Here is a 57,671-nt window from a genome sequence, read left to right as displayed (position 1 = left end):
CAGCCGCTCGGGGCCCGGGTCGTCGTTGCGGCGCAGCCGGGTGCGGATGCGGGCGACGAGCTCCTTGGGCTTGAACGGCTTGGTCACGTAGTCGTCGGCGCCGGACTCGAGCCCGAGGACGACGTCGACCGTGTCGGTCTTGGCGGTGAGCATGATGATCGGGACGCCGGACTCGGCGCGGATCTCGCGAGCGACCTCGATACCGTCCTTGCCGGGCAGCATGAGGTCGAGCAGGACAAGGTCGGGCTGTTCGTCGCGGAAGGCGACGAGAGCGCCGTCGCCGTCGGCGCAGAACGTCGGCTCGAACCCCTCGGACTTCAGGACGATGCCGATCATCTCGGACAGCGCAGTGTCGTCGTCGACCACCAGGACACGGGACTTCATGCACCCATGATGCCAGTCACGGCGCAAGGTCCGGTGGAAAGCCGCGTGAGGGAGCGGGCGCGTCGTACTAGGGTCGGGGCGACCGGCGTCACCACCGGTGCTGCCGGCACCCCACCAGCACCCCACCAGCACAGTCTCGACAGTCCCGTCCGCCGACGACGCGTCGGCACGACCCGACCGCCCTGCAGCCCGGGAGGCCGCGATGAGCACGCCCGACCAGCCCCAGCCGCCGTCCGGCTGGGGCGACGCCCCCGAGCCGCCCCGCTACGGCCAGCGCGCGCCCGAGGGTGCCCCGCAGCCGCCCGGCTACGGGCAGCAGTACGGGCAGGGTCAGTACGGCCAGCAGCCCGGCCAGCAGTACGGCCAGCAGTACGGCGGGCAGGCGCAGTACGGCCCGTACGGCCAGCGCCCTCCTGGCTCCCCCGCCGGGCCGCCGGCGGCGAAGCCCGGGGTCGTGCCGCTGCGGCCCCTGTCGCTGGGCGAGATCTACGACGGCGCGTTCACCGCGATCCGGCACAACCCGAAGGTCATGCTCGGTGCCGCCACGCTCGTGATCCTGGTGGCGATCGTGCTCGGCGTGCTGGTGGCGCAGCTCATCGTGCCGTCGCTCTCGTCGTCGTTCTCGTCGCTGACGGCGACCGAGCCGGAGCTCACCGACCTCGGGTTCGACAACCTCATGGCGCAGACGATGGCGACGACGCTGGGGACGGGCCTGACCCTGCTCCTGGCGCAGCCCGTGGTGGAGGGCATCCTCACCGTGTCGGTGAGCCAGTCGGTCATCGGGCGCAAGCTCAGCCTGGGCCAGGTCTGGGAGCGCCTGCAGGGCCGGGTGGGCCGGCTGATCGGCTGGTCCCTGCTGCGCACGGTCGCCGGCGGCGTCATCGCCTTCGTGTGGTTCTTCCTCCTGATCCTGCTCGTGGCCCTGGTGAGCGACCAGTCCGCCTGGGGTGCGGTCGTCCTCGCGCTCGTGCTCGGCGCGGGGTACGTCGCCGTCGTCGTCTGGCTCGGCGTGCGCGTGGGTCTCGTCGCGCCGGCCCTGGCGCTCGAGGGTCAGGGCCTGGGCCGCACCCTCGCGCGCGCCTGGCGGCTGACGCGCGGGTCCTTCTGGCGCCTGTTCGGCATCTACCTGCTCGCGATGATCATCGTGAGCGTCGCCGCCTACGTCATCACGATCCCGCTCGGGGTCATCGCCGGCGTGATCGGCGGGACCGGTGGCAGCACCGAGTCGTTCACCACCGCGACGATGGTGATGACCGTGCTGTCCTCCGTCGTCTCCTCGGCGATCACGGTCATCTTCGTCGCGTCGGTCGTCGCGCTGCTGTACATCGACGTGCGGATGCGCCGCGAGGGTCTGGACGTGCAGCTGGCGGCGGCGGCCCAGGCGACCGACAGCGGCCGACCCGGCGGCGAGCCCGGCACCGGGCCCGGCCCCCCGCCCGGCATGCTCGCGTGAGCGGCGCGTCGACGGTGGTGCTCGGGGCCGTGGCGGCCCTCCCCGTCGGCGTGCCCGTGGACCCCGACCGGGAGACGGCGCACCGCTGGCTCCTGGAGGAGCTGTCCCGGCCGGAGTACTCCACGCAGCCGTCGTTGCTGGAGCGCCTCCTGGCCTGGTTGGGCGACCTGTTCGACGGCCTGACGCTCGGCGGGGGGCGGTTCCCGGTCGCGTTCGTGGTCGTGGTCCTGGTCGTCCTGGTCGCCGCGATCGCCTGGTGGGTGGCCGGGCCCGTGCGCCTGGCGCGGCGCGGGCGGCGCTCCGTCGTCGTGCTCGACGGCGACGAGCGCTGCGCGGCCGAGCTGCGGGCCTCCGCCGACGCCGCAGCGGCCCGCGGGGACTGGTCCGCGGCCGTGCTCGACCGCTTCCGCGCGCTCGTGCGCTCCCTGGAGGAGCGCGTCGTGCTGGACGAGCGGCCCGGCCGCACGGCGCAGGAGGCTGCGCACGACGCCGCCGCCCGGCTGCCGGACGTCACCACCGAGCTGCACGACGCGGCGCACCTGTTCGACGACGTCTGCTACGGCACGCTCCCCGCCGGACCGGACGACGACCAGCGCCTGCGCGACCTCGACGAGCGCGTGCGCGGGATGCGTCCCGCGCCCCTCGCGGCCGCCGCGGCACCCGGCGAGGTGGGCGCGCCATGACCCCGACCCCGGTCCCGGCCCAGGCGCCGATCCACGCGCCGACGACGCCGGACCCGGCGCGCGAGACCTCCGCGGCCGCGGTCGCTCCCGACGCCGTGACGTCACCGGTCGTGACAGGTGACGGCAGCAGCGGCCGCAGCCGCACCGCGCACCGCTGGCGTCGTGCCCGGTGGACGGTGCTCGTGCTCGCCGTGCTCGCGCTCGTGGTGGCCGTGCTCGCCGTGCAGCGCCCGGTCACGTCCACCACGCCGTTCGCGCCGGACAACGCGCAGCCGAACGGGGCGCGCGCCGTCGCGCAGGTGCTCGGGCGCCAGGGCGTCGACGTCCGGCACGTCACCCACGTCGCGGACGCCGTCGCCGCGGCCGGCCCGGGCACGACGCTGCTCGTGACGCCCGCGACCATGCTGCTGCCCGAGCAGGTCGACGCCCTGGCCGGCGTCGACGCGGACCTGGTGCTGCTGGGCGCCGACGACGCGCTGGTGCGCGCCGCCACCGACGGCGCCGTGAGCCGCGTCCCCGGGGCCACCGCGGCGGTGTCCGCCGTCGCGCCGTCGTGCGACCTGCCCCTCGCGGGACGGGCCGGGGACCTGAGCCTCACCGCGGGGCTGCAGACGGAGCCCGGCGCTGCCGGGGTGACGCTGTGCTGGACGGTCGAGGACGCGGGGGCGCTCGCGCGCGTGCCGGCGTCCGCAGGCGACGGCGAGCGGACCGTGACCGCCGTCGACGACCCGTCCTTCGTCACCAACGGCTCCGTGCTGGCCGACGGCAACGCGGCGCTGGCGCTGGGCCTGCTCGGCGCCCACGACACGCTCGTCTGGCTCGTGCCCGACCCTCTGGACATCAGCTCGACCGGCGAGAACGGCTCACCGTCCGCCGGGGCCGGGGTGCTGCCGCCGTGGGCGGGCGTCGTCGGCCTGTGGGCGCTGCTGGTCGTGCTCGTCGCCGCGGTGTGGCGGGCGCGCCGGCTGGGCCCGCTGGTCGCGGAGGAGCTGCCCGTCGTGGTCCGCGCCGCCGAGACCACCCGCGGCCGCGGCCGCCTCTACCGGCGGACCCGGTCCCGCGGCCACGCCGCCGCGGGCCTGCGTGCCGCCACCGCCGAGACCGTGGCGCGCCGCCTGGGCGTGCCCCGGTCCGCCGACGCCACGGTGCTCACCGACGCCGTCGCCCGCGCCACCGGGCGGTCCACGCACGACGTGGCCGACCTGCTGTACGGCCCCCCACCCCACGACGACGACGCGCTCACCGAGCTCGCGCGTCGGCTCGACACCCTGGAGAGCGAGGTCCACCGATCGTGACGACCCCCGACGAGAACCCGCAGGGCGCGCAGCCCGCGGCCCCTGTCGAGACCACCGCGCCGCACGTCCCCGCGCCGCCGCAGGCACCACCGACGACGTCGGCGCCGCCGGCGCCGGAGGTCGCGCCCGGCGGCCCGTCCCGCGAGCTGCGGGGCGCGCTGGCCGGCGTGCGCAGCGAGGTGGGCAAGGCGGTCGTGGGCCAGGACTCCGCGGTCACGAGCCTGCTCATCGCCCTGCTCTGCTCCGGTCACGTGCTGCTCGAGGGCGTGCCCGGCGTCGCGAAGACGCTGCTGGTGCGGGCGCTCGGCGCGTCGCTCGACCTGTCGACCAAGCGCGTGCAGTTCACGCCGGACCTCATGCCCGGCGACGTCACCGGCTCGCTGGTGTACGACGCGCGCACGGCCGAGTTCTCGTTCCGGGAGGGGCCGGTCTTCACGAACCTGCTGCTCGCGGACGAGATCAACCGCACGCCCCCGAAGACGCAGGCCTCCCTGCTCGAGGCGATGGAGGAGCGACAGGTCTCGGTGGACGGCACGCCGCGCCCGCTGCCGGACCCGTTCGTCGTCATCGCCACGCAGAACCCGGTGGAGCACGAGGGCACGTACCCGCTGCCAGAGGCACAGCTCGACCGCTTCCTGCTCAAGGTGCTGCTGCCCGTCCCGGAGCGCGAGCAGGAGATCGAGGTGCTGGCCCGGCACGCCGCCGGGTTCGACCCGCGCGACCTGGGTGCCGCCGGCGTCCGTGCCGTCGCCGGCCCCGCGCAGCTCGAGGCCGCGCGTGCCGAGGTGCGTCAGGTCCAGGTCGCCCCCGAGGTGCTCGGCTACGCCGTCGACCTGTGCCGCGCCACCCGCCGCTCCCCCTCGCTCTCCCTCGGAGTGTCGCCGCGCGGCGCCACCGCGCTGCTCGCGACGTCGCGCGCGTGGGCCTGGCTGTCGGGCCGCTCGTACGTGACGCCCGACGACGTCAAGGCGCTCGCGCACCCGACGCTGCGGCACCGCGTCCAGCTGCGGCCCGAGGCCGAGCTCGAGGGCGTCACCGCCGAGAGCGTGCTGACGACCGTGCTCGCGACCGTCCCCGTCCCGCGCTGAGCGCGGCGGCGAGGGTGTCGGGGACCGGCGGGCACGTGACGGTGGACGGGGTGGTGAGATGGCGCTGACGTGGCGCGCCGTCGTGCTGGCGGCGCTCGGGGTGATCCCGGTGGCGCTGTTCCCGGTGCCGGGGACGGTCGTGGTGTGGGCGCTGGTCGTGGCGGCCGTGTGCGCCGTCGACATCGCCCTCGCCGCGTCGCCGCGCGCCGTCTCGCTCCAACGCCGGACGCCGCGGTCGGTGCGCCTCGGCACGAGCACCCGCTCGGAGCTGGTGGTCACCAACACGGCACGACGCCGCCTGCGGGCCGTCGTCCGCGACGCCTGGCCGCCGTCGCTCGTGCCGGACGCGAGCCTGCACCTGGACGGCGCCGCGGCGGGCGAGCCGCTCGTGGCCCGTTCGGCGCGGCACGACGTCGACCTCCCGGCCGGAGAGTCCGCCCGCGTGCGCACCCCGCTCCGGCCGACGCGGCGCGGCGACCGCGTCGCGGGGCCGGTGACGATCCGCTCGTTCGGGCCGTTGCGCGTCGCCGCCCGCCAGGCGTCGATCGCGGTGCCGGCGCGATTGCGCGTGCTCCCCGAGTTCGCGAGCCGGCGGCACCTGCCCTCCCGGCTGGCGCGGCTGCGCGAGATGGACGGCCGGGCCGCCGTGCAGGTGCGCGGCGAGGGCACCGAGTTCGACTCGCTGCGCGAGTACGTGGTGGGCGACGACGTGCGCTCGATCGACTGGCGCGCCACCGCCCGCCGCGGCGACGTCGTCGTGCGCACCTGGCGGCCCGAGCGCGACCGGCGGGTGGTGATCGTGCTCGACACCGGCCGCACCTCCGCCGCGCGCATCGGTACCGACCCCGTGCCCGACGACGTGCCCGACGGCCCGGCCGGCGCCGAGCGGGCCGGCGGGGGCGACGACGCGCCGTCGTCGCTCGGCGGGACGCGGCTGGAGGCCGGCATCGAGGCGGCCCTGCTGCTCGGCGCGCTCGCCGACCGTGCCGGGGACCGGGTCCAGGTGCTCGCCTACGACCGGGCGCTGCGTGCGCGGGTCGCCGGCGCGGCGGGTCCGCGGCTGCTGCCCGCCCTGGCCGAGTCGTTGTCGACCGTGGAGCCGGCGCTGCTGGAGACGGACTGGCCGGGCCTGGTCGGTCAGGTGCGGCAGCGGGTCTCGCAGCGCTCGCTGGTGGTGCTGCTGACGTCGCTCGACCCTGCTGCCGTCGAGACCGGCCTGCTGCCGGTCATCGACCGGCTGTCGGGAACCCACCAGGTGGTCGTCGCCGCCGTCACCGACGCGGACGCCGCCCGGCTGCGGGCCGACCGGTCGTCGGCGGCCGCCGTCTACGACGCCGCCGCGGCCGCGCGCGCCGACCTGGAGCGGGCCGCCGTCTCCACCGTGCTGCGCCAGCACGGCGCCGAGGTCGTCGAGGCGCTGCCGGACGAGCTCGCTCCCCGGCTCGCCGACACCTACCTGGCGCTCAAGGCCGCCGGGCGGCTCTGACCCGGCCCCTGCCGCACAGGCGGTTGACACCGATATCGGGGTCGCGAGCACGCCATCACGGTGTCAACCGCCTGTTCGGCGACGTGAGGATCGGTCAGCCGACGGTCGGCACGACCTCGCCGGCACGGTCGGCGTCCAGGTCGCCGGTGAGCCCCGCCGCCGTGGCGCGGCGGCCCAGCACGACCACGTAGACCCAGAAGCCGGCGAGCGCGATCGCCCCGATGACGATCTTGAGCCACCACGGCAGGGTGGAGCCCGTCACGTACCCCTCGATCAGCCCGGACACCGCGAGCGCCCCTGCGAGCCCGATCGCGACGGTGACGAGCGCGCGCCCCTCCTGCGCCAGCGCCACGGTGCGCGGGCGCGGACCGGGCGACACGGCCGTCCAGAAGAGCTTGAGCCCCGCCGCGCCGGCGACGAACACCGCCGTGAGCTCCAGCAGCCCGTGCGGCGCGATGAGCTGCAGGAACACGTCCAGCTCGTCGTAGGCCGCCATCATGCCGCCGGTGGCGCCCACGCCCACCGCGTTCTGGATCAGCACGTAGGCCGGCCAGACGCCGGTGATGCCGAGGCCCACGCACTGCGCGGCGATCCACGCGTTGTTCGTCCACACCATGGCGGCGAACGACGCCCCCGGGTCGTAGTACGACGCGAAGGCCTCGTTCACGTACGCCTCGCGCTCGGCGGGCGTGCCCATCTGCGCGAGCACGTCCGGGTCCGTGGCGACGCGGTACCCGGCGACGATCGCGAGGGCGAGGCACACCACCACGACGCCGAGCGTCCACCAGCGCACCCGGTAGAGCGCTGCCGGCACCGTCACCGCGACGAACCGGACCACGTCGGCCCAGGCGGGCTCGTGCGTGCCCGCGACGCGCACGCGGGCGCGGCTCAGCAGGTCGGAGAGCTTCGTGACGAGCACGGGGTCGGGCGCGGCCGACCGCACGGTGGACAGGTGCGTCGCGACCGCCTGGTACAGGCGCACCAGCTCGTCGGCCTCCGCGCCGTCCAGCCGACGCTTGCGGGTGAGCACGCGCAGGCGCTCCCACTGCGGGCTGTGCACGGCGGTGAAGGCGTCGAGGTCCACGGCCGCTAGCCTTCCACACGGGAGACGTCGCACGAGCGGGGGATGCACATGCAGGACGGGATCCAGAACGGGATCCGTGACGGGGTCGTCATCGGCGAGGGCGTGGTGCTCGACGCGCGTCCGGCGTCGTTCGTCAGCCGTGCGCTGGCGGCGCTGCTCGACCTGGCGGCGCTCGCGATCGTCGGCATCGCGCTGCTGGTCGTCGTCGCCCTCCAGGACGTGACGGTCGACGAGCAGTGGGCCCGGGTGGCCGGCGTCGTCATCGCCGTGCTCGTGATGGTGGTGCTGCCGACGACGGTCGAGACGCTGACCCGCGGCCGGTCGCTCGGCAAGCTGATCACCGGGCTGCGCGTCGTGCGCGACGACGGCGGCCCGGTGCGCTTCCGCCACGCCTTCGTGCGCGCGCTGGTGGGCGTGGGCGAGCTGTGGCTGACGGTCGGCAGCGTCGCGCTGGTCGTGTCGCTGTCCAACTCCCGCGGCAAGCGGCTCGGCGACCTGCTGGCCGGCACCTTTGTCATCCGCGTGCGGGGCGGGCGCGCGCGGACGGTCCCGCTCGCCATGCCGTCGGAGCTGGCGGCCTGGGCCCGCACGGCGGACATCCGGCGCCTGCCGGACGGCCTCGCCCTCGCCGCCCGGCAGTTCCTCGACCGGGCGCCGCGCCTGGCGCCGGTCTCGCGCGCCGGCCTCGCCGACGACCTCGCCGGCCGCGTGGAGCCGTTCGTCGCGCCGGGCCCGCCGCCCGGCACTCCGCCCGAGGCGTTCCTGCACGCCGTCCTGCACGAGCGCCGCGACCGTGAGCTCGAGCGCGGGCGCGCGGAGCAGGAGCGGGCCGAGGCCCGCGCCGCCACGCTGCACCGCCTGCCCTACGCCGTCCCCGACCCGCCCCGCTGACCCCGCCGGGTGTGGTGCGACGGGCGGTCCTCGAAGCGGCCGAACACGCGCACCAGGCCGAGCATCACCAGCAGGTACGCGGCGAACCAGACCGGGCGCGACGCCCACCAGTCCGCGCCCCAGGCTGCCGGCAGCTCCTGCCCCAGCCCGAGCAGCGCGACCCCGACGACCGCGAACATCGCGGTGAGGTGCCAGAGGTAGACGGTCATCGACCGGCGGGCGAGCGCGCCCACCGCCCGCGCCCCCGTCCCGGTCGCCGCCCAGCGCACCAGCGCCGCGCGGAACAGCAGCACCAGGCACACCTGGGCGACGGCGTGCGCGACGACGGGGGCCGTCGGCGGGCCGAGGTTGGAGATCTCGTCGCCGGGCATGCCGACGAGGCTCAGCGGGTAGGGCCCCGCCGCCACGAGCGCGGCCGTCGCGGCGAGGGCGGCGACGGCCCCCGCGGCGAGGAGCAGCCGGGCCGTCCGGCCGGACAGCGGGTCGGCGGACGCGTCGGGCACGGGCCGCCGCGGGGCGCTGCGCTCGACGGCGTAGGCGATCCCGGCCAGGAACGACGCGGCCCAGGCGAGCAGCACGTTGGCCCAGGCCAGCGCGCCGGTCACCTCCCCCGGGAGCCCGAACCGCAGCGCGTCGAGGGCCAGCGGCAGCGCCACGGCGACGGTCAGGGCGCCCCACCGCCACCGCCGCCAGGCCGCGCGCAGCAGCGGCGTGAGCGCCATGAGCACCACCCACACCCCGAGGAACCACAGCAGCTGCGGCGCCATCCGCGCCATCCGCCACACGGCGTCGTCGGGCACGCCGAGGGCGAGCAGCGCGGCCACCGCGAGCGCCCACGCCGCGACGAACGCCCCGACGGGCCGCGCCGTCGCGCGCAGCCGCGCCAGCACCGTCCTGGCCCAGCCACGACCACCCACGACGGCGGCCCCGCGCTGATACCCGGCGGACGCACCGGCCGCGAAGAACAGCAGCGCGAGCGGCTGGAGCCAGGTGACGAGCCAGCCCGCGCCGTGCCCGAGCGCGTTGCCGACGAGCAGGGTCCGCCCGTCCCACGTCGCCTCCGCCATCAGCCAGTGCAGCAGCACGACGCTGAGCGTGCCGAGCGCCCGCACGACGTCGACGAACGGGTCTCGGGCCCGACGCGGCCGGGCGGCGGGCGCGTCGGCCGGCGGTGCCGCCGGGGCGACGGAGCGGGGTCGCGCGGCCGGCGCTGACGGGGCGGGCCGGGCGGGTGGGGCGGGGGCGTCGAGGACGGCCACGATGGCTCCTGAGACTGGGCGACTGGGACGCCTCCAGCCTCGTGACCTGCGACGTCGCCCGACAGGGGCCTGGCCCCCGTGCCGACCGCCGTCTCCCCCGGGCCGGTCCGGGGGACAACCCCCGCCGACCTGTCAGGCCCAGCGCCGGGCATACCGCGCGCTCACCCTGACAGCTCGCGGGCGAACCGACCTGTCAGGGCCTGCGCTCGGTTCTCCAAGCGCACACCTGACAGGTCGGAGGTCAGGCGTCGGCGCCGAGGTAGCGCAGGACGGCGCGCACGCGCCGGTGGTCGGCGGAGTCCTGCGGCAGGTCGAGCTTGGTGAAGATGGCCGCGACGTTCTTCTCCACCGCGCCGTACGACAGGTACAGCTGGTCGGCGATGGCGCCGTTGGAGCGGCCCTGCGCCATGAGCTCCAGGACCTCCTTCTCGCGCGGCGTGAGACGGCCGACGCTGTCCTCCGGCGAGCGGTGCGCGCCCATGAGCTGGCGCACCACCTCGGGATCGAGCACCGTCTCCCCCGCCGCCACCCGGCCGAGCGCAGCGACGAAGTCCCCGACGTCGGCCACGCGGTCCTTGAGCAGGTAGCCGACGCCGCGCGGGTCGCCCTCGAGCAGCCGCGACGCGTACCGCGTCTCGACCCACTGCGAGAACACCATCACCGGCAGCCCGGGGTGCGTGGCGCGCAGCGCCTCGGCCGCACGCAGCCCCTCGTCCGTGTGGGACGGCGGCATCCGGATGTCCGCGACGAGCACGTCGGGCAGCGCGCCCGCGGTGGCGAGCGTCGTGACCTCGCGGACGAGCGCGTCCCCGTCGGGCACCGCCGCGACCACGTCGTGGCCGCGCCGGGACAGGAGCGCGACGAGGCCGTCGCGCAGGATGGCGGAGTCCTCCGCGACGACGATGCGCAGCGGGGTCGCGCCGGTGGCGGCACCGGGTGTCATCGGCGGGTGCCGGGGGTGGGCAGCGGGATGGTCACGGTGATCACGGTAGGCCCTCCCGCGGGGCTGACCACCCCGAGCGTCCCGTCCACGCCCGACAGCCGGTCGGTGAGCCCCGCCAGGCCGCTCCCCCGGCCGGACGCGTCAGGTGCCCGCACCGCGGCGCCGCCCACGCCGTCGTCGTGCACCCGCAGCACGAGCGCCCGCACCGCCGCGCCGGTCGAGGCGTCGGCGACGGGCTCCACGCCCGCGACGACGTCGACGCCGGTCGCCCGGGCGTGCTTGGTCGCGTTGGCGACGAGCTCGGCGACGGCGAAGTAGGAGATCGCGGTGACGCTGGGCGGGAGGTCCGCACCCTCGAGGCCGACCGCGTGGACCCGCACGGGCAGCGCGGCCCGCGCGGCGAGCGTCTCGAGGGCGACCGCGAGGCCCGCGTCCAGCGCGGGCGGGCGGATGCCGCGGGCGAGCTCGCGCAGCTCCGCGAGGGTGTCCTTGGTGCTGGAGTGCGCGGTCTCCAGCACCGCGGCGAGCTCCGCCGTGTCGATGCCGTCGGTGCCGCCGGCGCCGTCGCGCAGCAGCTCGCGCGCCTCCCCGATCTGCATCGCGACCGCGACGAGGTGCGCCTGGGTGCCGTCGTGCAGGTCGCGCTCGATGCGGCGCAGGCGCTCGTCGGCGTCCTCGACGGTGACGGCGCGCGCCCGCTCGGCGTACGCCACCCGCAGGCTCGCCCGGGTAGGGCTGAGCAGCCCCTCCGCCAGCAGGCGGAAGAGGCCGACGAACATCGACTGCACCTGCGGCCACAGGTACAGCAGGATCACGCCCGCGGCGACGAGCAGGAGCTGGCGCGCGGGGGTGTCCACGAACCAGTCGGTGCCGAACGACGCGCCGCGGTGCATCGTGCCGTCGCTCGCCTGCTGCGGCGGCAGCCAGCCCGACCAGAGCCAGTGGGTCATCCCGCCGAGCGCCACGGCGAGGAACACCGTGCTCACGACGAACGACACGATGGCCAGCGGGAACGTCACCACCATGTACAGCAGGGCGCGCCAGGCGGTCGCGTCGCCGAGCATCCCGCCGAGCCGCCGCCAGAAGCCCTTGCGCGGCTGGCGCGGGGCGGGCTCCGCGATCTCGACGCCGAGGTAGCGCACCGCCATCCGGCGGTACGTCGCGCCCCAGCCGCGGGCGCCGAGCAGCACGCCGCCCGCCACGAACAGCCCCACGACCGTGACCGCGACCCCCACCATGAACGAGACGGTGAAGACCGCGTACGTGAACGCGAACGGCGCCAGCAGCAGCGCGAGCCACAGGAAGCCGTAGGCGCGCCAGGTGCGGCCGTCGAAGGGGGCGAGCAGGAACGGCGGCGCCCCGTCGCCCTTCGCCCGCGCGGGGCCGGCCGGATGTGCCGCCGGCCGCGCCGTCGGCGGCGGGTCGGACGGCGCGCCGGACGGCGGGTTCGCGGGCGGCGGCGGGCCGTCGGTGGACGTCATGCTGGTCATGCTTCCAGGCTGCCGCCCGCGGCGCCGAGCCGGTATCCGGCGGGCCACCCCGCGCGCGGGGGCTGTCCCCCGTGTCCGCCACGGCGAGTTGTCAGACGTAGGGCGCACCGGGGCACGCCCTACGTCTGACAGGTCAGTAGCGGTAGTGGTCCGCCTTGTACGGGCCCTCCACCGGGACGCCGATGTACTCGGCCTGCTCCTTGCTCAGCTCGGTGAGCCGCACGCCGAGCGCGTCGAGGTGCAGCCGCGCCACCTTCTCGTCGAGCACCTTGGGCAGGCGGTAGACCTGGCGCTCGTACTGGCGCTCCTCGGCGGGGCGGGCCATGTCGGCGAACAGCTCCATCTGCCCGATCACCTGGTTGGCGAACGAGTTGGACATGACGAACGACGGGTGGCCGGTCGCGTTGCCCAGGTTGAGCAGGCGCCCCTCGGACAGCACGATGATCGACCGCTCGGGCCGACCGTCGGCCGCGGGCAGCGTCCACTCGTGGACCTGCGGCTTGATCTCGGTCTTGACGACACCCGGCACGGCGGCGAGGCCGGCCATGTCGATCTCGTTGTCGAAGTGGCCGATGTTGCCGACGACGGCCTTGTCCTTGAGCGCGAGCATGTGCTCGGTGCGCACGACGTCCTTGTTGCCGGTGGTCGTGATGACGAAGTCCGCCTCGCCGATCACGTCGTCGAGCCGCGCCACCTGGAAGCCGTCCATGGCGGCCTGCAGCGCGCAGATCGGGTCCACCTCGGACACGATGACGCGCGCGCCCTGCCCGCGGAACGCCTCGGCCGCGCCCTTGCCGACGTCGCCGTACCCGCACACGAACGCGACCTTGCCGCCGATGAGGATGTCGGTGGCGCGGTTGATGCCGTCGGGCAGGGAGTGGCGGATGCCGTACTTGTTGTCGAACTTCGACTTGGTGACCGAGTCGTTGACGTTGATCGCCGGGAAGATCAGCTCCCCCGCCTCCGCGAGGTGGTAGAGCCGGTGCACGCCCGTCGTCGTCTCCTCGGTGACGCCGCCGATGCTCTGCGCCACCGTGGTCCAGCGCAGCGGGTCGGACTCCAGCGCCCGGCGCAGGACGCCGCGCACCACGTTCATCTCGTGCGTGTGGTCCGGCTCGCCCGGCAGCGTGTCGGGCGGCACCACGCCGGCGCGCTCGTACTGCAGGCCCAGGTGCACGAGCATCGTGGCGTCGCCGCCGTCGTCGAGGATGAGGTTGGGGCCGCCCTCGCCGTTCTCGGCGCCCGGCCACACGAGGATCTGCTCGGTGCAGTCCCAGTATTCCTCGAGGCTCTCGCCCTTCCACGCGAAGACGGGGACGCCCTGCGGGTCAGACGGCGTGCCGTGCGGGCCGACGACGATCGCGGCCGCCGCCTCGTCCTGCGTGCTGAAGATGTTGCAGCTGGCCCAGCGCACCTCGGCGCCGAGCGCGACGAGCGTCTCGATGAGGACGGCGGTCTGCACCGTCATGTGCAGGGACCCGGCGATGCGGGCACCGGCCAGCGGCTGCTCCTCGCCGTACTCGGCGCGCAGCGCCATGAGGCCGGGCATCTCGTGCTCGGCCAGACGGATCTGGTGCCGCCCCGCCTCCGCCAGCGCGAGCGAGCGCACCTTGTAGCGGCCGGGAGCCTCGTCGAAGCCGGTGGTTCCGGGTGCCTCAGCGGTCGTGGACATGGTCGCCCTCCTGGGGTCTGCGGGATGAGCCGTGTGCGCTGGGGGCTCCCGTCTGCGCGTGGCCCCGCCGTCGTCGGCGCGGGCCAGCACCCAGGGTAGTCCGCAGCGCCTCCGGGATGCAGCGAGGCCGGCACCCGCGGGGTGCCGGCCTCGTCACGTCGGGCGCCGCGGGTGCGCCGTCAGCCGTTCTTCGACGCGCGATAGCCGGCAGCGCGCGCCGCGGACGCCGTGGTGAAGCACTCCTCCGGGGTGGTCACCTTGTAGTACCGACCGCCCGGCACGTGGTAGATGCCGGACTGGTTGCCCTTGACCGGCGCCCAGCTCGGGCAGTTGTACTTGCTCACGGGCGTGGTACGCGACGGCTTCTTGCCCTGCTTCACGACCAGCTTCTGGGTGAGGCTCTTCGACTTGGTGGCCGACCAGACCTTCTTCTTGGCCGACGTGAGCCGGTACGTCTTGTAGGTGACCTTCGTCGTCACCTTGTACGTGCCGGCCTTGAGCGCCACCGACTTCTTGTTCTTCGCGATCGTCTTGCCGGACTTCTTCACCGTGAGCGTCTTGGACTTCACGGAGACCTTGCCCTTGGCCACGACGTTGGGCCGGACCGTGGCCTTCTTCTTGTACGGCGCGGTCTTCGTCGCGATCTTCTTCACCGTCACCGAGGTGGACACCGCGGCCGACGCCGTCGGGGCGGCCACCGTGGCGGGGACGGCCGCGAGCGGCGCGGCGAGCAGCGTCACAGCGGTGACGAGCGCGGCGACGCGGCCGGCACGGCGCGTGGGACGGGGGTGCTTCACGGGCTTCTCCTGGGGTGGGCCGATCTCGGCGGACGATGGTGTCGCCAGTCAAGTATGGGAGCGCTCCCGAGGGGTCAGACCGTCCGATGTCCGACTTCACCCGGTACCGCGCGGGTGAAGTTCGCCGCACCCGGCCGCGCGGCGGTGCAGCAGCGAGCGCCGTCGCCCGCCGGTCCCCAGGACGGGGTGACGGACGACGGCGCTCGGGACCGCCGGCTCAGCTCGACACGCGCCGCCAGGAGCACCCGTACGCCTCGAACCCGACGTCGCCGGGCAGGACCTGCCAGTACCCCGCGCCGGTGTACTCGGCCGCCTCGTCGACCGCGGCGCTCGTCATCGCGAAGCTGTTCAGCGCGGCGGCGTAGCAGACGTCGTCCGAGTACCTGGGGCCCGAGGTGTAGTACAGCCCGGGCTTGAGCTGTCCGCCCGAGGTGCCGACCTTGTAGATGCCGTCGACCGCCGTCGACGTCCGGACCGACCCGTAGGCCGCGTACTTGCGCCAGGTACCGCAGCCGCTGGTCGAGAAGTACTTGTCGGTGCTCCGGATCGTCACGATCGTCTGCCCGTAGGTCAGCCCTGCCCAGACCAGCTTCTTGGAACCGTCGAGCCGCCTGACCATGCACCCCGACGAGGACCCGGGCGCCACGTACGTCCCCGGCCTGATCTGGGTGCCCACCTTGTACACGCCGTTCTTCGTGAGGACGGGGGCGGGCACGGTCACGCGCGAGGTCGCGGCACTCGTCCGGGACGTCGGGTAGTAGCCCGAGCGCACGCCCTTGATCGTGACCGAGATGCGCTTGCCGTAGTGCGCGCCCGTGAGCTTGAGGCTGGAACGGGTGGCGCCCGCGATGGCCTTGCCGTTCGCCTTCCACTGGTAGCGCCACGACGACGGCGTCGGCGACCACGTGCCGCGGCTGCTCACCTTGAGCGTCGACCCGATCCGCGCGCTGCCCGAGATCTTCGGCGCCGCCGTCCTCGAGTACACCCGCAGGATCGTCGACGACGCGCTCGTCACCGTCCTGGTCGTGTAGCCCGAGCGGCTCCCGGCGACACTGACCGTGAGCTTCTTGCCGGCGTACTTCGCCGGGATCGTGTACGACGAGCCCGTCGCGCCGCTGATCCGCGCGCCGTTCACGCGCCACTGGTAGCGGTACGTCGAGGCCGACGGCGACCACGTGCCGCGCGAGACGGAGACCTTGTTCCCGACGCGGACGGTGCCGCTGATCTTCGGCGTGGGCGCGGAGAGCACACCTGCCGCGACGGTCTTGCCCGCGCTGCTCCTGGTCACGGTCGTGTAGCCGGTCCTGGTGCCGGTCACCCGGACCGTGAGGCTCTTGCCCCGGACCGACGACGTCGGCGTGTAGGACGACGACGTGGCCCCCGAGATCGCCTTGCCCGAGGCGTACCACCGGTACGCCAGCGAGGTGCCGGAGGTCCACGTGCCCGGCTTGGCAGTGACCTTGGAGCCGACGCGCACGGTGCCGGAGATCGCCGGCGTCGGCGCGGTGAGGACCCCGGCCGCCACCGTCGCGGCGGCGCTGGTGCGGACGGCGGGCCCGGCGCCGGACAGGGTCCCCGTCACGGTGACAGTGAGGGCCTTGCCCTTGTCGGCCGCCGTCGGGGTGTAGGACGACGCCGTCCCCACCGGCGCGCCGGCCACGGACCACTGGTAGGCGAGCGACGTCCCGGCCGGCCACGTGCCCGGCACGGCGGTCACCTTGCTCCCCACACGGACGGTGCCCGACAGGGTCGGCAGCGGTCCGTCGAGCTCACCGGCGGCGACCGGCGCGGTCGTCGCGGTGACGCTCGCCGGCGCGTAGCCCGCGGCCTGCCCGCTCGCGACGACCGTCAGCACGCTGCCGACGTCGTCCGCCCCCGGCACGTAGGTGCTGCCCGTGCCGACGACGGTCTCGCCGCGGCGCCACTCGATCGCCGGCTCGACGGCCGGGGTCCACGCGCCCGGCACGGCGGTGAGCGTCTGCCCCGCGCGCGCGTCACCGCTGACCTGCAGGTCGCCCGTCACGAACGTGCCCGCGGCGACGTCCTCGCTCGCCCGCACGACGACCACGTCCGACGTCGCGCCGTCCACGGCCCCCTCGGGCGCCGTGCCCGTGATCTCGACCGCGAGCGCGCGACCGGCGGCCTCCGCCGGGACGGTGAGGACGGGTTCCGTCCCGCCGGCGAGCTCGTCCTCGCCCGTGAGCCAGCGGTAGGTGAACGTGAGGCCCGCGTCGGCGGGCGTCCACAGCTGTGGTGCCGGGTCGACGGTGACCTGCTCGCCCACCCGCGCCGTCCCCGTGATCGCGAGCAGGTCCGCGGCGGGCGCGACGACGTCCGTCGCCTCGACGGTCGTCGCCTCGCCCGTCGGCTCGGTGGTCGGCTCGGTGGTCGGCTCGGTGGAGACCTGCGCCTGAGGGGCGGGGTCGGTGTCCGCGACCGCTCCGGGAGCGGCCAGCAGCGGGGCGGCCACGATCGAGAGGGCTGCGACGAGCGCCGTCGTGCGCGCTCGACGGCGCGCACGGCCGGGCAGGACTGGTTCCACGGGACCTCCGGGAGTCGCGCCGGCCGGGGAGACCGGCCGGCAGAGCGATGGGGGCACGGCCGGTGCGGCCACGGCGTCGACGCCGTCCGCCGGGTCGCGCGGGCGCGATTCCGGCGGTGCTGGCCCGAGTATGGAGCGTCGGGGGTCACCCTGGCGCCGGCCCGTGGTTGACCGGGGCGATTTCACCCGCTGACCGGACGGATTTCACCCGCGTCGACGGCCGGCGCAGGCGCGGGTCGATGCACCGGTCGGGACTGGCCGGCGGACGCTCGATCGTGGCCGACTTGACCTCCGGCTTGCCGTGTCGTCACGATGCCTTGGTCGACGGGTGCCGCCGGAAGGTGGCCCGTGCCACACCGTTTCGGCCCGAAAAGTGACCTGCGCCACGGCCAAGATCACATTCTGGTAACGATCATCTCACCCTCCGCACGGGTCAAATTCCGATAAAGCCCCAGGACGACAAGGGAGAACCGCGCAGATCGGACAGGGGGTCTCGGTTCGCCAGAGCACCCTTCGGCGTAGGAGGGTGCTTGATGCCCTTGTGCCCACCGGAACCGCGGAAGCACGGGAACCCGTGACCGGTGCTCGACGCACCGCCCGGCGAACCGTGGGTACATCCGAACGTGATGGAAGGTGGCGAGCCCTGCCCGAATGACGGGAGACAGCAGTACCACCCCAATGTCCACCGAGACCTCCGGCGTGACGCCGGCGGTGTCCGTGCGAGGCGTCTACAAGGTCTTCGGCCCCAAGCCTGCCGAGGCGGTCCGCCGCCTTGAGGCCGGCGCCACGCGCGACGAGGTGAAGAGCCTCGGCACCGCCGCAGTGATCGATGCGACCTTCGACGTCGCCCCCGGCGAGATCTTCGTCGTCATGGGCCTGTCCGGCTCCGGCAAGTCGACCCTCATCCGCATGCTCAACGGCCTGTGGGCCCCCACCGCGGGCGACGTCCTCCTCGGGGACGCCAACCTCGCGAAGGTCGACGGCAAGCGGCTGCGCGAGCTCCGCCGCACCCGCGTGAGCATGGTGTTCCAGCACTTCGCGCTGCTGCCGCACCGCACGGTGCTCGACAACGCCGCCTACCCCCTGGAGATCCAGGGGGTCGGCAAGGCGGAGCGCCAGGAGAAGGCGCAGCAGGCGCTCGACATGGTCGGCCTGTCCGGCTGGCAGGACTCGCTGCCGTCGCAGCTGTCCGGCGGTATGCGCCAGCGCGTCGGCCTCGCCCGCGCGCTCGCCGCCGACACCGACGTGCTGCTCATGGACGAGGCGTTCAGCGCCCTCGACCCGCTGATCCGCTCGGAGATGCAGGAGCAGCTCCTGGAGCTCCAGGAGAAGCTCGGCAAGACGATCATCTTCATCACGCACGACCTCAACGAGGCCATGCACCTCGGTGACCGGATCGCCGTCATGCGCGACGGCCGCATCGTGCAGATCGGCACCGCCGAGGAGATCCTGTCCGACCCGGCCAACTCCTACGTGGAGAAGTTCGTGGCCGACGTCGACCGCTCCCGCGTCCTCACCGCCTCGTCCGTCATGCAGCGCCCGCGCCTCACGGTGCCGGCGGGCGGCGGGCCCCGGCAGGCGGCCCGCGAGATGCGCGAGGCCGAGGTGTCGGGCGCGTTCGCCGTCGACCGGCGTCGTGTCCTCAAGGGGCTCGTCCGCGCCGACGACGCGGTGGCCGCCACGAAGGCGGGCGTCGAGAAGCTCGAGGGCCTCATCGACGCCGACGTGACGTCGGTGCACCAGGACACCCCGATCGCGGAGCTCTTCGCCCCGGCCGCGGAGTCCTCCGTGCCGCTCGCGGTGGTCGACGACGAGGGCCGCCTCGTCGGCGTCGTGCCGCGCGTGACGCTGCTCGAGGCGATGGCGGGCGACGCCGTCGAGAACGGGAACGTCTCCACGCCCGAGAAGGCGCAGCAGGAGGCGGCCCAGCAGGTGCAGGAGGGTCCGGCCGACGACGAACCTGCCGGGACGACGGAAGGAGCCCCGGCATGATCGCCACAGCCACGGACACCCTCGTCCCCCGCGTCGAGGTCGGCGACTGGATCGATACCGCGATCGGCTGGGTCACCGACACGTTCGACCCGGTCTTCGACGGGATCAAGACGTTCTTCGAGTCGGTCTACGACTCGCTGGACTGGGTGCTCAGCACCCCGCCGTTCTTCGTCGTCGCCGTCGTGCTCGCCGCGATCGCGTTCTGGGCCAAGGGCTGGAAGCTCGGCGTCGGGTCGCTGGTCGGCTTCGTGCTGATCGCCGCGATGGACCAGTGGAGCAACGCCATGGACTCCCTGGCGCTCGTGCTGCTGGCCTCGGTGGTCGCGCTGCTGATCGGCATCCCGCTCGGCATCTGGTCCGCGCGCAACGAGCACGTCTCCCGCGTCGTGCGGCCGATCCTCGACTTCATGCAGACGATGCCCGCCTTCGTCTACCTGATCCCGACGGTCGTCATCTTCCTCACCGGCCCCGTGCCCGGCATCATCGCGACCATCGTGTTCGCGCTCGCCCCCGGCGTCCGCTTCACGGAGCTGGGCATCCGCCAGGTCGACTCCGAGGTGGTGGAGGCCGGCCGCGCGTTCGGCTCCACCGACCGCCGCATCCTGCGCCAGATCCAGATCCCGCTGGCGATGCCCACGATCATGGCGGGCGTCAACCAGGTGATCATGCTCGCCCTGTCGATGGTGGTCATCTCCGGCATGGTCGGCGCCGGTGGCCTCGGCGGCGACGTCGTCGGCGCGCTCTCGAGCGTCGACATCGCGCTCGGCTTCGAGGCCGGTCTCGCCGTCGTGTTCCTCGCGATCTACCTGGACCGCGTCACCTCGGCGCTCGCCGACCGCTCCCCCGTCGCGAAGGCCCTCAAGGCCGTCCGCTGACGCTCGCCCGGCCCGCTGCGCGGCAGCCGACCTCCGGCTGCCGCGCGGCCAGCAGAAAGGAATCCATGCCGTTCAGAAGGACGTCCACCCGCCTCGCCTCCTCCGCCGGGGCCGTCGCCCTCGCCGCCGCCCTCGCCGGGTGCGGTGCGAGCGCCTCCGGCGAGCCCGCCGCCGGCCCGGCCGGCGACGAGAAGGAGATCACGCTCGCCTACGGGGCGGGGTGGGCGGAGGCCGAGTCCGTCTCGTACCTCTGGAAGGACCTGCTCGAGAGCGAGGGCTACGACGTCACGCTGGAGTCCGGCGACATCGGCGTCGTGTACACGGCGCTGGCCGGCGGCGACTTCGACCTCACGGTCGCCGCCTGGCTCCCGAACACCCACGCCGCGTACCTGGAGCAGTACGGCGACGACATCTCGGACCAGGGCGTCTGGTACGACCAGGCCAAGATCACCATCGCGGTGAACGAGGACTCCCCCGCCCGGACCATCGGCGACCTCGCGAAGTACGCCGACGACTACGGCAACAAGCTCGTGGGCATCGAGGCGGGCGCCGGGCAGACGAAGATCACCCAGGACGTCGTGGTCCCGACCTACGGCCTGGAGGGCCTCGACTACACCATCTCCTCGACGCCGGCGATGCTCGCCGAGCTCAAGGGCGCCGTGGAGGCCGACCGGAACATCGCCGTGACCCTGTGGCGCCCCCACTGGGCCTACGACGAGTTCCCGGTCCGCGACCTCGAGGACCCCGAGGGCACGCTCGGCGGTGCCGAGGAGATCCACAACTGGGGCACCAAGGACTTCTCCGAGCGGTACCCCCAGGCGTCCAGCTGGTTCCAGGCGTTCGAGATGGACGACGAGCAGCTCTTCAGCCTCGAGAACCTCATGTTCAACGACCCGGCGTACGCGGACGACCCCGAGGGGGCCGTCGACGCCTGGCTCGAGCAGAACCCCGACTTCTTCGACGACCTCAAGGCCGCCGCGGCGGCCTGAGCCGTAGGACGCGGCCCGCACGCCGGGACGCGTCGGTACAGCAGTAACCCCTGAGGAGGACACCATGAACACGCGTCACACCCGGCGGCTCGCCGCCGCCGGCGGCACCCTCGCCCTCGCCCTCTCCCTGGCCGCCTGCGGCTCGGACGACGGCGGCGCCACCAGCGCCGACGGCGGGGACGAGAAGGAGATCACCATCGGCATCCCGTCCGGCTGGGACGAGGGCATCGCGGTCTCGAACCTCTGGGCCAAGGTGCTGGAGGACAAGGGCTACGACGTCGACACGAAGACCGCCGACATCGGCGTGGTCTTCACCGGCCTCGCGGGCGGCGACATGGACGTGCTCTTCGACACCTGGCTGCCGATCACGCACGCCGACTACGTCGACAAGTTCGGCGACGACATCTCCGACCTGGGCACCTGGTACGACGACGCCAAGCTCACCATCGCGGTGAACGAGGACTCGCCGGCCCAGACCATCGGCGACCTCGCGAAGTACGCCGACGACTACGGCAACAAGCTGGTCGGCATCGAGGCGGGCGCCGGCCTCACCAAGGTCACCAAGGAGAACGCCATCCCGACCTACGGGCTGGAGGACCTCGACTACACGATCTCGTCGACGCCGGCGATGCTCGCCGAGCTCAAGGGCTCCGTCGACCAGGGCAACAACATCGCCGTCACGCTGTGGCGCCCGCACTGGGCCTACGACGAGTTCCCGGTCCGCGACCTCGAGGACCCCGAGGGCGCGATGGGCGAGGCCGAGGAGATCCACACCTACGGCACCGCCGACTTCGCCGACCGCTACCCGGAGCTGGCCGGCTGGCTGAAGGACTTCACCCTCGACGACGAGCAGCTGTTCTCCCTCGAGAACCTCATGTTCAACGACGAGGAGTACGCGGACGACCCGGAGGCCGCCGTCGACGCGTGGCTCGAGGCCAACCCCGACTTCGTCGACCAGGTCACCGGCGGCGCGTCCGCCGGCGACTCCGCGGAGTGACCCTCCCCGCGCCGAGGTAGTCCAGACTCGTCCTACCCCAGCGAGTCCCGTCTACCTCGGCGCGGGTCGGACCACCCCGGCGGGGGTCGGTACGGTGGCCGGGTGCCCCGCTCCCCCCTCCTGAGGATCACCGGCGACCGCGACCGGCTCCACCTGGTCCTCATGCTCGCCCTGACGTTCTCGACCGGGATCGCCGACGCCGTCGGCTACCTCGGCCTGGACCGGGTGTTCACCGGCAACATGACGGGCAACGTCGTCATCCTCGGGATGGCGCTCGCCGGCGGCGACGACCTCCCCGTCGTCGGCCCGCTGCTGGCGCTCGGCACCTTCATGGCCGGCGCGGTGATCGCCGGGGTGGCGCTGCGCCCCGTGCAGGTGGGCTGGACGGCGCGCACCACCGGGATGTTCGCGACCGTCGGCATGCTGCTGGCCGCGATCACGGTGCTGCTCGTGGTCTCCGGCGAGAGCATGCCCCACCCCGTGCAGCTCACGGTGACCGGGCTGCTGGCCCTCGCCATGGGCACGCAGGCGGCGACCGCTCGGCACCTGTCGGTCAAGGACGTCACGACGGTCGTGGTCACCTCGACCATCACCGGCCTTGCCGCGGACTCCCGGCTCGCCGGCGGCCACGGCACGAACTCCGGGCGGCGCATCGCCGCGATCGCCCTCATCTGCGCCGGTGCCGCGGCCGGCGCCCTGCTGCTGCAGGCGCACCTGGCGTGGGGCGTGGGCGTGAGCGCGGTGCTCACGCTCGCCGTCGCCGCCCTCGGACACACCACGGAGGATCCTCGATGACGTTCGTCCCCCCGAGCCCGCACCCCACGCGCCCCGACCTGCGCGGCACGTTCGGGATGGCCGCCTCCACGCACTGGCTGGCGACCGCGAGCGCTCAGTCGGTGCTGGAGCGCGGCGGCACCGCGTTCGACGCCGCCGTGGCGGGCGCGTTCGTGCTGCACGTCGTGGAGCCGCACCTCAACGGCCCAGGCGGGGACATGACGGCGGTGCTCGCGACGGCGGACGAGCCGGCGCGACCGCGGGTGCTCATGGGGCAGGGTCCCGCCCCGGCCGGCGCGACGGTCGCGCACTACCGCGACGTCGAGGGCCTCGACCTCGTGCCGGGTTCGGGCGCGCTCGCGGCCGCCGTGCCGGGCGCCGTCGACGCGTGGCTCCTGCTGCTGCGCGACCACGGCACCTGGACCGTGGCCGACGTGCTCGAGCCCGCGATCGGGTACGCCCGCGACGGCCACCCGGTGCTCGCGTCCGTGTGCCGCACGATCGAGGGCGTCACGGCGCTGTTCCGCGAGCACTGGCCCACGTCGGCGGAGCGGTGGCTGCCCGGGGGCCGGGCCCCGCAGCCCGGGGACCTGGTCACGAACCCCGAGCTGGCGGCCGTGCTCGCACGCCTGGTGGAGGCCGAGGCCGACGCCGCCGCGGCCGGGGCCGACCGGGCCGCCGCCGTGGACGCGGCCCGCGCGGCCTGGCGGACCGTCGTCGGCCGGGCCGTCGAGGACTTCGTGCGCGTGCCGCACCGGCACGCCGACGGACGCGATCACGCGGGCGTGCTGACGGCGGCCGACGTGGCCGGGTTCGAGGCGTCGTTCGAGGACGCCGTGACGGTCGAGTTCCGCGGGTACACGGTCGCCAAGACCGGGGCCTGGGGGCAGGGGCCCGCGCTGCTGTCGGCCCTGCGGCTCCTCGACGGGTTCGACGACGACAGGCTCGACCCGTCGACCGAGCTCGGCGCGCACACCGTGCTGGAGGCCCTGAAGCTCGCTCTGGCCGACCGCGACACCTGGTTCGGAGACTCGCTCGGAGCCTCGTCCGGAGACCCGGGCGGGGACGACGGCGTGCCCCTCGACGTGCTGCTGTCCCAGGAGTACGCCGCCGCCCGCCGTGCGCTGATCGGCGACCGCGCGTCCCACGACGTCCGCCCGGGCGACGTCCCCGGCCGGCCGACGCCGGCGGCCCCGCCGCTGCGCACGTCCTACGCCACCGACGTCCCCGCCGCCGCGCTGCCCGGCGCGCCGACCGGCGGCGCCGCGGCCGGGGTCGGCGAGCCGACGGTCGTCGTCGGGGCGACCCCGCCCCTCGACGGGGACGGCCTGGAGACCGACGCGACGGGCGCGACCCGCGGCGACACGTGCCACCTGGACGTCGTCGACCGCTGGGGCAACATGATCAGCGCGACCCCGTCGGGCGGGTGGCTGCAGTCCTCCCCCACGGTGCCCGGGCTCGGGTTCGCGCTGGGCACCCGGCTGCAGATGACCTGGCTGGACGAGGCGTCGCCGTCCGCGCTCGTGCCGGGGCGGCGGCCCCGCACCACTCTCACCCCGACGCTCGTGCTGCGCGACGGCGAGCCCGTGCTCGCGTGCGGGTCGCCGGGCGGCGACCAGCAGGACCAGTGGCAGCTCGCGTTCCTGCTGCGGGTGCTGGTGGGCGGGTACACGCCGCAGGAGGCGATCGACGCACCCGCGCTGCACACCACGTCCGCGCCCGGGTCGTTCTGGCCGCGCACCTGGACGCCCGGCGGTGCGGTCGTCGAGGACCGGCTCGGGGCCGACGTCCTCGCCGGGCTCGTCGAGCGCGGCCACGTGCTCACGCTCGCCGGCGACTGGGCGCTCGGACGGCTCAGCGCCGTCACGCGCGACCCCGCCACCGGGGTGCTCGGCGCGGCGGCGAACCCCCGCGGTGCGCAGGGGTACGCCGCCGGCCGGTAGGAGCGGGTCAGGCTCCTGGGTCGCGCGCGCTCAGCCGAGCGTCACCGCGTCGAGCGCGTCGACCAGGCCGTCGCCGAAGAACGAGTTCTCCTGCGGCGTCCCGACGCACGCGGGACCGACGGCGGTGGTGCCGCAGGGCCGGTCGTCGGCCTGGTCGCGCACGGCCTGCTCGAGCTGCGCCGGCGTCCAGTCGGGGTGCGTCGACTTCATGAGCGCGAGCACGCCCGCGACGTGCGGCGACGCCATGGACGTGCCGCTCTTGGTGTCCCACGTGCCGTTCAGCTCGGTCGAGACGATGGCGCTGCCCGGGGCCGCGACGTCGATCTTGCCGAGGCCGCGGTTCGAGAACGAGCTCAGCGCGCCCGTGCTCGTGACCGACGAGACCGTCACGACGCCGTCCGCCTCCGTGGGGATGTCCTCGCAGCCGGAGTTGATCGTCCGGTCGACGGCCGTGGAGTCGTTCGGGCTCGAGGTGTCCCGGGTGTTGGTGGCCAGGTCCGTGGAGGCGTTGCCCGCCGCCGCCGCGTGCACGGCGCCCCGGTCGGTGGAGAAGTCGATCGCGCGACGCACGGACTCCTTCACCGCGGCCTGGTCCGGCTGGTCCTCGCACCAGTACATGAACGGGTCGATGTAGTACGAGTTGTTCGTGACGTCCACGCCGTGCAGGCCCGACCAGACGAAGCCGCAGACGGCGTACTCCGGGTAGATGAAGCCGTCGTCGTTGACGACCTTCACCGACGCCATCTTCACGCCCGGCGCCACGCCCACGATGCCGAGCCCGTTGTCGGCGGCGGCGATCGTGCCGGCCACGTGCGTGCCGTGGTCGGACGTCGTGGGCAGCCAGCCCGTGGCCGACGTGTCCGGGCGCCCCGCCGCCGTGCAGTTCACCGACGCGTCGCTGTCGACCTGGGTCGCGAGGTCGGGGTGGGTGACGTCGATGCCGGAGTCGAGGACGCCGACGAGCACGTCCGGCGAGCCCGGGTTGATCTCGATGGCCTGGTCGGCCTTGATCATCGCCATGTCCCACTGGGTGGCCTCGCCCGGGTCCGGGACGGCCGCGACGCCGGTGCCGTCCTCGACGTCCGCGCCGGGCTTCTTGGTGACCTTCGACTTCCAGGGGCCACCCTTGGCCCCGGGGACGTCGGCGGCGGCCGCGGGCGTGCCCTCGCTCACCGGGACGGTGCGGGTGACCCCGACGGACTCGACCGCGTGGCCCTTGGCGAGGCGGACGACGTCGGCGCGGAAGTCGGCACGCGCCGCGTGCGCGACGACGACGCCGATCTCGGGCCACGACTGCACGACGACGCCGCCCGCGGCCTCGACGGCGTGCTCCGCGAGACGCGTCTGGCCGGGGTTGGCGTGCTTGGCGTTGACGACGTAGGAGAAGGTCTGACCGTCGGGGGTGGCGACCGGGACCGGGGTGGACGGCGGCTCGGCCGCGGCGCCGTCGGCGACGGCGGCGCTGCCGGCTCCCGCGACCAGGAGGGCCGTGGCGGCGCCGACGGCGACCAGACGCGCGCGATGGGTGGTGCGCAGGCTCATGGTGTCCCCTTCGTGAGGTGCGGCCGCCTCGGTGCGACCGTCACCAGGTGACGTTAAGGCGGCCGGCGCGGTCAGGCCCGTCGAGACGACGCGCGCGAGAGCGTCGTCGTGCGCGCTCGTGCCAGTTCTCCGACGCCCAGGTAACGCACGGATGAACACTTTCCGAGCATCAGGAGACGCCGTTCAATTCGGCCCTTTCGCGGCCTCTCGTGCCTCTAGCCTCGGATTTCGTGACCGGCCCGAGAGACATCGGGCGGACATCTCTGCCGTGGGCGTGCACGGCAGCGCATTCGAATTCCTGAGGAGGTCGTGGCATGACGGACGCTGTCGTGGTGGGGTCGGGGTTCTTCGGCCTGACCGTCGCGGAGAGGCTCGCCGAGCAGTACGGGGCGAACGTCCTCGTGATCGACCGGCGCCATCACATCGGGGGCAACGCCTACAGCGCCACGGAGCCGGAGACGGGCATCGAGGTCCACCAGTACGGCGCGCACCTGTTCCACACCTCGAACGAGCGCGTGTGGGACTACGTCAACCGCTTCACGGCGTTCACGTCCTACGTGCACCGCGTGTACACCACCCACCAGGGCGAGGTGTACCCGATGCCGATCAACCTCGGCACGATCAACCAGTTCTTCCGCTCGGCGCACGGCCCCGACTCGGCCCGGGAGCTCATCGCCGAGCAGGCCGGCGAGCTCGCCGGCAAGGACCCGGAGAACCTCGACGAGCAGGGCGTGTCGCTCATCGGCCGCCCCCTCTACGAGGCGTTCATCAGGGACTACACCGCCAAGCAGTGGCAGACCGACCCGCGCGAGCTGCCGGCGTCGATCATCAAGCGGCTGCCCGTGCGCTACTCGTACGACAACCGCTACTTCAACGACCGGTACGAGGGGCTGCCGGTCGACGGCTACACCGCGTGGCTCGAGCGCCTGGCCGACCACCCGCGCATCGAGGTCCGCCTCGAGACCGACTTCTTCGACGACGCGCAGCCGGTCAACAAGGACGCCACCGTCGGCCAGGTGCCCGTCATCTACACGGGTCCCGTCGACCGCTACTTCGACTTCGCCGAGGGCGAGCTGTCGTGGCGCACCCTCGACTTCGAGCAGGAGGTGCTGCCGGTCGGCGACTTCCAGGGCGCCCCCGTCATGAACTACGCCGATCTGGACGTGCCGTACACGCGCATCCTGGAGTTCCGGCACTTCCATCCCGAACGCGACTACCAGCGCGAGAAGACCGTCGTCGTACGGGAGTACTCGCGCTTCGCCGAACGCGGGGACGAGCCGTACTACCCGGTGAACACCGGTGCGGACCGCGACCGGCTGCAGCTGTACCGCAAGCACATGGAAGGCGAGAAGAACGTGTTCTTCGGGGGCCGGCTGGGCACCTATCAGTATCTCGACATGCACATGGCGATCGGCTCCGCCCTCTCCATGGTCGACAACAGGCTCGACACGGTTTTCGGGGGTACGGCGTGACTGTCATGGAAGAGCTCGAGACGGCCTCGGAGGAGACCCCGGAGGCGCGCCGCGTCGTGCACCAGGTGGTGCTGCCGCCGGACGCCGACCCGGACACGCTCCCGCTGTACGTCGACTTCACGATGGCGCGCGCCGCCGAGGAGGCGCACCCCGACGTCGCGCCCGCCGAGGCGGGGGCGGAGGTCCTGGGGCGCCGGTCCCTGCACCTCGACCACGGCCGCGAGGCGTCGTTCGGCACGTACTTCGGCGCGTTCCCCGCCGGGTACTGGCGGCGCTGGACCGACGTCGCCGAGGTGCGCCTCGGCATCCGGCTCTCGGGTGCCGCGACGGTGGCGGTGTACAAGTCGAACGCGCGGGGCAACCCCCAGCGGGTGCGCCTCATCCACAGCCTGGACGGCGTCGTCGACGTCGACCTGACGCTCGCCTCCTTCGGCGACGGCGGCTGGTACTGGTTCGACCTGTACGCCTCCGACGGCGCCGTGACCCTCGAGGCCGCGGAATGGAGCGTCGACGGGTCGTACGCCCGCCAGCACGGCACGGCTTCGATCGCGATCACCACGTTCAACCGCCCGGACTACTGCGTCGCGCAGCTGCGCGCGCTCGGCGAGGACGCCACGCTCAAGGACGTCGTGGACCGGGTCTACGTCGTCGACCAGGGCAGCAAGCTCGTCCAGGACCAGCCCGACTTCGCCGAGGCCGCTGCCGCGCTCGGCGGACGCCTGTCGCTGCTGCGCCAGGGCAACCTGGGGGGATCCGGCGGGTTCTCGCGCGGCATGGCGGAGACGCTGCGGGCCGGCGAGTCCGACTACGTGCTGCTGCTCGACGACGACGTCGTCTCGGAGCCCGAGGGGATCGCCCGGGCGGTCGCCTTCGGCGACTTCGCCAGGACGCCCACGATCGTGGGCGGGCACATGTTCTCGATGTACGAGAAGTCGTCGCTGCACACGTTCGGCGAGCGGGTCAACCGCTACTCGTTCTGGTGGGGCAAGATCGAGAACACGTTCGACCGGCACGACTTCTCGCTGCACCCGCTGCGCACGACCCCGTGGCTGCACCAGCGCGTGGACGTCGACTACAACGGCTGGTGGATGTCCCTCATCCCGGTCGAGGCGCTGCGCACCGTGGGACTCTCGCTCCCGGTGTTCATCAAGTGGGACGACGCCGAGTACAGCCTGCGTGCCGCCGACAAGGGCATCCCGACGGTCTCCCTGCCCGGTGCTGCCGTGTGGCACGTGCCGTGGGTCGACAAGGACGACGCCATCGACTGGCAGGCGTACTACCACCAGCGCAACCGGTGGCTCGCCGCCATGCTGCACTCGCCGTACCGCCACGGCGGGGGCCTGCCCCGGGCGAGCCTCACCGGCGACCTCAAGCACCTGCTGCAGCTGCAGTACTCGGCCGTCGAGCTGCGCCTGCGGGCCCTCGAGGACCTGCTCCAGGGCCCCGAGCACCTGCACGCGACGATCGGCTCCACGCTGCCCGAGGTGCGGGCCCTGCGCGCGCGGTTCCCGGACGCCGTGGTGGAGAAGGCCCCCGGGGCCTTCCCCCTCACCCGGCGCCACCGCCCGTCCCGCAGGGGCAAGGTGCCCTCGGCGCCCGCAGGAAGGCCGCACGCGGTCGCCTCGGCCCTGACGGGGATGGCCAAGCAGCTGCGGGCGGTGCGGCCCGAGGCGCTCGAGGTGCCCGAGGAGAGGGTCTCGACCACGGCCGCCCGGTGGTGGCGCCTGTCGCACCTCGACTCCGCGGTCGTCACGTCGGCCGACGGCACCGGCGCCTCGATGTACGTCCGCGACCCGCGGAAGTTCCGCGCCTACCTGGTCCGCAGCGTGCGCCTGCACCGGCAGCTGCGCGGCCAGTGGGGGTCGCTCAGCCGCAGGTACCGGCAGGCCATGCCGTCGTTCACCTCGGTCGAGGAGTGGCGCGCGACGTTCGACACCCACGGTGTCGACGAGAACGAGTGAAGACACGACGCCGGCACCGCGCCGGCATCACGAGCAGGCAGGGACAACGCGCATGACGGATCCGGCGAAGACGTACGACGTCGCCATCCTCGGATGGTGGTACGGCAAGAACTACGGTTCGATCCTCACCTACTACGGGCTGAACCGCGCCGTCGAGGGCCTCGGCCGCTCGGTCCTCATGGTGCACGAGCCGCTGGGCTACAACGGCTACCGGGTGCACTGGCCCACCGACATCGTCTCGATGGACTTCGCGCGCCGCGTCGGGTACGAGCACACCGACCAGGAGCACTACTCCGCGCTGCCGCGCCTGAACGACGTCGCCCGCACCTTCGTGGTCGGCAGCGACCAGCTGTGGAACCCGCTGATCGGCCGCGTCAACGACGACCTGTTCCTGGACTTCGTCGGCCCCGAGAACGCTCGCGTCGCGTACGGCACCTCGTTCGGCAACCGGGGCACCGACAAGTTCAAGGTGCCGTTCGTCGCGAAGCACGCCGCGAACCTCCAGCAGTTCAAGGCGATCTCCGTGCGCGAGGAGTACGCGATCGACACGGCGCGCGACGTCTTCGGCGCCAAGGCGTCGCTGGTCGTCGACCCGGTCTTCCTGCTGCCCCGGGAGCACTACGCCGACCTCGCCGACAAGGCGACGGTGGCTCCCGAGGGCGAGTACCTCGCGGTCTTCTACCTCGACCCCAACCCGGAGAAGGTGTCCGTCGCGCGGTCGATCGCCGACAAGCTGGGGTTCGACAAGATCCTGGTGATCCCCAACCCGGACGAGGGACGCGAGAAGGTGACGTCCCTGTTCGCGGACGAGCCCCGGGTCGAGGTCCTGGCCGAGGACGCCCCGGAGAACTTCCTGCGCGCCTACCGCGACGCGGGCTACGTCGTCACCGACAGCTACCACGGCTCCGCCTTCGCCGCGATCTTCGAGAAGCCCTTCTCCTCGATCTACAACACCAAGCGCGGCGCCGACCGGTTCAAGAACCTCATGGCGGCGATGGGCTTCGACGACCAGCGTCGCGTCCTGGAGACCGACACCGCCGAGACGATCGCCGAGAACGAGTACGTCACCCGGGAGATCGACTTCACGAAGGCCCGCGAGTACATCGAGTCCGGCCGGGCGTCGTCGCTGGAGTGGCTGAGGACCGCGCTGGACCCCGGGACGACGGGCTCCGCCGCCGTCCGTCCCTTCCAGCGGTTCACCCTGGACCACCCCGAGTTCGCGGCCAACAGCAAGGCCTGGCGCGTCGCGCACAAGGCGCGCGGCACCCGCCTGAAGGTCGCGCGCGGCGGCGCGGCGGTCGGCCACCACGCCTGGACCCCCCTGCCGGAGCCGCTGACCCAGGGCTCGGCGTACCAGCTGACGATCGACTGGACCCCCCGGACCGACGCGCCGGCCGTCAACCTCCACCTCCGCAACCCCGAGACGGGGCAGTTCCGCGCCGTCGGCAAGGTGAACGTCGAGCAGGGATCGGGCAAGGCCCGCCGGGACGCGGTCACGTTCACCGTCTCCGACCCCGGCTTCTCCGAGATCATGCTGGGCGCGCTGCACTTCACGGGCCGCGGCGCGGGAGCGGAGGTGCGGAGCATCGAGGTCGTCGAGGTGCCCGCAGCGGTCGCCGCCGCGTCACGACGCAAGGCCACGGGCAAGCGACCGGCCAAGGGGTTCGCGGGGCAGGCCCGCGCGCTGGCGCTGGCGGACTACGAGCGCCAGGTGCGTTCCTACGACCGCGCGCGGTCGGCCGACAGGATCTCCGGGGCCCGGGCGCGGATGATCTTCCACGCCCACGCGATCGAGAAGGGCCTGAGCCGGAGCAACTTCCGCCCCGGCTTCGGCAAGATCGCCGTCCCGGGGCTCGCCAAGGAGATGAACTCCTGGCTGGCCTCCGGGTTCAGCGTCGACGACCCGTACCTGCAGAGCTCCGCGGCCGTGATGAAGACCTACTTCGAGCGGCACGCCGCGCTCGAGACCGACGTCTCCGCCTTCCGCCAGCTCTTCTCCGGGGCGGCGCAGGACCTCATCGACAACACCCGGCACCAGGAGGGCGGCGTCCTGCCCGCCGCGCAGGTCCGCGAAACCCGCCTCGACTCGGACGACCAGCGCGGCTTCCTCGACGTCGTCTACGGGCGGCGCAGCGTGCGCGAGTTCACCGACGAGCCGGTGAGCGACGGCGACGTCAGCAGGGCCGTGCAGATCGCGATGCAGTCGCCCTCGGTGTGCAACCGCCAGGCCGCCCGGGTGCACCAGTTCGAGGACCCGCAGATCATCCAGCAGGTGCTGGACATCCAGGGAGGGTTCAACGGCTACGCGATGCCGCCCCGGCTGCTGCTGGTCACGGCTGACCTCGACGCGTTCCTCTTCGCCCCCGAGCGCAACCAGCCCTTCGTCGACGGCGGGCTGTTCATGATGTCGCTCCTGCTCGGCCTGACCGAGGTGGGCCTCGGCTCGTGCTCGCTCAACACGGCCATGGGCAGCGCGAAGGACGCGGCGATCCGCAAGATCATCGACGTCCCCGACAACGAGGTGTTCATCTCGTTCGTCGCGGTCGGCCACTACGACCAGCAGGTCCTCGTGCCGCGGTCGAAGCGGACCCACGTCCAGGACGTCCTCGTCCGCCACAGCGCCGGCTGAGCACCCGCGAAGGATCGGGCCCGTCGACACCCGCCCGGGTGTCGACGGGCCCGAGCCGTACGTGGACCTGCCCGGCCCGGGCCGCGGGCGCCGGTCCCGGGTCAGCCCCCCGCGGTCCGGAGCGCGGCGCGGACGCCGTCGGTGACCTCGGGGGTGAGCGTTCGCGCGAACGTGGCGGTGAGGTGCCCGTGGTCGAAGTACGCGACGACGCCGCCGATCACGGGGTGGCAGACGTCGGCGTCGCACATGAGGTCGGTGATCTCGCGGACCGTCACCAGCCCCGACGTGTCGGCGCGGCCGGCCGCCGCGAGCGGGTCCGGCTCGAGCGCCTGCGACGGCGGCGCCCCGCAGTCGTCCCAGGAGACCGGCCCGGAGGCGAGGCAGTCGGGCACGTTGTCCGGCATCGCGGGGGTGTCGCGCAGCACGAGCACGGGGATGCCGGCGTCCGTGAACGTGGCCAGCGTGTCGGCGTACGCGGCCTGCGCGGCATCGGCCTGCTCCGCCTCCGGGACGTCCGCCAGGAGCTGGTTGGTGCGCGCCGACAGCACCACCAGGTCGTACCCGCCGGAGACGACGGAGTCGACCGCCCAGCGCGTGGTGTCGAGACAGTTCTGCGCGTCGTCGGCGGCCTCGTAGTCGAGCAGCCGGCCGACGGGGTAGCACGACGACTGCAGGTAGGTGTCGACCTGCCAGTCCCCCGCGTCCTCGCCGGCCTCCAGCGCCGGCGCCCAGTGGCCGGCGTGCGAGTTGCCGAGCAGCGCCACCCGCACCGGCGCGTCGTCGGAGCCGTAGGTGCACGTGTTCCGGGTCGTGAACGGCGGGTCGTTCCAGCAGTCGTCCGCGTACACGGCGGGCTTGTCCTGCACGGCCGCCTCCGGCGGGGTGAGGAGCCCCTGGACCTCGCAGGACTGGTCGCGCGCCGCTCCCGCGCCCGCGCACTCCCCCGCCTGTGCCACCCTGAACGGCGCGGACGCGACCGCGTCCCGTGCGCGCTCGTGCGCCGCCGCTGCCGCCGAGACGCCCCAGACCGCCGCGACGCCGACGCACACGGCCAGCAGCCCGAACGTCGCGGCACGGCGCCGCACCAGGGCGGGACTGCGGCGCAGCGGGTCCTCGACCCACCGCTTGGTCGCGGCGGCGAGGAGCAGCGTCGCCACGACGACCCCGACCAGCTCGACCGCCCCGAGCGGGTGGCCCAGCACGTACGGGACGACGACGATCAGCGGCCAGTGCCACAGGTAGACGCTGTACGAGACGTCGCCCAGCCACTGCACGGGGCGCAGCGCGAGCAGGCCACCGGGGCCGCCGCGGGCGCCGTCGGCCGCTGCCGCGATCACCAGCGCCGTGCCCACCGTGGGGAGCGCGGCCGCGACCCCGGGGAACGGCGTCGTCCCGTCGAAGAGGAGCACCGCGGCGACGACGGCCGCCAGGCCGGTCCACGCCGTCGCCGCCCGCGCGGGCGCCGACAGCCGCCACGGGCGCACCGTCACCGCCGCCGCGACGAGGCCACCGAGCGCGAGCTCCCACAGCCGCGTCGTCGTCACGAAGTACGCCGCCGACGGGTTCGTCGCGGTGAGGTACACCGACCAGGCGAGGGACACGACGACGACCAGCCCCACGACCGCCGTCGGCACCCATGCCGACCGCGAGGTGCCGCGACGGCGCAGGCGCACGGCCAGCAGGACGGTCAGCCCGATCAGCACCGGCCACAGCACGTAGAACTGCTCCTCGACCGACAGCGACCAGTAGTGCTGCACGGGAGACGGGAGGTCCTCGGCGGCCAGGTAGTCCGTCGCCGACCGGGCGAGGGCCCAGTTCTCCACGTACAGCGCGGCGGCCGCGACCTCCCGCGCCACCCGCTCGTGCATCGTCGACGGCAGCCACAGCAGCGTCGCCGCGAGCGTGGCCACGAGCACCACCGTCGCGGCCGGGATGAGGCGGCGCACCCGCCGCGCCCAGAACTCCAGCAGGTCGCCGACGCCGCGCACCGGCCGGCGCAGCAGGTGCGACGTGATGAGGAAGCCCGAGATGACGAAGAAGACGTCCACCCCCACGTAGCCCCCCGTCACCGTGCCCGGCAGCAGGTGGTAGACCAGCACGGCGCTCACCGCCAGCGCGCGCAGCCCCTGCACGTCGGTGCGGACCCCCGTGCGCGGCCGTGCGGGGGCGGGCACGCGCTCGGGTACGCCGGTGTGTACGGACAACGGGGAGCTCCTTGGGTCACGCGGGCCGGCGGGGAGGACGGCCCGCCGGCCGCCGGGGGTCGCAGTCGCGAGGCTACCGAACGCCGCGGGCGGCGACGTCCGCGGCGAAGGCCACCACGGCCGCGCGCCCACCTTTCCCGCGGGATCGTTGGCGGTGATGATGTGTCCCATGTCACCCAAGGCCCGCACCCCGCAGAGACGCCTGAGCCGGCACGCACTGCTGACCGGCCTCCACCGACAGCTCCGCCCGCGCACCTATCTCGAGATCGGCGTCGCCGACGGCTCGAGCCTGCAGCTCTCCTCGGTGCCGAGCGTCGCGATCGACCCCGCCTTCCACGTCCGGAAGGAGCTCAGCGCCAAGGTCCGGCTCGCACGCACCACGAGCGACGACTACTTCGCCACGACCGACCCGAAGAGATGGCTCGGCGGCCCCGTCGAGCTGGCGTTCATCGACGGGATGCACCTGTTCGAGTACGCGCTGCGCGACTTCATCAACGTCGAGAAGCACTGCCGGTGGTCGAGCGTCGTCGTCCTCGACGACATGCTGCCGCGCAGCGTCGACGAGGCGGCCCGCGAGCGGCACACCCGCGCCTGGACGGGCGACGTGTTCCGCGTGGCCGACGTGCTGCGCGCGTACCGCCCCGATCTCACGGTCCTGCCGGTCGACACCAGCCCGACCGGCGTGGTGGTGGTGCTCGGACTGGACCCGTCGAGCACCGTCCTCTCCGACTCCTACGACCGGATCATCGAGGAGTACCTCCACAGCGACCCGCAGCCGGTGCCGAGATCGGTGCTCGACCGCACCGGCGCGTGGCAGGGTGCCACCCTGCTGGGACGCCCCGTGTGGGGGTTGCTGCACCGCGGCGCCCGGCCGTGGCGGCGGAGGGACCGGGGCCTGGCGGAGATCCGGCAGGCGCTGGAGGACCCGAAGGCCTACCGCCGTCGTCGCCGCGCGGCCCGGGAGTGGGTGCAGGGCAAGGTCAGAGCGATCGCACCCACGCGTTGAGGTCCCGCTTGTGGCGGGAGAAGTCGAACGTCCAGTCGGACTTGTACGCCTCCTGGGACCACCCGCCGGGCGGGTGCTGGATCCGGGGCTGGTTCCAGAAGTAGTGCAGCCGGACGCCGAGCGGGAGCGCGACGAGCACCTCGTTGCGCGCCGTGTAGGCCTCGTGGGTGAGCACCGCCATGTGCTCCAGGTTCTCGGCGAAGACGGTGTTGAACATCCCTGACCCGCCGAACCCGGCCACCACGCGCGCGCGGGAGAAGATCTCCGCCTGCCGGCCGAGCGAGTGCTCCTCCGGGTAGACCACCTCGAACCCGGCACGCGCGAAGTAGTCCTCCACGTCCCCCCGGTTGAGGCAGCGTCGGTTGCCGTACGTGTCCTTGCGCGAGACGAAGACCCGGTCCCACACGGGCCCGGGGTCGGGCGGCAGCCCGTCCCGGATGCGGCGCCACACGGCCCGGATCTCCGGGTGGACGTAGTGCGGCCGGGCGTTGTGGAACATCGGCGTCGCGGCGTACATCGACTCGAGGTACACCGGCTCGTCGACGGTCACGATGTCGTCGCGGTCGATGCCGAAGGCGGTGAAGATCGTGCGCTCGAGCCGCGGGTCGCGCTCGGCCGCGTGCCGGAGACGGAAGACCGCCTTGAGCCCGGGGTCGTCCTCCTTCGCGGCGTCCCACCCCCACAGCCGCGAGACGACCTCCGTCATCAGGTGCCCGTAGTGGCCCGAGTTCTCGGAGTCGAGCAGGTAGTAGGAGCCCTCGAGCTCCCGGGTGGGCTGCACGTGGCGCGGGATCCGCGCGAAGTTCTCGTCCGCGTGGACCAGGCGGCGGTTGTGGGTGTTCGACAGGTGATGCCTGAACGAGTCGGGCAGGATCTCGTGGGCCGTGTAGGTCAGCGCGTTGCTCACCAGGCCGATCCGCCCGCTGTAGTGGCGCAGGTGGTGCGGCGGGACCGCCACGGTCGTGCCCAGCCCCTGGAGGGTGCGCGACGCGCCGTGCGACTCGATCGTCGTGGCGGACACGAACTCCTGCTCCTTGAGCAGCGCGAGCTCGTGCACCGTCGTCGTGCTGAGGTTCCGTGTCGACAGCATGCGGTTCGCCCACCGGTCCGACAGCTTGAGGTAGTGCGTCCCGCTCTTGCGGACCACGATCGCCTCCCGGTCGAGGCGCACCTGGGCGACGGCGCGGGAGAGCTCCTCGAGGTCGCCGGCGTCAGGCTCGCCGCCGGCCAGGGCCCGGGCGAAGTGCGCCAGCCGCACCTCGAGCGGGTTCCCCTTGCGGTACCCCGTCAACGCCGAGCGGGGGATGACGTACTCGCCGCCGGGCAGGAGGTGGAAGAGCAGCCGGCGCAGGGTGGCCTCGTGCTCCTTCGGCCACCGCTGGCGGATGTCGACGATGCGGTCGACCGGGCCGTGGAGCTTCAGGTACCACTGGAGGTTGGACTCCTTGACGAGCCTCAGGTACCGGTGGTGCGTCTCGTCGAGCCCCCACTCCTCGTACGGGCTGGGGGCGATGAGGAAGAGGTCCTCGTCCCGGAACGGTTCGACGGCGTCGCGCACGATCGCGGGCGCCACCTCGTCCGCGATCACGACGACGCGCCGTCGTGCCCCGTCCTGCTCCGACCTGCCAAGCGCCACGACAGTCTCCCTGTCCTCGTGCTCTGCGAAGGTCCAGTATGCGGAGGGGCCCCCTTCCCGGCATACCGACGCGGCCGCTACCCCCGGCGCGGATCCTGATCGGCGCGCCGACCATCGCCTCGCACGGCGCGCGTCGTCTCCCGGTTCAGCTCTTCGCGGGCGCGCCGAGGGTCGCACGGATCGCGGCGAGCGCGCGACGCAGGCGCGCCGCACGCAGCGCGGCGGGACCGCGGGGCCGACCGCGAACCGCTGAGGTGGCGACGTCGCGCGCCGACGTCGTCGCGGCAAGGCCCAAGGAAGGACGCAGGCCGGAGGAGAGCACCCCGAGCAGGGAGATCATCGTCGGCAGCAGGTGCTTGAGGGTGCTGAAGTGGTCCTCCGCCCGGGGAGACGCCGCCACGAGCACGTTGAGGTTCTTCAGCCGCGCCGCGGCACGGGCATGCTCCGAGAGCCCGTCGAAGCAGTTGTCGTCGCCCGGGCTGGTGAGCACGTAGTAGTGCCCGTCGCGGTTCGTCGCCTCCGCCAGGGCGCGCGGGACGACCGTGTCCAGCCAGGCGACCGCGTCGTCGCTGCGCGACCCCGCGATCGTCTCGAGGAACGGCTCCGAGCGGCCCTGGAGGTACGTGCCGATCGCCAGCTGCGGCACCAGCGACAGCACGGTCGCGCCCGGCAGGCGTGCCCCGACGATCAGCGCGGCCGCGCCGCCCTTGGACATCCCCGCGAGGACGACCCTGTCGAGCCCGACGCCCCGCCGCTCGGCCAGGTCGCGCACGAACGCGGTCACGGCGCGGGCCACCTGGTCGTCGCGGTCCGTGCCGTAGTAGTAGCAGAACGCGGCGGCGTGGTCGTCGTGGACGAACACGAGCTCGGCGCGGTTGCTCGCGAGGTACTTGCCCTCCGGCCCGTCGAAGTCGAGGTCCGTCGCCACGGTCCGGATCGACGTGAAGACGACGACGATCTGGTCGCAGTCCTCCTTCGGCGCACGCCGCACGTAGTTCACGGCGACGCCGTCGTGCGTCCAGGTCGACTCCTCCACCGCGGCCGAGCGGGCCACCTCGGCGGCGAAGATCGCCTGGTGCGCGCGCCGCATCGGGGCCAGGAGCCCCTCGGCCGCGTCCGCGGAGTCGAGGTCCACCGACGCCAGCGCGACCTTCTTGCCCGAGGTCGAGACCGCGATCGGCGCGCACGCCGAGCGGACCACCGCCCCGGAACGGTCGTCCCGCGCGGCCACGGCGACGTGCGCGGTGGACCCGTCGACCGTGATGTCGAACGCGAACGCCGCGCCGTTCGGGCTGCGGTAGTCCGCGGCGAGGATCCGCCCCCGGTAGATCCAGACCTTGCTGAGACCGTCGGGGAGCGTGTCCCCGATGTCGAGCGTCGACCGCAGCCGGGTGAGGACGTCGTCAGTCACGCAGCCTCCACGGCCAGTCGTAGTACGGGTTGGGCGTGCGCCAGTCGTCACCGTAGCGCTCGGCGAGGAACGCCTCGGGCTGCGCCGGCGCGAGCATCTCCTCACCGAGGAACGTGATCGTCGACGGCGGGAGCACCACCGACGTGGGGATGGCGCGCAGCTGCATCTTCTCCATGTGCAGCTGGGTGCTGTCGCCGTCCACGAGCAGCGGGAACACGTCGACGTGCAGACGCGTGCGGGGGTCGACGAGGTGGAAGTTGGTGTAGCTGTTCGGCCGCGACACGGCCCATCCCTCGGCGCGCAGCCGCTCGTGCAGGGCGCCGAGCTGCTCCTCCGCCTGGTCCCGCGTCGACGCCTGGAGGGGGATGAGCATGTCGATGTCGTCGTCGTGCGCGAGGAAGTCGCCCTCGCGCACCGCCCCGAGCAGCGTGCCGTACGCGATCATCGCCGGATAGCCCTGGGCCTCGAGCGCGGCGGCGGCCTTCTGCATGATGGCGAGGTGGTCGGCGGACCGCTCGCGGAGCCCGCCCACGTTCGTCAGCCCGTGGCGGGTCAGGACGGCCTGCGGCGTCCCCAGGACCGTGCCGGCACGGTTCGCCTCCCGCTCCAGGCGCCGCAGGGCGTCGTGGGAGTCCAGCACACGGTGGAAGGCCCGCATGGACGTGCTCGTGCCGGGCACCCGGAGACGTTCCGCGGCCAGCAGATGCCCCAGGAGCGCCCACTCGCCGTCCGAGAGCGTCTCGCCGTCGTCCAGCCGGTGACGCCGCACGAGCGCGGCCAGCAGGCGCTGCTCCTCACGGTCGGACGTCAGCAGCCCCTCGCCCGCGCGCTTCGCGAGCGCGGCCAGCACGTCGGCGCGCGCGGCCTCCGCGGCCTCGCGGGACGCGAGCACCGAGGCGTCCAGCTCCAGCCCGGTCAGGCGCGTGAGGAGCTCGAGCGTCTGGGCGACCACCCGGTCCGAGTCCACCGAGCGCACGGTCGAGAACTTCCCGTCCGCGCCGGCGACCGCCACGGTGAGGCTGCGCGAGCGCGAGCCCCAGCCGTCGAGCCGGTTGAAGACGCGCACCTCGTCGGCGTCGACCGGCGCGTCGAACGCGACGGTCCACCACGGGCCGGCCTCCTTGCGCGTCCGGATCCCGCCGAGGGTGAAGGGGCTGCGCCGGTTGCCCGCGCGGCGGGCGTCCGAGCTCTGCGTGATCGTCGCCTTCTCCTCGTCGACGACCACGCGGTGCCCGCCCTGGTAGAGCTCGAGCCCGCGCAGGTCCAGCTCGCCCTCACCCTTCGGCAGGAAGAGGCGCACCTGCGAGACCGGGCCGTCCACCCGCACCGGCAGGTAGTTGACGGCGTTGCCGCCGAAGAACCCGAGCGACGGCAGGAGCACGCTGCGGCCCGGCTGGTCGCGCAGGCGCGCGCCGGACTCGCGCGACGGCAGGTCCTGCGCCGGGCGGGGCCGCGCACCCTTCTTGCGCCGCAGGAACGGCGACGCGTCGAGCAGGGGGCGGTAGTCGTACTCGATCGCCTCGCCGTTGAACGTCAGGGAGTCGCGCAGGCGCTCCTTGGTGACCGGGCCGGCCGCAAGGTCGAGGGTCTGCGGGTTCCGGAACTTGTCGACCGAGGCGAAGTAGTCGTAGAACTTGTAGACGCCGCCGCGGGGCGAGTCGGAGGCGAGCCAGGCGTTGGGGATGCCGTAGGCGTCCGCCACGATCAGCCCGTGCAGCGAGGACGTGACGATCCGCTTGCACGAGAGCAGCTCCCGCACGACGTCCTCGACGTCGCTGCGCGCGAAGTCGATCATCTTCACGCCCGGCCCGAACGTGGCCTGCGCCCACCGGCGCTCGCTCCACCGCACCACGACGCCGTACTCGTGCGTGACCGGCACCTCGGGCATGTAGTACAGGGGCAGCAGCAGCGCCGGGTCGCCGTAGACCTCGGGGACCCGGATCCCGAAGCCCTTGGACGCGCCCAGCTTCGCCCGCGTCAGGGGGCCGCGGACCGCCGTGTACCGCGCGCGCGGCGAGACCTCGTCCTTGCCCTCGGTGCCGTACGTGCCGCTCCCCCAGACCACCGAGTTCGCCGTCGCCTGGTTGATGATCGAGCCGATCACCACGTAGTGGGGCTTCTTGCGGTCCGCCACCACGACCTCGCGGCCGGTCATCTTCTCCACGAGCCACGGCGACAGCAGGTCACCGAAGTTCGGCCGGTACGTGAAGTAGTTGAGCGGCACCTTGCCGTCGTCCTCGATGAGGGTGCCCACCTCGTAGTCGTCCAGGAGGTGGCGGAACCGCCGCATCCCGAAGCGGTCCGGGAGCCGGCGGCCGAGGTGGGTCCTTGCCTCGCGCGCAAGCCCTTCCCGGGCAGAACGGTAGATCGACATGGTGTGTGCTCCGGTGCTGGTGAGGACGGTCAGGAGGTCAGGCCGGCGGCGTCGAGGACACGCGCCGACGCGGCCCCGTCGTCGCGCGGGGCGAACTCGGCGACGAACCTATCGTGTGCGGCGCCCCACGCGGACCAGTGGTCGGCCGCCAGCGCCGTCACGAGCTCGGCCGTGTCCGCGCACAGCGGGCCGGGCGCCACGTCCACGAGGTCGCGGTAGAAGCCGCGCGTCGTGGACCCGTACAGCTCCAGGTCCGGCACGAGCAGGTAGATCGGGCGCCGCAGCACGCCGTAGTCGAACATGATCGACGAGTAGTCCGTGACCAGGGCGTCCGACGCGAGCATCAGCTCGTTCACGTCGGGGTGGTGCGTCACGTCGACCACCCCGGCGGGCAGGTCGCTCGTGGACGAGGCCGTGTTGGAGTGCCCGCGGTAGAGCACCACGGTGCGCGGCCCGGCCGCCCGGGCCAGCTCGTCGAAGTCGAGGAACGCCACCCGGCCGTACCGGGCGCCCTCCTTGATGTTGTCGCGCCACGTCGGTGCGTACAGCAGCACGCGGACGTCGTCGTCGAGCCCGAGCCGTTCCCGCACGGCGGCACGGGTCGCGGCCGCCGTGCCGTCCACGAGGGAGTCGTTGCGGGGGTAGCCCTCGACGAGCACCTTGCCGTCGTAGCCGAACGCCCTCGGGAAGATCTCGGCCGAGTAGGCGTTCTGCGCCAGCAGGAAGTCCCACGACCACGCCTCGCGCTGCATGAGGCGGCGATAGGTGATCGTGAGGTTCGCTCCGGGCACGTCGTTGCCGATGCGCTTGAGCGGCGTGCCGTGCCACGTCTGCAGGTACGTCTGGTGCTCCCCCTTGCGGAAGTACCACGGCCAGTTGTTGTTGTTCACGAGCAGGGTCGCCCGCTCGAGCAGGTCGTACCAGGCCGTCGAGAAGCGCAGCACCGGGGTGGCCCACTCCGGGACGGGCGTCGACAGGCACGCGACCGACCAGTACTGCGGCCGCCGGTCGCCGCGACGGTGCAGCTCACGGCTCAGGGCGAGCGGCGAGTCGCCCACCGACCGGCCCGCGAACGACTCGAGCAGCACCGCGTCGAGCGGCTCCTGCGCGGCCTCGTGGTACCGCTGCTGCAGGCGGTGCTGCGCCCGGCGGCTGCGCTCGTCGTCGTTCAGGAACGTCCGCAGGCGCAGGCTCACCGAGCCCGCCTTCGGGGTGGCCGAGGCCGTCGCCGAGACGACGCCGTTGGTCATGTCGAGCGGGAGCGCACGGACCAGGCCCGGCGCCACGCGGGGGCGCGCGACGACGTCGCCGGCGGTCAGCGTCAGCACGAAGTTGACCGTCTTGGAGAGCGTGGAGCCCAGGGCGTCGGTCACGGGGACGACGACGTCGAACGCGCCGTCGTCGTCGAGCTCGAGCGGCACCGCGCGGCCCGGGACGACGTCGTGCGCCAGGGCGAGGCTCATCGGCTCGCCGCGGAGCGCGACGGACGCCGTGGCCCAGCCCCGCACGCGCAACCCCTCGGGGCCGAGCTCCAGGCTCTCCACCTCGCCCAGCAGCGGGCCGGTCTGCGCGACCACGTTCCCGAACCGGGTGGCGCCGATCAGCGCCGTGGAACCGGTGGGCGGAGCGAGCGTGCGGCTGGCCTCCACCCAGGAGAACCGCTGCTCCCGCCCTCCCGTGGCGGGACGGGCGACGAACGCCCACGTCCGCGTCCGGTCGTCGGCGGACGCCGCCGGCAGCGTGAACGAGACGACCTCGCGCCCGGCGTCCTGACGCCGCACGCCGGGCACCGTCATGGACCCCGCACGGGCGACGCACCCGCGCACGGGCGGCAGGTTCGCCGCGAGGACCAGGTCGACCCGGTGGCCCTCCACGCAGACGTCCGCGACGGGCACGCGGGCCGACGTCATGCACCGCAGCTCCAGCACGTCGGCGTCCGACGGGGCGTCCACGTACCACCGGCCCGTGGCGGCGAGCGTGCCGAACTGCGGCAGCCTGCCCTGTCCGCGCGCGTCGGGCAGGGCCAGGGGCGCGGTGCGCTCGACACCCGCGACCCGCACGGTGGCCTCGAAGCGGTACGGCGGCGAGACCAGCTCGCCGAGCTCGAACCGCGCGCGGTAGCCCGACGCCGCGTGGTCGTTCCAGGGATCGACCGCGCGCATGTCGACCGTCTCGTCGGCGAAGCGCTCCACCCGGCCCGTCACGCGGTGCCCCAGCGCCGAGACCGCCTCGAGGGCGATCTCGCTCTCCTGGCCGTCGAGGTCGACGAACGCGAGGAACGCGCTGCCCTCGACCGTCAGCGTCCCCGGCTCGAGGACGACGTCCGCCACGCGGGAGACCACCTCGACGTCGTGCTCGAGGTCGTCGACCACCCCGTCGCGCGCCAGCTCGAGGCCCTCGAGGTAGTCCTCGCCCAGGGTCACCCGGCCGTCGCGGGCGACCCCGTGCACCTTCCACGTCAGCGACTCGCGCCGCGCCACCAGCTCGACGACGTCGTCGCGCAGCCCGTGGTACGTCGCCGCCGCGAGCAGCCGGTCGGCGACCGGCACCTCGGCCAGGCGCTCGTACCCCGCCATGTCCACGAAGCCGCGGACCTCCCGCTGCAGGAACGACCAGTAGTCGTCCTCGGTGCGCGGCACCTGCTCGTAGTACGGCCGCATGTCGAAGCCGACGACCTTGGCCTCCCACGCCTGCCGCACCGGCGCCGGCGCGTCGCGCATCACCTCGTGCAGCTCGTCGAGCATCCGCCAGCGGCCGGTGAGGTCGCGCATCGTCGACTTCTGCTGGGTGATCGACGACTCGTCGTCGCGGATCCGCCAGTGGCACACCACGTCCTGGAGCACGTCGAACCGGCCGTGCAGGTACGCCTTGGCCGACGGCACCTGGTCCTCGTACAGCCCGTCCGGGAAGCTGCCCACGACGCGCCGGAAGTAGTCCGTGCGGAACAGCTTCGTCCACGCGAAGACGTTCTTGAGCACGTCCGGCTCGTCGGCGATCGTCACGCCGGTCCGGGTGCGGTCGTGCAGCTTGCGCGCCCACGGCGGCATGTGCTTGCCCGCGGAGGTGTCCCGCACCAGCGCGCCGACGGCGAAGTCGGACCCGCTGCGGGTCAGCGACGTGAGCATCACCTCGACCGCGTTCGGCGGCACGGTGTCGTCCGAGTCGACGAAGCACAGCATGGCGCCGCGCGCGTGCCGCACGCCGGTGTTGCGGGCCGCCCCGAGCCCGGCGTTCTCCTGCCGCACCACCCGCACGCGGCGGTCGCGCGCAGCGATCGCGTTCACGACCTCGATCGAGCGGTCCGGGGAACCGTCGTCGACGACGATGACCTCGAGGCGGCGGTGCGTCTGCGCGAGGATCGACTCCAGGCACTCCCCGACGTATCGCTCGACGTTGTAGACGGGCACGACCACGGACACGAGGGTCCGTCGGCCGGGCCGCCGCAGCTCGGCGATGCGCGCGCGCCGGTGCTCCGGCAGGCGACGGTAGGTGGAGCGGAGAAGGTTCGTCAGCACGGAGACATCAACTCGCGTTCGGGCACGGACGGATTCATGGGCGCACCCCACCGCGCGTGGAGGCGGGGAGCACCAGCCAACTGTACGGGGCGACCGCCTCAGAGCCGGTCAGCAAGGGTCGACAGCTCGCGGGACGCCCGCGACGCCACCCGGGCGCCGAGGCTGCGGTGGGGCGGCAGGGGCAGCGGCACGTCCCGGTAGCCGAAGCGGCGGAAGTCGTCGCCGTAGAACTCCTCGAGCCGCCGCTCGAGCGACGCCGACACCTCCACGTCGCTGCTGGAGATCCCCCGCGTCCGCTCGCTCGTGCGCACCCGGGCCACCTCGGCGGGCAGCCCCAGGTCGAACCGCTCGTTGAGGTCGCCGACCGCCGCGTCGAGGCCGTCCTCCATGCGGTACACGAGCGCGCGCTTCACGAGGAACTCCACCTGCGGGCGGATGTGGTTGTCGTGCACGTACGGGTTCACCGCGAACTTCTCGAACCGCTCCAGCGCCCACGCCTCCACGGCGTCCGCGCTGGTGGTGAGCTCCTGCTTGTGCCGCATCACGTACTCCGAGCGGAACCGCGCCACCGGGTCGCGCACCACGGCGAAGACCGCGTCGAAGCGGCGCAGGCGGAAGATCTCCTTGAGGAGCGCACCGTGCATGTGCTGCGGCGTGCAGCGGCGCAGGTAGTTCGGGTACCCCTTCGGCATGCGGCCGTCGTGGTACGACATCTCCCACCCGGCGGCGACGAAGTGCTTCTCGATCGCCGAGCCGCCGGTCTTGGGGACGTGGATGAACAGGACGTTCCGCTCGCCCCGGGTGAAGACAGGCATCGTGGTCCGCCGGCGCCTCAGGAGGCGTGGGGCAGGCCGCCCACCATCCCGGCGGCCACGGTCTTGTTGGTCGCCTCGTCCACCAGGATGAACGCGCCGGTCCGACGATTCTGGCGGTACGGGTCGACGAACAGCGGCTGCGTGACGCGCAGCTGGATGCGGCCGATCTCGTTGAGACGGATCTCTGTCGCGTCCTCGTCGCGGTGCAGCGTGTTGACGTCCACGCGGTAGTTGATGTCCTTGACCATGGCGCGCGCCCACCGGGTGGTGTGCTTGATCGCGTACTTCTTGCCCTTGACCAGCGGCGCCGACTCGTCCATCCAGCAGATCTGCGCGTCGATGTCCTGCAGCGCGGCCGGCGAGTTCTTCGGGCGGCAGATCATGTCCCCGCGCGAGATGTCGATCTCGTCGGCGAGGCGCACGGTGACGGACATGGGCGGGAAGGCCTCGTCGACCGGGCCGTCGGCGGTGTCGATGCCGGCGATCGTGGTCTCGAGCCCGGAGGGCAGCACCCGGACCTTGTCGCCCTTCTTCAGCACCCCGCCGGCCACGGTGCCCGCGTACCCGCGGTAGTCGCGCGCGTCGTGCGACTGCGGCCGGATCACGTACTGCACCGGGAACCTCACGTCCTGCAGGTTGCGGTCGCTCGCCACGTGCAGGGACTCGAGGTGGCTGAGGAGCGGACGCCCGTCGAACCACGGCATGTTCTCGCTGCGGTTCACGACGTTGTCGCCGACGAGCGCCGAGATCGGGATGAAGGTGAGGTCCGGGACCCGCAGCCGGGAGGCGAAGTCGGTGAACTCCCGACGGATGTTCTCGAAGACCTCCTCCGAGTAGTCCACGAGGTCCATCTTGTTGACGCAGACCACGATGTGCGGGACACCCAGCAGGGTCGCGAGGAAGGTGTGGCGCCGGCTCTGCTCGATGACGCCCTTGCGCGCGTCCACGAGGATGAGCGCGACGTCGGCGGTCGACGCCCCGGTGACCATGTTCCGCGTGTACTGGATGTGGCCGGGGGTGTCGGCGATGATGAACTTGCGCTTGGGCGTGGCGAAGTAGCGGTACGCGACGTCGATCGTGATGCCCTGCTCACGCTCGGCGCGCAGGCCGTCGGTGAGGAGCGCCAGGTCCGTGTAGTCGTTGCCGCGGTCCTTGCTGACCTGCTCCACCGACTCGAGCTGGTCCTCGAAGATGGTCTTCGAGTCGAACAGCAGGCGGCCGATGAGGGTGCTCTTGCCGTCGTCCACCGAGCCGGCGGTCGCGAAGCGCAGCAGGTCGGCCGACGTGTCGATCGCCTGCTGGGTCGCGCCGTCCTCGGGCACGCCGGAGGTCACGGGGGTCTCGATGCTCTCGGTGCTCATGGCTTAGAAGTAGCCCTCTCGCTTGCGGTCCTCCATCGCGGCCTCGCTCACCTTGTCGTCGCCACGGGTGGCGCCGCGCTCGGTGAGGCGCACGGCGGCGACCTCCTCGACGATCTCGGCACGGGTCGCCGCCGTCGACGCGACGGCGGCGGTGAGGTTCGCGTCGCCCACCGTGCGGTAGCGCACGGACCGCACCTCGGCGGTCTCGCCCTCCTTGAGCGGCGTGAACTCGTTGACGGCGAACAGCATGCCGCCCCGGTCCACGACCTCGCGCTCGGCCGCGAAGTACAGGTCGGGGAGGTCGATGTTCTCGGCCTCGATGTACGCCCAGATGTCCAGCTCGGTCCAGTTGGACAGCGGGAACACCCGGATCGACTCGCCCTGGTGGACACGCCCGTTGTACAGGTCCCAGACCTCGGGGCGCTGGTTCTTGGGGTCCCACTGGCCGAAGTCGTCGCGGAAGGAGAACACGCGCTCCTTGGCGCGTGCCTTCTCCTCGTCGCGGCGCCCGCCGCCGAAGAGCGCGTCGAAGCCGTTCTTCTCGGCGGCCTCGAGCAGCACCGGGGTCTGGATGCGGTTGCGGGAGCCGTTGGGCTCCTCCTGCACCAGCCCGCGCTCGATCGCCTCGGGGACGGACGCGACGACGAGCTGGATGCCCAGCCGCTCGACCCACCGGTCGCGCGTGGCGAGCACGGACGGGAAGTTCAGCCCCGTGTCGACGTGCATGATCGGGAACGGGATCCGCGCCGGCGCGAACGCCTTCGCGGCCAGGTGCAGCATGACGATCGAGTCCTTGCCGCCCGAGAAGAGCAGACAGGGGCGCTGCATCTCGGCCACCACCTCGCGGATGATGTGGATGCTCTCCGCTTCGAGGCTGCGGAGCTGGCTCAGGACGTGGGACGTCACGACTGGGCACCTTCCTTGATGTCGACCCCGACCTCCGTCAGCGCCGCACGCAGGTGCGCCGCCACGGCCGGGTGGCAGACGAAGAGATCGGGGAGCCAGGGGTCCTGGCGGTTGTACTCGAGCGCGGTGCCGTCCAGGCGGGTGCACTCGAGCCCGGCGGCGAGCGCGACCGCGACGGGTGCGGCGGAGTCCCACTCGTACTGGCCGCCGGCGTGCACGTACGCGTCCACGCTGCCGTCCACCACGGACACGACCTTGACGCCGGCCGAGCCCATGGGCACGAGCTCGACGTCGCCACGGGCGGCGAGGTCCTGGACGAACTGCGGCGGACGGCTGCGGCTCGCGGCGACCCGCAGCGGCCTGCGACCCGCGAGGACCGCGGCGACGTCGTCGGTGGCGCGCGCGTCGGGGCCGGCGGGAGAGGCGGTGCTGAGGACGGCGCCCCGCGCCGGCAGGCCGACGGCGCCGGCCGCGAGCCCGTCGGGACGCGGCACGCCGCGCTCCCAGAGGGCCACGTGCACCGCGAAGTCGTCGCGCCATCCGGCGGCGTCGCCCGGGGCGCGCTCGGCGAACTCGCGCGTCCCGTCGAGCGGGTCGATGATCCACACCCGGTCCGCCGACAGCCGAGCAGCGGAGTCGGCGGCCTCCTCCGAGAGGACGGCATCGCCCGGGCGGGCGTGCACGAGGGCGGCGGAGAGCCACGACTGGCTCGCCGCGTCGCCCGCGTCCTTGAGCTCGCCCGCCACGAACGTGCCCCCGTCCGCGTCGACCTCGGCCCGCAGGCCGCGCAGGACCTCGCCGGCGCCGCGCGCGAGCGCGACGGCGAGCTCGCCGTCGGGCAGGCCCGGGTCCGGGAAGGACGGGGCGGCGGACGCGGACATACGGCTCCTGGGCTCGTGGCTCTGGACGGGGACCCTGGGCGGGCCGCGGCCGACGCTACCATTCCCGCATTGGACGATTCCCCGAGAGTTCACATTGTTGAATTCTGTTTTTCCGATAGGAATGGTGTGCTTTTGAGCATCGACCTCCCGCTGATCCTCGGCGGACTCGTCGTGGGCTTCATCGTGGGCCTGACGGGCATGGGCGGCGGTGCCCTCATGACGCCGATGCTCATCTTCGTCTTTCGCGTCGACCCGCTCACCGCCGTGTCCTCCGACGTCGTGGCCAGCCTCTTCATGAAGCCCGCGGGGGCGATCGTGCACCTGCGACGGCGCACCGTGAACCTCCAGCTCGTGCTGTGGCTGTGCATCGGGTCGGTGCCGGCCGCGTTCTCCGGGGCTCTCCTGATCCGCTACCTGCCGTTCGACGACGGCTTCGACGAGGTGCTCAAGCAGATCCTCGGCGTCGCGCTGCTCATCGCCTCGGCGGGACTCGTGGTGCGGGCCGTGCTCGGGATGCTCCAGCGCCGCACGGCCCTCGGCGAGGGGCCCGCCGCGCCCAGCAGCCCGGACGTCGTCGTCCGCAAGGTGCCCACGCTGATCCTCGGCGCGGTCGCCGGCCTCATGGTCGGCCTCACCTCCGTGGGCGCCGGCTCGATCATCATCGTGGTGCTGCTCCTGCTCTACCCCGCGCTCAAGGCGTCGCAGCTGGTGGGCACCGACCTCGTGCAGGCAGTGCCGCTGGTGGCCGCCGCGTCGCTGGGGCACATCCTCTACGGGGACTTCGAGCTCGGCCTGACGACGTCCCTGCTCATCGGCGCCATCCCCGGCGCCTGGTTCGGCGCCCACGTGTCCAGCCGCGCCCCGGGCGGCATCATCCGCCGCGCGCTGGCCATCCTCCTCCTGGCCTCCGGCCTCAAGCTCCTGGGCGCCTCGCTCGGCGTCGTCGTCGCGGCCGCCGTCGGCGCGCTCGTCGTCGGCAACCTGCTGTGGATCGTGGTCCGGGAGCGCATCAAGCGGCTCCCGCCCAAGCCGGCACCGCGCGGCGAGGCCGCGGCCCCCCGGGCAGGCGCCGAGGCCGCACCGGACACCGGATCCGACACCGCACCCGACACCGACCCGAAGGACACCACGACGCGATCATGACCGAGTCCATGCCCGCCGACCTGCCCGCCGACCTGCCCGCCGACCTGCCTGCCGCGACCCACGTGCTCTCCCCGGACGGGCTGGACCTCCTCGAGCTCGCCCTCGCAGGCGGCCCCTGGATCGCCCCCGCGGGCCTGCCCGCCGGCCCCGCGACCCTCACGGACGCCGAGAACACGCCGCTCGCGGTGGTCGGGGCCCCCGGGCACGAGGGGCCGCGCGCCGTACGACCGTTCGCGCGGGCCGCCGGGCCGCACTGGGACCCGGCCGTGCGCCGCACCACCGCCGAGGTCCGCGCCGACCTCCCCGCCGACCCGGTCGCCGCGACCGTCGCCGTCGCCGTGGCGGAGCCGCCCACCCGCTCCGAGGCGGACGCCCTCGCCGGGCTCGTCGACGACGCGGGGACGGTGCTGCTGCTCGTGCCCGCCGCGCGCCGCACCCCCGCCGCGGGGCACGTGGGCGCCCCGGGGCTCGTCCGCGTGGCCCGCGACCTCGCCGCGCGGCTCCGCGACGGAGCACGCCGCGCGACCGTCGTCGTCGTCCCCTGGCCCGCCGACGCCCCCGACGCCCTGCGCTGGTCCGACGTCGGCGCGAGCTACGGCGCGGTCCGCACCGAGGTGCTCTCGGCGCACCGCTCCCCCGCCGCGGGCGACGCCGTGGCCGGGCTGGGGACGCTCTGGCGCGACGCCGTCGCGGCGCTCTACCCCGAGGTCACGGCCGCGGAGGTCCTGCGCGCCGCCGGCACCGCCAGGCCGCGCGGCGCCGTGGTCTTCTTCACCGGGCTGTCCGGCTCCGGGAAGTCGACGGTGGCCCGGGCGCTGGCCGCCGAGCTCGACGACGAGGGCCGCCACACCACGCTGCTCGACGGCGACGAGGTGCGCCACCACCTGTCCAAGGGCCTCGGCTTCGACAAGGCGTCCCGCGAGCTCAACGTGGAGCGCATCGGCTACGTAGCGTCGCTCGTGTCCTCGCACGGAGGCGTCGCGGTGGCCGCGCCCATCGCCCCGTTCGCCTCGGGCCGGGCCCGCGTGCGCGAGCTCGCCGAGGCCGCGGGCGCCTTCCTGCTGGTGCACGTCAGCACGCCGCTGGAGGTGTGCGAGGCCCGCGACCGCAAGGGCCTGTACGCCAAGGCCCGGCGCGGCGAGATCCCCGAGTTCACCGGGATCTCCTCACCGTACGAGGCACCGGTCGACGCCGACGTCGTCGTCGACACGTCGCAGGTCTCCGTCGCCGACGCCGTCGCCCGGGTACGCGCCGCGCTGGACGCCGTCGCCGGCTGAGCCCGGACGTCGCGGGTCGAGCCCGTCGAGCCCGGCGAGAACGGGCGTCGACGGGCTCGACCTGAGGTGCGGTCCCTCAGCCCTGCGCCTTCTTCTTGGCCCGGGCGCGGGGCCCGACGCCGCCGGCACGCGCCGAGGAGTTCGCGGCGCGGTGGGCGCGGACGAACTTGCGGTACTCGCCGAGCACCTCCTCCGTGCCGCCGTCCATGACCAGCTGCCCCTGGTGCACCCACAGCACCCGGGTGCACATCGCCTCGACGGTGCTGATCGAGTGGCTGACGAGGAAGATCGTGCCGGCGTTCTTGCGCACCTCGTCGATGCGAGCCTTCGAGCGCGCCTTGAACGCGGCGTCACCGGTGGCGAGCGCCTCGTCGATCATGAGGATGTCCGGCGTCGCCGCCGACGAGATCGCGAAGCGCAGGCGGGCGCCCATGCCGGAGGAGTACGTCTTCATCGGCATGTAGACGAAGTCGCCGATGTCGGCGAACTCCACCACCTCGTCGAAGCGCTCCTCGACCTGCTTGGGCGTGAGCCCCAGGGCGAGCCCGCCGATCCAGATGTTCCGCTCGCCGGACAGCTGCGGCATGAGGGCGGCGTTGACGCCCAGCAGCGCGGGCTCTCCCGCCACGTACACGCCGCCGGAGCGCGGCGGGATGAGGCCGGTGATCGCGCGCAGGAGCGTGCTCTTGCCGGAGCCGTTGATGCCGACGATGCCGATGGCCTCGCCGTGGCGGGCGACGAACGAGATGCCGCGCACGGCGTGCACCTCGCTCACGGCGCCCACGTGCTGCGACGTGGAGCTCACCAGCCGGCGCAGGAAGGACCGCTTGGGCGCCTGGGCCTCGCGGACGTTCTCGGCGCCCTTGGCGGCGACCTGCTTCGCCTTGCCGCCGAACACGCGGTAGACGACGTGCAGGTCGTCGACCACGAGCACCGGGTCGCCGACCGTGGCGACCGGCTTCGGGCCCTCGAGGTCCTCGGGGTCGAAGTCCTCCTCGAGGTCGACGTCGAGATGGAGGTCGGACTCAGTCACGGCCGTACCGCTCCTCTCCGCGCCAGAAGATGATGAAACCGACGACGAACGTCACCAGGGCCCAGCCGGCCGCCCAGAGCCACATCCACGGGTCCTGGGGGAAGCTCGGCTCCTGGGTGAGGATCGAGCGGGCGACGTAGAGGAACACGCCGATCGGCTGGTACTCGAGGATTCCCCCGACGACCCCCTGCACGGACTCCGGCAGGTTGTCCACGTAGTGCGTCACCGGGAAGATCACGCCGGAGCCGTACATCACGAGGCGCAGCACGAAGCCGATGATGTTGTCCAGGTCCGGGGTGATGGCCACGGCCCGGGCCACGATGAACGCGACCCCCGTGTTGAAGATCCACATGAGCGCGATGATCGCCGGGAGCAGCAGCCAGCTCCACGTGATGTGCTCCATCGGGTAGGCCGGGAGCAGGCCGCTGAGCAGCACGATCGCGCACATCACGAGCAGCGCGGGCACGAGCGTCGTGAGCAGCGAGACCACCTGGGCGATCGGCAGCACGGCGCGCGGGAAGTGCAGCGACCGGATGAGGTTCGTCTTCTGCGCGATCGACCGCGACCCGGCGTGCACCGACTGCTCGAAGAAGCGGTACAGGAACGTGCCGATCACGATGAACGAGATCGCGTTCTCCAGCCCGCGGGTGGTGCCCAGCAGGATGCCGAAGATGAGGATGTAGACGGCCGCGTTGAGGATCGGGTTGAGGACGGCCCAGAGCTGACCCAGGTAGTTGTTCTGGTTCTTCGAGTAGGCCGTCGCGGTGCCGAGGACGCGGATGAACGCCCAGCGGGAGGCCACGTCGCGGATGTACCGGCCCAGCGGCGGGCGCACGCCCATCTGCTGCAGCCCGAACTGCTTCGCGATGGCCTGCCGCTCCTGCGAGGTGGTGCCCGGGACGATCGGCTCCGGGGGGCGGAGCGGGTCGCGGTCGGGCCCCGGCTTCCCGCGGTCACCCGATGCGGCGCCCGTGGTGGTGTCGGTGGTCACGTAGCTTGCATACCCGTCTTCTGAGGTACGGCCCGCGGCTGACGGGCCCCGTCGATCCTACAGCGGCGACCGGCCTGCCCCCGCGGCCTGGGGGAACGGTGGAGGAGCCGTGGAATACTCGGGGCGGCCACGGGGAGCCCGCCCACCAGGAAGGCACGGATGTCGCACGTCAGCCCACAGCAGCCCACGCTCACGGTCCGCGTGCGGAAGCTCGCCGCCCGGATCCTGCTGGGTGCGGGATCGCGCGTCAAGCGTCTGGTGACCACGACCATCGTCGGAGAGCCCCCGGAGTTCTCCCCGCCGCTCGACGACGTGGCCCGGTACCCCGTGGTGGCGTACTTCGCCGACACCCCGAACCAGGCGTACCAGCTGCGCCAGTGGCTGCCCGTGCTCGAGCGCGTCGCGGAGCGCCAGCCCCTCGCGATCGTCACGCGCCACTGGGAGCTCACCGAGCAGCTGCGGGAGGCCACGACGCTGCCCGTGCTGTTCACCCTGCGGCTCGACGGCCTGCGGCGGCTGTACGAGCGCATCGACGTGAAGACCGTGATCTACGTGAACAACGGCTGGCGCAACTTCCAGTCGCTGATCTACCAGCGGGCCCTGCACGTGCACGTCAACCACGGCGAGTCCGACAAGATCTCGATGGTCTCCAACCAGGCCAAGGCCTACGACCACGTGGTGGTCGCCGGGCAGGCGGCGGTCGAGCGCCACCGGCGCGCGCTGATCAACTTCGACCTCGACAGCCTCGTCGTCTGCGGGCGCCCGCAGCTGGACCTCGACGTCTCCCCCGTCCTGCCCCCCGCTCCCGGGCGCCGCACGGTGCTGTACGCCCCCACCTGGTCGGGCGAGGACGACGCCAACAACTACACGTCGCTGGACCGGTTCGGCGTCGCCGTCGTGCGCGCGCTGCTGGCCCGGCCCGACGTCCGGGTGGTCTACAAACCGCACCCCCGCGTGCTCACGGCCGAGGACCCGGCCATCACCGGCGCGCACGCCGAGATCGTGCGCCTCCTCACCGCAGCCCGCGCCGCCGGCGCCCCGCACGAGCTGCCGCTCGAGGCCGACATCCTCGGCCTGTTCGAGGACACGGACCTGCTCGTCACCGACATCTCGTCCGTCGGTCTCGACTTCCTCTACCTGCGCCCCGACGCCCCGGTCGTCCTCACCGACCGGCGCACCGACCGCGCCCGCATCGTCGCCGAGGCGCCCGTCGCGAGCGCCGTCGACATCGTCGACGACGACACCGTGGGCGACGTCGCCGGGCTCCTCGACGCGAACCTCTCCGCCGACCCGCACCGCGAGGCCCGCGCCGCGGTGCGCGACCACTACTTCGGCTTCCCCCGCGGTGAGAGCAGCCGCCGCTTCCTCGAGTTCGTCGCGGACTGCGTCGCGCGGCGCGACGCGCTGGTCGACCCCGGGACGCCGGCCGCCTGACACCCGCACGACGAAGGGGCGACGACCGGCCGGTCGTCGCCCCTTCGTCGTGCCGCGCGTGCGGTCAGAGCTCCTGGTTCGCCCGCTCCAGGTCCTCCGCGAAGTCCACCTCGACCGCGTACAGGTCGGAGATGTCCACCGGCAGCACCTTCACGCCGTCGTGCGCGATGGCGAGCTCGAGACCACCCTCGAAGTACTCCTGGTCGTCGACCTCGTCGAGGCGCTGGAGCAGCTTCGCCTTGTCCTGCGCGGCGATGTAGTTGATCCCCACGGCCTCGCCGAGCGCCCCGGCGCCGACCTTCTTCGAGAGCTCCTTGATGTGGCCCTCGTCGTCGACCGTGTACTTGACCTCCTCGTCACCCACGGAGGACGTGTTGACGCACACGAACGACCGGCCCTCGTCGATGAGGGGCTGCACGCGGCGCAGCACGTCCGGGTGGAAGACGACGTCGCCGTTCAGCCAGAGCACGCCGCGGTCCCCCGTGACGCGCAGGGCGCGCAGGAGGCTCTTCGACGTGTTCGTCTGGTCGTACACCTCGTTGTACGTGAAGGCGACGTTCGGCGCGGCCTCGAGGATCATCTCGAGCTTGAAGCCGACGACGATCAGCACCTCGGCCTCGCGGCCGTAGACCGAGCGGAGGTTGCCGAGCTGCTGGGCGAGGATCGTGCGACCGTCCCGCAGCTCCGTCAGCGGCTTGGGGTGCGGCCTGCCCAGGCGGGTCCCCATGCCCGCCGCCAGGATCACTGTCTGGATGCTCATCGCGTTCCTCTCTCGTTACCTGTCGGTGCGGCGCTCGGCGCGCCGTAGGCGTCGACCCGGGCGACCTCGCGGTCACGGATCTCCATGAGGCGCTCGCACGCGGCGACGAACCGCCGTGTGGACGCGCCGGGGGCGGTGTCGCCGAGGTAGTGCTCCCGGAGCGCGTGGCGCCGGTCGCGCGTCGGGTCCTCGGTGAGCTCGCGGTCCACCGTGGCCAGCACGTCGCCCAGGGCGGAGACGGGCAGCGACGGCGCAAGGTCCAGCAGCGGGCTCGACGCGATGATCACGTCGCCCACCGGCCTGGTCACGACGATCGGCTCGCCGGTCGCGAGCCAGTCCATCGCCACGCCGGAGACGTCGCAGACCAGGAGGTCCGCCGCCGCGAACGCCGGGGCGACGTCGCCGTGGACGTCGGTGCCGTGGGCGGGGCCCTCGGCGGGCGCGGGCGCCGCCGCGAGGTACTCGCGGATCGTCTTGTCCGCCTCCCCGTACGCCGCGACGCGGACGCCGGTCAGCGGGTGCGGGCGGTAGAGCACCCGGTAGCGGCCGGACTCCACGAGGGCGCGCACGATCGCGAGCCCGTGCGTGGCGACGGTGCCGTACTCCGCCGACGGCTGGCCGCCCTCCCAGGTGGGGGCGTACAGGACGGTCGGCAGCGGGCCGCGCGGCGTCCGCGCGCGCAGGCGCAGCTGGTCGTCGAGCTGGGGCCGGCCGACCGGCACGCACCGCTCGTGCGCGTCGAACAGGGTGCTGAACCGCGCCATGCGCTCGACGGCCGCCTGCCCGGCGACGAACGAGAAGTCGTAGGCCTTCGTCTGGTTCGACACCGTGACGAGCTTGTCGCTGTCGCCGTGCATCAGCGACGCGTGCACCAGCTGTCCGAAGCGCAGGCACGTGAAGTTCTGCGGGTTGTGGTTGACGTACAGCGCGAGCTTCGTCGACGACCGGCCGAGGACGTCGTCGAGCGTCGTGTAGTGCGCCACGGTGCGCACGTCCAGCCCGCTGTCGCGGCGGACGGCGCGGGCCGTGCGGGAGTCCTGGGTCACGACGACCACGGGGTGCTCGGCGTGCAGCGCCCGGAACGTGTCGTACCACTGCTCGATCTGGTAGAGCGCGTCGGGGGTGTCGGCGAAGTAGACGATCACCTCGTACGGCCACGACGTCCCGAGCAGCGCCTCGTCCTCGCCCAGCCCGTCCGGCATCCCGCCGGGGAGCAGGCCCAGCCGACGGATCGCCTTGCCCCCCAGGGACCGGATCCGGCGCCGCAGCGTGGCGGCCCGGGGTGTGGCAGGCATGAGTACTCCTGAGGCGTCGTCGGTCAGCGGGGGGCGCGTCGCAGCATACCGGCCACGCGTGCCCACCACGTCGGCCGGAAACGTCGCCACGCGGACGACCCGCCCGGGCCTCCCCCGCGCGCCGACCGCCGGCGGCGCGTCACGTCGTCGAGCACGTCGGCCCAGCGCGCGACGACCGCGGCGTCCGAGTAGCCCCGGGCGGTCGCGCGGGCGGCCTCGCGCATGCGTCCCGCGGCGTCGTCGTCCAGGGTGACGAACCGCTCGATCGCCGCTGCCAGGGCGTCGACGTCGCCGTCGGGCACGAGGAACCCGTCCACCCCGTCCGTGATGATGTCGGCCGGCCCGTACCTGATGTCGTAGGCGATGGGCACGCAGCCGCGCGACATCGCCTCCGCGAACACGAGCGGCAGCCCCTCGGCGCGGCTCGTGAGCAGCAGGAACGAGGCGTCGGCGAGCCGGTCCGCGGCCCCGCGGACGTAGCCGTGCAGCGTCACGCCCGGGACCGTCGCCGCCCGCGCCTCGACGCGGGCCCGCTCCGGGCCATCGCCGTAGACGTCCAGGGTGACGTCGAGCCCCGTGCGCGCGCGGGCCCGCTCGATCCCCGCGACGGCCTGACCGACCCGCTTGCGCCCGTGCAGCGACGCCAGGACGGCGCCGCGGCAGCGGTCCTCGCGCGGGGGCACCGCCCCGTCGGGCAGGTCCGTGCTGTTGGGCACCACGTACGTGTGGGCGCGCTCACCCATCCGCTCGACGATGTCGCGCCGCTGGCCCTCGGTGAGGAAGACCACCGCGTCGAAGTCGTCGAGGTGCTCGACCAGCGGGGTGCGCGCCGCCGTGAGGGGACCGTGCGCGTCGGTCGCCTTCGCGGACAGGTGCGCGCCGTGCACGAGGTGCGCGGTGTAGACGTCCGCGCGCCGGAGCGACGCGAAGAACTTGACCATGGTCTTGCTGTCGACCACGACGTACGCCGGCCGTTCGGGCAGCACGTGGTCCAGCCAGTACCGGTACAGCGACCAGACGGAGCCCCACCGCAGCCCCCGCCGGCCGTCGCGGGAGTACAGCGTGACGCGGCGCTCGCCCGCCCGGTCGTCCACGGCCGCGAGGGTGCCGTCGTCCCGGAAGTGCAGCTGCCGCCGCACCTCGCCGTCAGGGCCCGTCTCGGTCCGGACCAGCTCGCCCTCCGCCCCGCGCGGGACGTCCTCGGGCCGACCCTTCGCCGACGGCGCGACGGCCGCGTCGGGCAGCAGCCGCAGGTCCTCCCACACGTTGTGCAGGGTGACGCCGCCCGTGAGCTCGCCGCGCTCCTCGAGCATGCGGCGGGTCGCCGCGGCGTCCAGGTCCGGGGAGAACGTGAGCACCCGCACGGGGACGCCCGCCTCGCGCGCGAA

The 57,671-nt window shown here is 73.3% G+C and carries 42 protein-coding genes (2 of these 42 cut by a window edge); 19 read left to right on the top strand and 23 right to left on the bottom strand.

All coding sequences use genetic code 11. The annotated features are described in order from the left end of the window. Positions 1-384, bottom strand: partial view of an MtrAB system response regulator MtrA gene (mtrA, locus tag ACH436_RS08925; protein ID WP_429735004.1) — the 5' portion only. It extends 297 nt beyond the left edge of the window; the window shows 384 of its 681 coding nt (coding positions 1-384); it begins with the start codon at positions 382-384; its stop codon lies off the left edge, out of view. Positions 385-586: 202 nt separating this feature from the next. On the opposite strand from mtrA, the gene ACH436_RS08920 reads away from it, so the two are divergent. The 5 genes from ACH436_RS08920 to ACH436_RS08900 are packed head-to-tail and all read left to right on the top strand — an operon-like array spanning position 587 to position 6,389. After that, positions 587-1,837, top strand: coding sequence for a glycerophosphoryl diester phosphodiesterase membrane domain-containing protein (locus ACH436_RS08920; RefSeq protein ID WP_430559836.1), 1,251 nt, complete (start codon positions 587-589; stop codon positions 1,835-1,837). Beyond that, positions 1,834-2,520 (top strand): DUF4129 domain-containing protein, encoded by a 687-nt coding sequence (locus tag ACH436_RS08915; RefSeq protein WP_430559835.1) that lies wholly within the window; start codon positions 1,834-1,836, stop codon positions 2,518-2,520. The genes ACH436_RS08920 and ACH436_RS08915 overlap by 4 nt, the downstream gene beginning before the upstream one ends. Continuing rightward, positions 2,517-3,815: a DUF4350 domain-containing protein gene (locus tag ACH436_RS08910; RefSeq protein ID WP_430559834.1), complete on the top strand. Its 1,299-nt coding sequence runs from the start codon at positions 2,517-2,519 to the stop codon at positions 3,813-3,815. The genes ACH436_RS08915 and ACH436_RS08910 overlap by 4 nt, the downstream gene beginning before the upstream one ends. Then, positions 3,812-4,903, top strand: coding sequence for an AAA family ATPase (locus ACH436_RS08905; RefSeq protein ID WP_430559833.1), 1,092 nt, complete (start codon positions 3,812-3,814; stop codon positions 4,901-4,903). The genes ACH436_RS08910 and ACH436_RS08905 overlap by 4 nt, the downstream gene beginning before the upstream one ends. A gap of 58 nt (positions 4,904-4,961) precedes the next feature. Beyond that, entirely contained in the window at positions 4,962-6,389 is a 1,428-nt protein-coding gene (locus ACH436_RS08900; protein ID WP_430559832.1) for a DUF58 domain-containing protein, read from the top strand. A 94-nt stretch (positions 6,390-6,483) separates the two neighbouring features. Here ACH436_RS08900 and ACH436_RS08895 read toward each other — a convergent pair whose 3' ends face one another. Beyond that, positions 6,484-7,473, bottom strand: a complete 990-nt coding sequence (locus tag ACH436_RS08895) for a stage II sporulation protein M (RefSeq protein ID WP_430559831.1) — start codon at positions 7,471-7,473, stop codon at positions 6,484-6,486. Between the two features lie 42 nt (positions 7,474-7,515). On the opposite strand from ACH436_RS08895, the gene ACH436_RS08890 reads away from it, so the two are divergent. Next, positions 7,516-8,364 (top strand): RDD family protein, encoded by an 849-nt coding sequence (locus ACH436_RS08890; RefSeq protein WP_430559830.1) that lies wholly within the window; start codon positions 7,516-7,518, stop codon positions 8,362-8,364. Here the strand turns inward: ACH436_RS08890 and ACH436_RS08885 are convergent. The 6 genes from ACH436_RS08885 to ACH436_RS08860 form a co-directional block, all read right to left on the bottom strand. Continuing rightward, positions 8,337-9,623, bottom strand: a complete 1,287-nt coding sequence (locus ACH436_RS08885) for an acyltransferase family protein (protein WP_430559829.1) — start codon at positions 9,621-9,623, stop codon at positions 8,337-8,339. The genes ACH436_RS08890 and ACH436_RS08885 overlap by 28 nt on opposite strands. A gap of 241 nt (positions 9,624-9,864) precedes the next feature. Continuing rightward, a complete protein-coding gene (locus ACH436_RS08880; protein ID WP_430559828.1) occupies positions 9,865-10,566 on the bottom strand; it encodes a response regulator in 702 nt (233 codons plus the stop codon). Beyond that, positions 10,563-12,056: a sensor histidine kinase gene (locus ACH436_RS08875; protein WP_430559827.1), complete on the bottom strand. Its 1,494-nt coding sequence runs from the start codon at positions 12,054-12,056 to the stop codon at positions 10,563-10,565. The genes ACH436_RS08880 and ACH436_RS08875 overlap by 4 nt, the downstream gene beginning before the upstream one ends. A gap of 133 nt (positions 12,057-12,189) precedes the next feature. Further along, complete coding sequence (gene ahcY / locus ACH436_RS08870; RefSeq protein WP_430559826.1) at positions 12,190-13,728, bottom strand: adenosylhomocysteinase; 1,539 nt, start codon at positions 13,726-13,728, stop codon at positions 12,190-12,192. A 179-nt stretch (positions 13,729-13,907) separates the two neighbouring features. Next, on the bottom strand, positions 13,908-14,525 hold the full coding sequence (locus ACH436_RS08865; protein WP_430559825.1) for a hypothetical protein: 618 nt from the start codon (positions 14,523-14,525) through the stop codon (positions 13,908-13,910). A 217-nt stretch (positions 14,526-14,742) separates the two neighbouring features. Further along, complete coding sequence (locus ACH436_RS08860) at positions 14,743-17,067, bottom strand: hypothetical protein (RefSeq protein WP_430559824.1); 2,325 nt, start codon at positions 17,065-17,067, stop codon at positions 14,743-14,745. A gap of 678 nt (positions 17,068-17,745) precedes the next feature. Here ACH436_RS08860 and ACH436_RS08855 point away from each other — a divergent pair. The 6 genes from ACH436_RS08855 to ACH436_RS08830 all read left to right on the top strand — a co-directional run bounded on the left by ACH436_RS08855 (position 17,746) and on the right by ACH436_RS08830 (position 24,637). Beyond that, entirely contained in the window at positions 17,746-19,059 is a 1,314-nt protein-coding gene (locus tag ACH436_RS08855) for a glycine betaine/L-proline ABC transporter ATP-binding protein (RefSeq protein WP_430559823.1), read from the top strand. Continuing rightward, positions 19,056-19,934 carry an ABC transporter permease gene (locus tag ACH436_RS08850; protein WP_430559822.1) on the top strand — a complete coding sequence of 293 codons (879 nt, stop codon included), beginning with the start codon at positions 19,056-19,058 and terminating at the stop codon, positions 19,932-19,934. Before ACH436_RS08855 ends, ACH436_RS08850 begins: the two co-directional genes overlap by 4 nt. 65 nt (positions 19,935-19,999) lie before the next feature. Further along, positions 20,000-20,923 (top strand): glycine betaine ABC transporter substrate-binding protein, encoded by a 924-nt coding sequence (locus ACH436_RS08845; RefSeq protein ID WP_430559821.1) that lies wholly within the window; start codon positions 20,000-20,002, stop codon positions 20,921-20,923. Positions 20,924-20,987: 64 nt separating this feature from the next. Further along, positions 20,988-21,920 (top strand): glycine betaine ABC transporter substrate-binding protein, encoded by a 933-nt coding sequence (locus ACH436_RS08840; RefSeq protein WP_430559820.1) that lies wholly within the window; start codon positions 20,988-20,990, stop codon positions 21,918-21,920. A 102-nt stretch (positions 21,921-22,022) separates the two neighbouring features. Beyond that, positions 22,023-22,715, top strand: coding sequence for a YoaK family protein (locus tag ACH436_RS08835; protein ID WP_430559819.1), 693 nt, complete (start codon positions 22,023-22,025; stop codon positions 22,713-22,715). Continuing rightward, entirely contained in the window at positions 22,712-24,637 is a 1,926-nt protein-coding gene (locus tag ACH436_RS08830) for a gamma-glutamyltransferase family protein (RefSeq protein ID WP_430559818.1), read from the top strand. Before ACH436_RS08835 ends, ACH436_RS08830 begins: the two co-directional genes overlap by 4 nt. 30 nt (positions 24,638-24,667) lie before the next feature. Here the strand turns inward: ACH436_RS08830 and ACH436_RS08825 are convergent, their stop codons facing one another. Beyond that, the gene (locus ACH436_RS08825) at positions 24,668-26,179 is read right to left on the bottom strand and encodes a S8 family peptidase (RefSeq protein ID WP_430559817.1); all 1,512 of its coding nucleotides are present in this window, start codon (positions 26,177-26,179) and stop codon (positions 24,668-24,670) included. A 314-nt stretch (positions 26,180-26,493) separates the two neighbouring features. Between ACH436_RS08825 and glf the strand changes: the two genes are divergently transcribed. Genes glf through ACH436_RS08810 form a run of 3 tightly spaced genes read left to right on the top strand, consistent with a single transcriptional unit; the run spans position 26,494 to position 32,241 of the window. Then, positions 26,494-27,651 (top strand): UDP-galactopyranose mutase, encoded by a 1,158-nt coding sequence (glf, locus tag ACH436_RS08820; protein ID WP_430559816.1) that lies wholly within the window; start codon positions 26,494-26,496, stop codon positions 27,649-27,651. 5 nt (positions 27,652-27,656) lie between these two features. Beyond that, complete coding sequence (locus ACH436_RS08815; RefSeq protein WP_430559889.1) at positions 27,657-29,612, top strand: glycosyltransferase; 1,956 nt, start codon at positions 27,657-27,659, stop codon at positions 29,610-29,612. A gap of 52 nt (positions 29,613-29,664) precedes the next feature. Beyond that, a complete protein-coding gene (locus ACH436_RS08810; RefSeq protein ID WP_430559815.1) occupies positions 29,665-32,241 on the top strand; it encodes a polysaccharide pyruvyl transferase family protein in 2,577 nt (858 codons plus the stop codon). Between the two features lie 101 nt (positions 32,242-32,342). Here the strand turns inward: ACH436_RS08810 and ACH436_RS08805 are convergent, their stop codons facing one another. Next, positions 32,343-34,445: an acyltransferase family protein gene (locus ACH436_RS08805; RefSeq protein ID WP_430559814.1), complete on the bottom strand. Its 2,103-nt coding sequence runs from the start codon at positions 34,443-34,445 to the stop codon at positions 32,343-32,345. 169 nt (positions 34,446-34,614) lie between these two features. Between ACH436_RS08805 and ACH436_RS08800 the strand changes: the two genes are divergently transcribed. Then, on the top strand, positions 34,615-35,451 hold the full coding sequence (locus tag ACH436_RS08800) for a class I SAM-dependent methyltransferase (protein ID WP_430559813.1): 837 nt from the start codon (positions 34,615-34,617) through the stop codon (positions 35,449-35,451). Here the strand turns inward: ACH436_RS08800 and ACH436_RS08795 are convergent. From ACH436_RS08795 to ACH436_RS08760, 8 genes are all read right to left on the bottom strand, one after another. Then, complete coding sequence (locus ACH436_RS08795) at positions 35,426-37,087, bottom strand: glycosyltransferase family 61 protein (protein WP_430559812.1); 1,662 nt, start codon at positions 37,085-37,087, stop codon at positions 35,426-35,428. The genes ACH436_RS08800 and ACH436_RS08795 overlap by 26 nt on opposite strands. Positions 37,088-37,232: 145 nt before the next feature. Then, positions 37,233-38,498 carry a hypothetical protein gene (locus ACH436_RS08790; RefSeq protein WP_430559811.1) on the bottom strand — a complete coding sequence of 422 codons (1,266 nt, stop codon included), beginning with the start codon at positions 38,496-38,498 and terminating at the stop codon, positions 37,233-37,235. Then, the gene (locus ACH436_RS08785) at positions 38,491-40,872 is read right to left on the bottom strand and encodes a polysaccharide pyruvyl transferase family protein (RefSeq protein WP_430559810.1); all 2,382 of its coding nucleotides are present in this window, start codon (positions 40,870-40,872) and stop codon (positions 38,491-38,493) included. Before ACH436_RS08785 ends, ACH436_RS08790 begins: the two co-directional genes overlap by 8 nt. 29 nt (positions 40,873-40,901) lie before the next feature. Continuing rightward, entirely contained in the window at positions 40,902-44,387 is a 3,486-nt protein-coding gene (locus ACH436_RS08780; RefSeq protein WP_430559809.1) for a CDP-glycerol glycerophosphotransferase family protein, read from the bottom strand. A gap of 98 nt (positions 44,388-44,485) precedes the next feature. After that, on the bottom strand, positions 44,486-45,202 hold the full coding sequence (locus tag ACH436_RS08775; protein ID WP_430559808.1) for a sulfotransferase family 2 domain-containing protein: 717 nt from the start codon (positions 45,200-45,202) through the stop codon (positions 44,486-44,488). A gap of 17 nt (positions 45,203-45,219) precedes the next feature. Further along, positions 45,220-46,563 carry a sulfate adenylyltransferase subunit CysN gene (gene cysN / locus ACH436_RS08770; protein WP_430559807.1) on the bottom strand — a complete coding sequence of 448 codons (1,344 nt, stop codon included), beginning with the start codon at positions 46,561-46,563 and terminating at the stop codon, positions 45,220-45,222. A gap of 3 nt (positions 46,564-46,566) precedes the next feature. Beyond that, complete coding sequence (gene cysD / locus ACH436_RS08765) at positions 46,567-47,469, bottom strand: sulfate adenylyltransferase subunit CysD (RefSeq protein WP_430559806.1); 903 nt, start codon at positions 47,467-47,469, stop codon at positions 46,567-46,569. Next, positions 47,466-48,350 carry an inositol monophosphatase family protein gene (locus tag ACH436_RS08760; RefSeq protein WP_430559805.1) on the bottom strand — a complete coding sequence of 295 codons (885 nt, stop codon included), beginning with the start codon at positions 48,348-48,350 and terminating at the stop codon, positions 47,466-47,468. Before ACH436_RS08760 ends, cysD begins: the two co-directional genes overlap by 4 nt. 132 nt (positions 48,351-48,482) lie before the next feature. On the opposite strand from ACH436_RS08760, the gene ACH436_RS08755 reads away from it, so the two are divergent. After that, the gene (locus tag ACH436_RS08755) at positions 48,483-49,493 is read left to right on the top strand and encodes a sulfite exporter TauE/SafE family protein (protein WP_430559804.1); all 1,011 of its coding nucleotides are present in this window, start codon (positions 48,483-48,485) and stop codon (positions 49,491-49,493) included. After that, positions 49,490-50,770 carry an adenylyl-sulfate kinase gene (gene cysC, locus ACH436_RS08750; protein ID WP_430559803.1) on the top strand — a complete coding sequence of 427 codons (1,281 nt, stop codon included), beginning with the start codon at positions 49,490-49,492 and terminating at the stop codon, positions 50,768-50,770. Before ACH436_RS08755 ends, cysC begins: the two co-directional genes overlap by 4 nt. Positions 50,771-50,846: 76 nt before the next feature. Here cysC and ACH436_RS08745 read toward each other — a convergent pair whose 3' ends face one another. Both ACH436_RS08745 and ACH436_RS08740 read right to left on the bottom strand, forming a co-directional pair. Further along, positions 50,847-51,803 (bottom strand): ABC transporter ATP-binding protein, encoded by a 957-nt coding sequence (locus ACH436_RS08745; protein WP_430559802.1) that lies wholly within the window; start codon positions 51,801-51,803, stop codon positions 50,847-50,849. Continuing rightward, positions 51,796-52,794: an ABC transporter permease gene (locus tag ACH436_RS08740; RefSeq protein ID WP_430559801.1), complete on the bottom strand. Its 999-nt coding sequence runs from the start codon at positions 52,792-52,794 to the stop codon at positions 51,796-51,798. Before ACH436_RS08740 ends, ACH436_RS08745 begins: the two co-directional genes overlap by 8 nt. A gap of 159 nt (positions 52,795-52,953) precedes the next feature. Here ACH436_RS08740 and ACH436_RS08735 point away from each other — a divergent pair, with 159 nt between their 5' ends. After that, a complete protein-coding gene (locus ACH436_RS08735; RefSeq protein ID WP_430559800.1) occupies positions 52,954-54,228 on the top strand; it encodes a CDP-glycerol glycerophosphotransferase family protein in 1,275 nt (424 codons plus the stop codon). Positions 54,229-54,292: 64 nt separating this feature from the next. On the opposite strand, the gene ACH436_RS08730 is transcribed toward ACH436_RS08735, so the two are convergent. The 3 genes in view from ACH436_RS08730 to ACH436_RS08720 are tightly spaced (at most 23 nt apart) and all read right to left on the bottom strand, a layout consistent with a single transcriptional unit that may run on beyond the window. Continuing rightward, positions 54,293-54,988, bottom strand: a complete 696-nt coding sequence (locus tag ACH436_RS08730; protein ID WP_430559799.1) for an NTP transferase domain-containing protein — start codon at positions 54,986-54,988, stop codon at positions 54,293-54,295. Next, positions 54,985-56,283, bottom strand: coding sequence for a CDP-glycerol glycerophosphotransferase family protein (locus ACH436_RS08725; RefSeq protein WP_430559798.1), 1,299 nt, complete (start codon positions 56,281-56,283; stop codon positions 54,985-54,987). Before ACH436_RS08725 ends, ACH436_RS08730 begins: the two co-directional genes overlap by 4 nt. Positions 56,284-56,306: 23 nt before the next feature. Continuing rightward, positions 56,307-57,671, bottom strand: the 3' portion of a protein-coding gene (locus tag ACH436_RS08720; protein WP_430559797.1) for a glycosyltransferase. Its footprint extends 117 nt past the window's final position; 1,365 of the gene's 1,482 nt are visible here — the last part of the coding sequence; its start codon lies off the right edge, out of view; its stop codon occupies positions 56,307-56,309.

This window comes from Isoptericola sp. NPDC019693 (assembly GCF_044389085.1).
Classification (GTDB): Bacteria; Actinomycetota; Actinomycetes; order Actinomycetales; family Cellulomonadaceae; genus Isoptericola.
The sequence above is the reverse complement of the archived record's forward strand: the minus strand, read 5'-3'. Positions and strand labels throughout refer to the sequence as shown.

Bases quoted from the DNA above. Each gene is read 5' to 3' on its own strand.
- ACH436_RS08850 (WP_430559822.1), top strand. From the start codon at position 19,056: ATGATCGCCACAGCCACGGACACCCTCGTCCCCCGCGTCGAGGTCGGC.
- ahcY (WP_430559826.1), bottom strand. From the start codon at position 13,728: ATGTCCACGACCGCTGAGGCACCCGGAACCACCGGCTTCGACGAGGCT.
- ACH436_RS08785 (WP_430559810.1), bottom strand. From the start codon at position 40,872: ATGTCGATCTACCGTTCTGCCCGGGAAGGGCTTGCGCGCGAGGCAAGG.
- ACH436_RS08825 (WP_430559817.1), bottom strand. From the start codon at position 26,179: ATGAGCCTGCGCACCACCCATCGCGCGCGTCTGGTCGCCGTCGGCGCC.
- ACH436_RS08875 (WP_430559827.1), bottom strand. From the start codon at position 12,056: ATGACCAGCATGACGTCCACCGACGGCCCGCCGCCGCCCGCGAACCCG.
- ACH436_RS08725 (WP_430559798.1), bottom strand. From the start codon at position 56,283: ATGCCTGCCACACCCCGGGCCGCCACGCTGCGGCGCCGGATCCGGTCC.
- ACH436_RS08855 (WP_430559823.1), top strand. From the start codon at position 17,746: ATGTCCACCGAGACCTCCGGCGTGACGCCGGCGGTGTCCGTGCGAGGC.
- glf (WP_430559816.1), top strand. From the start codon at position 26,494: ATGACGGACGCTGTCGTGGTGGGGTCGGGGTTCTTCGGCCTGACCGTC.
- ACH436_RS08815 (WP_430559889.1), top strand. From the start codon at position 27,657: ATGGAAGAGCTCGAGACGGCCTCGGAGGAGACCCCGGAGGCGCGCCGC.
- ACH436_RS08910 (WP_430559834.1), top strand. From the start codon at position 2,517: ATGACCCCGACCCCGGTCCCGGCCCAGGCGCCGATCCACGCGCCGACG.
- ACH436_RS08775 (WP_430559808.1), bottom strand. From the start codon at position 45,202: ATGCCTGTCTTCACCCGGGGCGAGCGGAACGTCCTGTTCATCCACGTC.
- ACH436_RS08800 (WP_430559813.1), top strand. From the start codon at position 34,615: ATGTCACCCAAGGCCCGCACCCCGCAGAGACGCCTGAGCCGGCACGCA.
- ACH436_RS08730 (WP_430559799.1), bottom strand. From the start codon at position 54,988: ATGAGCATCCAGACAGTGATCCTGGCGGCGGGCATGGGGACCCGCCTG.
- ACH436_RS08845 (WP_430559821.1), top strand. From the start codon at position 20,000: ATGCCGTTCAGAAGGACGTCCACCCGCCTCGCCTCCTCCGCCGGGGCC.
- cysN (WP_430559807.1), bottom strand. From the start codon at position 46,563: ATGAGCACCGAGAGCATCGAGACCCCCGTGACCTCCGGCGTGCCCGAG.
- ACH436_RS08810 (WP_430559815.1), top strand. From the start codon at position 29,665: ATGACGGATCCGGCGAAGACGTACGACGTCGCCATCCTCGGATGGTGG.
- ACH436_RS08890 (WP_430559830.1), top strand. From the start codon at position 7,516: ATGCACATGCAGGACGGGATCCAGAACGGGATCCGTGACGGGGTCGTC.
- ACH436_RS08880 (WP_430559828.1), bottom strand. From the start codon at position 10,566: ATGACACCCGGTGCCGCCACCGGCGCGACCCCGCTGCGCATCGTCGTC.
- ACH436_RS08760 (WP_430559805.1), bottom strand. From the start codon at position 48,350: ATGTCCGCGTCCGCCGCCCCGTCCTTCCCGGACCCGGGCCTGCCCGAC.
- cysC (WP_430559803.1), top strand. From the start codon at position 49,490: ATGACCGAGTCCATGCCCGCCGACCTGCCCGCCGACCTGCCCGCCGAC.
- ACH436_RS08900 (WP_430559832.1), top strand. From the start codon at position 4,962: ATGGCGCTGACGTGGCGCGCCGTCGTGCTGGCGGCGCTCGGGGTGATC.
- ACH436_RS08840 (WP_430559820.1), top strand. From the start codon at position 20,988: ATGAACACGCGTCACACCCGGCGGCTCGCCGCCGCCGGCGGCACCCTC.
- ACH436_RS08830 (WP_430559818.1), top strand. From the start codon at position 22,712: ATGACGTTCGTCCCCCCGAGCCCGCACCCCACGCGCCCCGACCTGCGC.
- ACH436_RS08735 (WP_430559800.1), top strand. From the start codon at position 52,954: ATGTCGCACGTCAGCCCACAGCAGCCCACGCTCACGGTCCGCGTGCGG.
- ACH436_RS08920 (WP_430559836.1), top strand. From the start codon at position 587: ATGAGCACGCCCGACCAGCCCCAGCCGCCGTCCGGCTGGGGCGACGCC.